This is a genomic window from Gemmatimonadales bacterium (assembly GCA_019637315.1).
Classification (GTDB): Bacteria; Gemmatimonadota; Gemmatimonadetes; order Gemmatimonadales; family GWC2-71-9; genus SHZU01.
In genome coordinates this window covers 1-49,609 of sequence record JAHBVU010000023.1, presented here as the reverse complement: position 1 = coordinate 49,609, position 49,609 = coordinate 1, and the positions used below count along the sequence as shown (strand labels likewise).

47 protein-coding genes are annotated in these 49,609 nt (G+C 65.7%); 18 read left to right on the top strand and 29 right to left on the bottom strand.

The window, feature by feature from the left end:
- The 4 genes from KF785_16010 to KF785_15995 all read left to right on the top strand — a co-directional run.
- A partial coding sequence (locus KF785_16010) for a TonB-dependent receptor (GenBank protein ID MBX3148269.1) occupies window positions 1-2,160 on the top strand: 2,160 nt, incomplete at its 5' end.
- A 44-nt stretch (window positions 2,161-2,204) separates the two neighbouring features.
- A complete protein-coding gene (locus KF785_16005) occupies window positions 2,205-3,494 on the top strand; it encodes a RagB/SusD family nutrient uptake outer membrane protein (GenBank protein ID MBX3148268.1) in 1,290 nt (429 codons plus the stop codon).
- Window positions 3,495-3,594: 100 nt separating this feature from the next.
- A complete protein-coding gene (locus KF785_16000) occupies window positions 3,595-4,086 on the top strand; it encodes a nuclear transport factor 2 family protein (protein MBX3148267.1) in 492 nt (163 codons plus the stop codon).
- A 35-nt stretch (window positions 4,087-4,121) separates the two neighbouring features.
- Entirely contained in the window at window positions 4,122-5,231 is a 1,110-nt protein-coding gene (locus tag KF785_15995) for a beta-lactamase family protein (protein ID MBX3148266.1), read from the top strand.
- Between the two features lie 112 nt (window positions 5,232-5,343).
- Here KF785_15995 and KF785_15990 read toward each other — a convergent pair whose 3' ends face one another.
- From KF785_15990 to KF785_15970, 5 genes are all read right to left on the bottom strand, one after another.
- A complete protein-coding gene (locus tag KF785_15990; protein ID MBX3148265.1) occupies window positions 5,344-5,721 on the bottom strand; it encodes a VOC family protein in 378 nt (125 codons plus the stop codon).
- Window positions 5,718-6,644 (bottom strand): tRNA epoxyqueuosine(34) reductase QueG, encoded by a 927-nt coding sequence (gene queG / locus KF785_15985; protein ID MBX3148264.1) that lies wholly within the window; start codon window positions 6,642-6,644, stop codon window positions 5,718-5,720. Before queG ends, KF785_15990 begins: the two co-directional genes overlap by 4 nt.
- On the bottom strand, window positions 6,641-7,924 hold the full coding sequence (locus KF785_15980; protein ID MBX3148263.1) for an NAD(P)/FAD-dependent oxidoreductase: 1,284 nt from the start codon (window positions 7,922-7,924) through the stop codon (window positions 6,641-6,643). Before KF785_15980 ends, queG begins: the two co-directional genes overlap by 4 nt.
- Complete coding sequence (locus KF785_15975; protein MBX3148262.1) at window positions 7,921-8,211, bottom strand: hypothetical protein; 291 nt, start codon at window positions 8,209-8,211, stop codon at window positions 7,921-7,923. Before KF785_15975 ends, KF785_15980 begins: the two co-directional genes overlap by 4 nt.
- A gap of 63 nt (window positions 8,212-8,274) precedes the next feature.
- The gene (locus tag KF785_15970) at window positions 8,275-9,111 is read right to left on the bottom strand and encodes an EamA family transporter (GenBank protein MBX3148261.1); all 837 of its coding nucleotides are present in this window, start codon (window positions 9,109-9,111) and stop codon (window positions 8,275-8,277) included.
- A 236-nt stretch (window positions 9,112-9,347) separates the two neighbouring features.
- Between KF785_15970 and KF785_15965 the strand changes: the two genes are divergently transcribed.
- From KF785_15965 to KF785_15945, 5 genes are read left to right on the top strand one after another with little or no spacing between them, the layout of a single operon-like run.
- Window positions 9,348-10,148, top strand: coding sequence for a hypothetical protein (locus KF785_15965; GenBank protein MBX3148260.1), 801 nt, complete (start codon window positions 9,348-9,350; stop codon window positions 10,146-10,148).
- Window positions 10,149-11,957, top strand: a complete 1,809-nt coding sequence (locus KF785_15960; GenBank protein MBX3148259.1) for a fumarate reductase/succinate dehydrogenase flavoprotein subunit — start codon at window positions 10,149-10,151, stop codon at window positions 11,955-11,957.
- Between the two features lie 41 nt (window positions 11,958-11,998).
- Window positions 11,999-12,754 carry a succinate dehydrogenase/fumarate reductase iron-sulfur subunit gene (locus tag KF785_15955; GenBank protein ID MBX3148258.1) on the top strand — a complete coding sequence of 252 codons (756 nt, stop codon included), beginning with the start codon at window positions 11,999-12,001 and terminating at the stop codon, window positions 12,752-12,754.
- Window positions 12,755-12,765: 11 nt separating this feature from the next.
- A complete protein-coding gene (locus KF785_15950; protein ID MBX3148257.1) occupies window positions 12,766-13,269 on the top strand; it encodes a hypothetical protein in 504 nt (167 codons plus the stop codon).
- Between the two features lie 15 nt (window positions 13,270-13,284).
- Complete coding sequence (locus KF785_15945) at window positions 13,285-13,707, top strand: DoxX family protein (protein ID MBX3148256.1); 423 nt, start codon at window positions 13,285-13,287, stop codon at window positions 13,705-13,707.
- 56 nt (window positions 13,708-13,763) lie between these two features.
- Here KF785_15945 and KF785_15940 read toward each other — a convergent pair whose 3' ends face one another.
- On the bottom strand, window positions 13,764-13,976 hold the full coding sequence (locus KF785_15940; protein ID MBX3148255.1) for a heavy-metal-associated domain-containing protein: 213 nt from the start codon (window positions 13,974-13,976) through the stop codon (window positions 13,764-13,766).
- A 158-nt stretch (window positions 13,977-14,134) separates the two neighbouring features.
- On the opposite strand from KF785_15940, the gene KF785_15935 reads away from it, so the two are divergent.
- Complete coding sequence (locus KF785_15935; GenBank protein ID MBX3148254.1) at window positions 14,135-15,622, top strand: GAF domain-containing protein; 1,488 nt, start codon at window positions 14,135-14,137, stop codon at window positions 15,620-15,622.
- Between the two features lie 9 nt (window positions 15,623-15,631).
- On the opposite strand, the gene KF785_15930 is transcribed toward KF785_15935, so the two are convergent.
- The 4 genes from KF785_15930 to KF785_15915 all read right to left on the bottom strand — a co-directional run bounded on the left by KF785_15930 (window position 15,632) and on the right by KF785_15915 (window position 19,689).
- Window positions 15,632-16,339: an SDR family oxidoreductase gene (locus KF785_15930; GenBank protein MBX3148253.1), complete on the bottom strand. Its 708-nt coding sequence runs from the start codon at window positions 16,337-16,339 to the stop codon at window positions 15,632-15,634.
- 72 nt (window positions 16,340-16,411) lie between these two features.
- Window positions 16,412-16,849: a hypothetical protein gene (locus tag KF785_15925; GenBank protein ID MBX3148252.1), complete on the bottom strand. Its 438-nt coding sequence runs from the start codon at window positions 16,847-16,849 to the stop codon at window positions 16,412-16,414.
- A gap of 64 nt (window positions 16,850-16,913) precedes the next feature.
- A complete protein-coding gene (locus KF785_15920; GenBank protein MBX3148251.1) occupies window positions 16,914-19,199 on the bottom strand; it encodes a TonB-dependent receptor in 2,286 nt (761 codons plus the stop codon).
- Between the two features lie 127 nt (window positions 19,200-19,326).
- On the bottom strand, window positions 19,327-19,689 hold the full coding sequence (locus KF785_15915) for a hypothetical protein (protein ID MBX3148250.1): 363 nt from the start codon (window positions 19,687-19,689) through the stop codon (window positions 19,327-19,329).
- Between the two features lie 61 nt (window positions 19,690-19,750).
- Between KF785_15915 and KF785_15910 the strand changes: the two genes are divergently transcribed.
- The 3 genes from KF785_15910 to KF785_15900 all read left to right on the top strand — a co-directional run bounded on the left by KF785_15910 (window position 19,751) and on the right by KF785_15900 (window position 23,564).
- Window positions 19,751-21,016, top strand: a complete 1,266-nt coding sequence (locus KF785_15910) for a threonine/serine exporter family protein (protein MBX3148249.1) — start codon at window positions 19,751-19,753, stop codon at window positions 21,014-21,016.
- Window positions 21,017-21,065: 49 nt separating this feature from the next.
- Window positions 21,066-22,694 (top strand): peptide ABC transporter substrate-binding protein, encoded by a 1,629-nt coding sequence (locus KF785_15905; GenBank protein ID MBX3148248.1) that lies wholly within the window; start codon window positions 21,066-21,068, stop codon window positions 22,692-22,694.
- 114 nt (window positions 22,695-22,808) lie between these two features.
- Window positions 22,809-23,564 carry a hypothetical protein gene (locus KF785_15900; protein ID MBX3148247.1) on the top strand — a complete coding sequence of 252 codons (756 nt, stop codon included), beginning with the start codon at window positions 22,809-22,811 and terminating at the stop codon, window positions 23,562-23,564.
- A 34-nt stretch (window positions 23,565-23,598) separates the two neighbouring features.
- Here KF785_15900 and KF785_15895 read toward each other — a convergent pair whose 3' ends face one another.
- Genes KF785_15895 through KF785_15885 form a run of 3 tightly spaced genes read right to left on the bottom strand, consistent with a single transcriptional unit; the run spans window position 23,599 to window position 25,568 of the window.
- Window positions 23,599-24,252 (bottom strand): hypothetical protein, encoded by a 654-nt coding sequence (locus KF785_15895; protein ID MBX3148246.1) that lies wholly within the window; start codon window positions 24,250-24,252, stop codon window positions 23,599-23,601.
- Window positions 24,242-25,156 (bottom strand): ABC transporter ATP-binding protein, encoded by a 915-nt coding sequence (locus KF785_15890; GenBank protein ID MBX3148245.1) that lies wholly within the window; start codon window positions 25,154-25,156, stop codon window positions 24,242-24,244. Before KF785_15890 ends, KF785_15895 begins: the two co-directional genes overlap by 11 nt.
- Window positions 25,149-25,568: a GntR family transcriptional regulator gene (locus tag KF785_15885; protein ID MBX3148244.1), complete on the bottom strand. Its 420-nt coding sequence runs from the start codon at window positions 25,566-25,568 to the stop codon at window positions 25,149-25,151. The genes KF785_15890 and KF785_15885 overlap by 8 nt, the downstream gene beginning before the upstream one ends.
- A gap of 166 nt (window positions 25,569-25,734) precedes the next feature.
- Between KF785_15885 and KF785_15880 the strand changes: the two genes are divergently transcribed.
- Entirely contained in the window at window positions 25,735-26,802 is a 1,068-nt protein-coding gene (locus KF785_15880) for a M23 family metallopeptidase (protein MBX3148243.1), read from the top strand.
- An 81-nt stretch (window positions 26,803-26,883) separates the two neighbouring features.
- On the opposite strand, the gene KF785_15875 is transcribed toward KF785_15880, so the two are convergent.
- The 8 genes from KF785_15875 to KF785_15840 form a co-directional block, all read right to left on the bottom strand.
- Window positions 26,884-27,867: an ornithine cyclodeaminase family protein gene (locus tag KF785_15875; protein ID MBX3148242.1), complete on the bottom strand. Its 984-nt coding sequence runs from the start codon at window positions 27,865-27,867 to the stop codon at window positions 26,884-26,886.
- Window positions 27,868-27,955: 88 nt separating this feature from the next.
- Window positions 27,956-29,119, bottom strand: a complete 1,164-nt coding sequence (locus tag KF785_15870; GenBank protein ID MBX3148241.1) for a KamA family radical SAM protein — start codon at window positions 29,117-29,119, stop codon at window positions 27,956-27,958.
- A gap of 11 nt (window positions 29,120-29,130) precedes the next feature.
- Window positions 29,131-29,637 (bottom strand): GNAT family N-acetyltransferase, encoded by a 507-nt coding sequence (locus KF785_15865; protein MBX3148240.1) that lies wholly within the window; start codon window positions 29,635-29,637, stop codon window positions 29,131-29,133.
- Window positions 29,634-30,641, bottom strand: coding sequence for an ATP-grasp domain-containing protein (locus tag KF785_15860; GenBank protein MBX3148239.1), 1,008 nt, complete (start codon window positions 30,639-30,641; stop codon window positions 29,634-29,636). Before KF785_15860 ends, KF785_15865 begins: the two co-directional genes overlap by 4 nt.
- Complete coding sequence (locus KF785_15855; protein MBX3148238.1) at window positions 30,638-31,765, bottom strand: hypothetical protein; 1,128 nt, start codon at window positions 31,763-31,765, stop codon at window positions 30,638-30,640. Before KF785_15855 ends, KF785_15860 begins: the two co-directional genes overlap by 4 nt.
- Before the next feature lie 246 nt (window positions 31,766-32,011).
- A complete protein-coding gene (locus KF785_15850) occupies window positions 32,012-33,871 on the bottom strand; it encodes a multicopper oxidase domain-containing protein (GenBank protein ID MBX3148237.1) in 1,860 nt (619 codons plus the stop codon).
- A gap of 26 nt (window positions 33,872-33,897) precedes the next feature.
- The gene (locus tag KF785_15845; GenBank protein MBX3148236.1) at window positions 33,898-34,392 is read right to left on the bottom strand and encodes a dihydrofolate reductase; all 495 of its coding nucleotides are present in this window, start codon (window positions 34,390-34,392) and stop codon (window positions 33,898-33,900) included.
- Between the two features lie 2 nt (window positions 34,393-34,394).
- Complete coding sequence (locus KF785_15840) at window positions 34,395-35,189, bottom strand: thymidylate synthase (GenBank protein ID MBX3148235.1); 795 nt, start codon at window positions 35,187-35,189, stop codon at window positions 34,395-34,397.
- 220 nt (window positions 35,190-35,409) lie between these two features.
- Between KF785_15840 and aqpZ the strand changes: the two genes are divergently transcribed.
- From aqpZ to KF785_15820, 4 genes are all read left to right on the top strand, one after another.
- Complete coding sequence (aqpZ, locus tag KF785_15835; protein MBX3148234.1) at window positions 35,410-36,096, top strand: aquaporin Z; 687 nt, start codon at window positions 35,410-35,412, stop codon at window positions 36,094-36,096.
- A gap of 161 nt (window positions 36,097-36,257) precedes the next feature.
- Window positions 36,258-37,541, top strand: coding sequence for a radical SAM protein (locus KF785_15830; protein MBX3148233.1), 1,284 nt, complete (start codon window positions 36,258-36,260; stop codon window positions 37,539-37,541).
- A 101-nt stretch (window positions 37,542-37,642) separates the two neighbouring features.
- On the top strand, window positions 37,643-37,933 hold the full coding sequence (locus KF785_15825; GenBank protein ID MBX3148232.1) for a type II toxin-antitoxin system prevent-host-death family antitoxin: 291 nt from the start codon (window positions 37,643-37,645) through the stop codon (window positions 37,931-37,933).
- On the top strand, window positions 37,930-38,355 hold the full coding sequence (locus KF785_15820) for a type II toxin-antitoxin system VapC family toxin (protein ID MBX3148231.1): 426 nt from the start codon (window positions 37,930-37,932) through the stop codon (window positions 38,353-38,355). The genes KF785_15825 and KF785_15820 overlap by 4 nt, the downstream gene beginning before the upstream one ends.
- Before the next feature lie 37 nt (window positions 38,356-38,392).
- Here KF785_15820 and KF785_15815 read toward each other — a convergent pair whose 3' ends face one another.
- From KF785_15815 to KF785_15780, 8 genes are all read right to left on the bottom strand, one after another.
- Window positions 38,393-41,683, bottom strand: coding sequence for a PD40 domain-containing protein (locus KF785_15815; GenBank protein MBX3148230.1), 3,291 nt, complete (start codon window positions 41,681-41,683; stop codon window positions 38,393-38,395).
- A 183-nt stretch (window positions 41,684-41,866) separates the two neighbouring features.
- Window positions 41,867-44,092, bottom strand: coding sequence for a TonB-dependent receptor (locus tag KF785_15810; protein MBX3148229.1), 2,226 nt, complete (start codon window positions 44,090-44,092; stop codon window positions 41,867-41,869).
- A gap of 194 nt (window positions 44,093-44,286) precedes the next feature.
- On the bottom strand, window positions 44,287-45,933 hold the full coding sequence (locus KF785_15805) for an FAD-binding oxidoreductase (GenBank protein MBX3148228.1): 1,647 nt from the start codon (window positions 45,931-45,933) through the stop codon (window positions 44,287-44,289).
- Between the two features lie 7 nt (window positions 45,934-45,940).
- Window positions 45,941-46,606, bottom strand: coding sequence for a hypothetical protein (locus tag KF785_15800; GenBank protein MBX3148227.1), 666 nt, complete (start codon window positions 46,604-46,606; stop codon window positions 45,941-45,943).
- Window positions 46,606-47,499 carry a 3-hydroxybutyryl-CoA dehydrogenase gene (locus KF785_15795; protein ID MBX3148226.1) on the bottom strand — a complete coding sequence of 298 codons (894 nt, stop codon included), beginning with the start codon at window positions 47,497-47,499 and terminating at the stop codon, window positions 46,606-46,608. Before KF785_15795 ends, KF785_15800 begins: the two co-directional genes overlap by 1 nt.
- Window positions 47,496-48,389, bottom strand: a complete 894-nt coding sequence (locus tag KF785_15790) for a hypothetical protein (protein MBX3148225.1) — start codon at window positions 48,387-48,389, stop codon at window positions 47,496-47,498. The genes KF785_15795 and KF785_15790 overlap by 4 nt, the downstream gene beginning before the upstream one ends.
- Complete coding sequence (locus KF785_15785; GenBank protein MBX3148224.1) at window positions 48,379-49,227, bottom strand: zinc ribbon domain-containing protein; 849 nt, start codon at window positions 49,225-49,227, stop codon at window positions 48,379-48,381. Before KF785_15785 ends, KF785_15790 begins: the two co-directional genes overlap by 11 nt.
- A partial coding sequence (locus KF785_15780) for a hypothetical protein (protein ID MBX3148223.1) occupies window positions 49,227-49,609 on the bottom strand: 383 nt, incomplete at its 5' end. The genes KF785_15785 and KF785_15780, both read right to left, overlap by 1 nt.

Below are 49,609 nucleotides of genomic sequence, written 5' to 3'. Positions count from 1 at the left end.
GCCTGGGACGTCATCACGACGCAAGGGGCCAGCTGGTTTGCCAACCCGGCGGAACGGATCGGCCCCAGCTGGGCAACCAATCCGGCCGGGCAGCCGTTCTCCCTCAACTTCGTCGAGCGGGAAGAGGCAGCCGGGCGGTCGCCGTTTCGGACCGGTCACAGTCAGACATACGGCCTCAATGTCAGCGGGGGTACCGATGCGCTCCAGTACTTCCTGAGCGGCAACTTCGAGCAACAGGAAGGCATCGACCCGACCAACGACATGCGGCGAACTGGCGGACGGCTCAACCTGACTACGGCACCAATGCCGTCTCTCCGCGTCACAGCCAATGTCGGCTACTTGACCGGGTTGACGAACTTCCCCGCCGACGGCGGGTTCGGAGGTCCGGTCTGGTCGCTGATTCATGGCCGGCCCCTTCTGGCCGACAGTCCGAGCGGCGGATGGACCTTCGGCGCCCCTCGCGACTGGCAGGAGGCGTTCTTCTTCTCGCAGGGGCTCGACCGCGTGACGGGTGGACTCCAGCTCGAGCATCGGCCGACGGGCTGGCTCAGCCAGCGCCTCAACCTGGGAATCGACCGGATCAGTGAGAACAACATCAACCTGATTCCCCGAATGAACGATCGGCTGCTGGCGGTCTTTGGCGGCGGGCTCGGCGCCGGCAGCAAGACCATCCAGGATCGCAGCGCGCGGACGGCAACGGTCGACTTCGCCAGCACCGCAACCGCTCAACTCGGGTCGATTGAGTCGCAAACCTCCGTCGGCCTGCAGCTGTACCGCCGGATCGAGAGCCGGAAGACCGCACGGGGCGATGCCTTCCCGACCGGCGGCCTCGAGGCCCTCTCGTCGACTGCCCGAACCTCCGTCAGCGAAGACGGGGTGATCAACAACACTACGGTGGGAACCTTCCTGCAGCAGCAGCTCAGCTGGCAGCGTCGCCTTTTCCTGACCGCCGGGATCCGTGCCGACGACAACAGCGCTTTCGGTTCGGACTTCAACGCCGCCGTATACCCCAAGATCGGCCTGGCATGGGTGGTGAGTGACGAGCCTTTCGGCCCATCCAACCTGTTCAACACGCTCCGCCTTCGCGCCAGCTACGGACAGTCCGGTCAGCAGCCGGCGGCCTTCGCCGCGCTCCGTCGCTACCTGCCCACCACCGGCGGCGACGGCAATCCGGCGGTAACACCGTCGGCGGTTGGCAATCCGGATCTCAAGCCCGAACGCGGCGTCGAGCTCGAAGCAGGTTTCGAGTTGGGGCTCCTCAATGAGCGCGTCGGGGTCGACTTCACCTGGTACCACAAGACAACCCGCGACGCGATCGTGGCCCAGGAGCTCGCACCATCCGCCGGCTTCCCGGGCACCCGATTGGCCAACCTTGGCAAGATTCGCAACCGCGGTTTCGAACTGCAGGTTAGTACCTTGCTGATCGAGTCCCGTCCCGCGGCGCTGGAGCTGCTTGCCAACATCGCCCACAACAACGATGAAGTCCTCGAAGTGGGTAATCCCAATGGGTTTATCTCGCTCGGCAACTTGCGGCACCAAGTCGGATATCCCATTGCGTCGTGGTTCGGCCCCAAGATCATCTCGGCTGACCTCAACGCTACCGGACAGGCCATCAACGTTCTTTGCGACAACGGAAGCGGCGGCGGGGTAGCCTGCGCCTCCGCACCTGCCGTGTTCCATCAGCGGAGTTTGCCAACCACGACCGGGTCACTGGCACCCACGTTGACGCTGTTCAACCGGCTTCGCTTGACGGCCATGGTGGAAGTCAGCCGCGGCCGGTGGATGATCGATGGCGACATGTCGGGACGGTGCGCCGAGAGCAGCACTTGTCGACAGCTGCATGAGGAGAGCGCCTTCACGACATCAGAGGTTGCCGGGGCGCAGACGCGGAGTTCCCTCAACTATGCCTTGTCCGACGCCAGTTATACCAAGCTGCGTGAAGTCTCGGCCAATTACACGTTGCCGGAGGGCTGGGTGCGTAGCCTGGGCGCTGCGCGCGGATCTGTTACGCTTTCCGCGTACAACGTGGCAACCTGGACGAATTTTACCGGTATCGATCCGGAGACCAGCATCTCAGTGGGGGATGTTTTCGGCGCCACCAGCTATGGCAACACGCCTCCGCTGACCAGAATCGTCGGCGCGGTCCGACTCTCCTTCTGATGACCACACGATACGACGCATACACGATGTCGCCCGGAGATCCCATGCCATCACGACGATTCCGCGCCGCGTCCCGTCGGGGAGCTGCGCTCTGTCTGCTGACCGCTACGTTGTCAGCCTGTTCCATTTTCGACGGCCTGCTCGAAGTCACCAGTGTGGATCAGGTCCTCGCGTCGGACCTCGAAACACCCGCCAATGCCGCGCTGCTGGTCCGCAGCGCCATCAACGACTTCGATTGTGCCTTTTCCAATTACACGCTGGCTGGCGGTCTGGTGGCCGACGAGGTCGCCTGGGGCGACAACAACAGCTTCGACTACGAGCGCCGGACTTTCACGGCGCTTGGCGGGACCTACGCCACCGCGCAGTGCTCTTCCGGTGCAGGGGGGCAGATCGGCGTCTATGCGTCCCTATCCACGGCCCGATTCGGTAACAAACGCGCCCATGAGCTATTGACAGGGTGGTCAGACGCCGAGGTACCGCAGCGTGCGGTTCTGCTAGCGCAGACCTCGGCCTACGAAGCTTACAGCATTCTCCTTCTCGGCGAAGGGATGTGCTCGCTCGCAATCGACGCCGGGCCTGAACTGTCTCGTGCAGCGGCCTGGGCAGTCGCCGAAGCCAGGTTCACCGCTGCGATTGCGGAAGCCACGGCGGCGAATGACCCGGCGCTCGCGAACTTCGCCCGCCTGGGGCGGGCCCGAACCCGTCTCAACCTGGGTCGACCGAATGACGCAGCGGCTGACGCCGCCACGATTCCCGCAGGGTTCGTCCGCAACGCCCGATTTGCCGGGGTCAACTGGCGATCGACCAACCAGCTGCATCAGTGGATTCGAATCGAGAGCCGCGCAGCGGTCGACTCCTTCTACTGGCACCTTTCGACCAACGGTACCCCTGATCCCCGGGTATCCCTCACCTACAGCGGCCTCACGACGCTGAACGGCAACCAGCTCGTCTACCCGAACAAGTACGCCACGCCCTCGAGCCCGATGCCGATCGCACGGTGGGCCGAGGCCCGCCTGATCGTCGGTGAGGCCCGACTGGCGGCAAACGACCCGATCGGGGCAATTGCCATCATCGACGAACTTCGCGGCGCGGCGAGCCTGCCAGCCTACTCCGGGAGTCAATCGCTCGAGGCGGTCCGATCGGCCCTGCTCGAAGAGCGGCGGCGCGAGCTCTTCCTCGAGTCGCACCGTCTGGGCGACCTGATCCGACTCAATCTGCCGTTCCTGCCGCCCGCCGGAACACCATTCAGGCAGGGAGGGAGCTACGGCACGATGACCTGTTTTCCCCTGCCTGACATCGAACGCCGCAACAACCCCAACCTCGCTCGCGGCTAGTCCTGCTGCACCGGGCGGAATCGGATCTGCGGTTCCGCCCGTCACCGGCTTCATCCGAAGGACCTTCCCCTCGTTCAGCGCGGACGATATCCTCGTCCGCATGAAACCTCTTCACTCCCTCAGCCTCGTCCTCGGCCTTGCTGGCTGCGGCGCCGGTTCATCATCCCCGCCCCCGCTCGACCCCGCCGCACGCGCGGCGATCGCGGATACGGTCCGCGCAGTTTCGGAGGCAATGATCGTTGCGATGCGGACTCGGGATGTCGATTCCGTGCTGGCGTACTACGGCCCCAACACGGCGTACGTCGGCAACGGCGAGATCGGCGACTGGCCTGCGATCCTGCACGGCGCGCCTCCTCGCTATGCCACATACACAAAGGTGGACTGCCGCTGGCCCGAACCGTTTCGAGTCGATGTCCTGAGCCGAAATGCTGCCGTCGTGACGGCGGTGCTCGATTGCGAGAAGGCGGATACTTCGGGGCAGGCCTGGCGCGAGGTGGTCGCGCGGACGGAAGTACTGGCGCACGAGGACGGGCGCTGGAAGATTGTAGCGGTACATGAGTCGATGAAACCGGGCAGCGGTGAACTCCGTTAGGCCGTCGCTGCCCCCTCGCTTGCGGAGAACCGTCGATGTTTCGCCTTACCCTCTGTCTGACCCTCGGCATTGCGGCCAGCGCCAGCGCGCAGACTCTGCCGGCACCGGCCACAGCTCAACGACTGGCTGATTCCCTGTCCCGGGCCTTCGTTGCCTCAGGGGGCGCCCCGAGCGTCGTGGTATCAGTGGTACGGGGCAAGGACACCCTGCTACTAGGCGGCTATGGAATGGCCGACCTGGAGAACCAGCTTCCCGCAACTGCCAAGTCTGTCTACCGGATCGGATCGGTAACCAAGCAGTTCACGGCGGCTGCCGTGATGCAGCTGGTGGAACAAGGCAAGGTCAAGCTGGACGATCCGATCGGGAAGCACCTCCCGACCCTGCCAGAGGCCTGGAAGCCGGCCACGGTACGGCAGCTCCTCAATCACACCTCCGGCATTCCGAGCTACACGGCCCTGGGTCAGGCCTGGCGGTCACGCTGGGGCGAGGACATGCCGACCGACACGATCGTGGCCCTGACCGCGGCGAAGCCGCTCGACTTTCCCATCGGCACGAAGTACGCATACAACAACAGCGGCTACGTGATCCTGGGCATGTTGATCGAGAAGGTCACGGGTCGCACCTGGGGCGAGGATCTCGAAGAGCGATTTTCGAAGCCGTTGGGATTGAGCGATACCCGAAACTGCCTGACGCAGGACATCATTCCGAACCGCGGCCAGGGCTACGAGCAGAAAAAGGAGGGCGGCTGGGTCAACTCACCATTCCTGTCGATGTCACAGCCCCACGCGGCCGGGGCGATGTGTTCGACGGCCAGCGACCTGATTCGCTGGAACCAGGCGCTGCACAACGGGAAAGTCGTGTCGGCCGAGTCGTATCGGCAGATGACGACGGCCGAGGGCGCCGCGAGTGAGGGCCGGCGGCAGTATGGGTTTGGCCTCGCAATCGACTCGATAGCCGGTCGAAAGGCCATATCCCACGGCGGTGGCATTCCGGGATTCATCACGGCCAACACCTGGATTCCGAGCGCCGAGCTTTCTGTGACGGTGATCTCCAACTCCGGCAGTGCCCGGAGCGGCGAACTGCTTCGCCAACTGGTTCATGCGGCGCTGGGCGTGCCGCTCGAGCAGCGCAATCTGACGCCCTGACGCAAGCGGTACAGCACGACGGGCCTCGGGCGCAGCTGCGTCCGAGGCCCGTCGTTGCATGATCACGTCGTGGCGTCGCGACCGACTCGATACCACGATGCGGATCTGTCCGTCAGCCGGGCTCCTGCTCCTCCGGCGACTTGTTCTCCCAGAGGGCAAAGACGTTGCCTTCCGGGTCGCTGACCATCGCCATGATGCCCCATGCCATCTGGGTCGGCTCCGTCAGGAACTTGACCCCCTTGGCGTGCAGGTCGCCGCAGAAATGCAGCAAACCTTCCACCTCCAGCGTAACGCCGGTGTGTCGCCCGACGAGCTTCTTGGCGTCCGGATGGTTGGCCGGATGGACGCTCAAGTGCGGCGGCACCTCGAGGAACTCCGCACCAAACGAGCCCGCCTTGTGCACCGGGAGCTTGAGCACATCGCGATAAAAGGTCAGGGCGGGTTCCAGATCGTTGACGAAGACCGCGATCGAGTGCATGCGCTGAATCATGAGGATATCGAACGAAAGGCGTTGGCGTAATTTCGGCGCATCCGGACAAGGCCGGGGCGCTCGAGCGGGGTGTCACCGAACCGTGCTGTGAACTCTGCTTCGTCCATCCGCTCGAAGAAGGCCGGATCATCGGTCGCTATTGCGCCTCGATCCTGATAGGCCGGATCATCGGTCGGGGTCGCGAACCGAACGTTCCAGGGGCAGACCTCGTTGCAGATGTCGCAACCGAAGGCCCATCCTGCGAGCTGGTCGACGAGGGGTTCCGGGATCTCAGCTTTGTACTCGATCGTCAGGTAGGCGATGCACTTGTTGGCGTCGAGCACGCCGGGCTCTGCGAATGCGTCGGTCGGACAGGCTTCGAGGCATCGGGTACAACTGCCGCAGTGATCGGTCGCGAACGGCGGGTCCGGCTCGAGCGGCAGGTCCGTCAGCAGCGAGCCAATGAAGAAGAAGGATCCGACGCCAGGCCGCAGCAGCATCGCGTTCTTGCCGATCCAGCCGAGCCCGGCCCGCACGGCAAGTTCGCGCTCGGGCACGGGCCCGCTGTCGGCATACGAATGGGCGATAGTGGCTCCGCGTGTCGTCAGCCAGGCACCGAGTTGATCGATCCGGGCCCGGAAGTGACGGTGATAGTCCCGTCCTCGAGCGTAGCGGGCAATCCGGACCTGCCTGCTGTGCGCCGGCGGATCCTCGAGGTAGTAGTTCTCGAGCACGACGACCGCCCGAACTGCCCCGGGCACGATCTCGGCCGGTCGCTTGCGTTTCTTGGCCTGGCGGTTGAGGTATCGCATGGTGCCGCCGTAGCCCTTTGCCAGCCACGCATCGAACAGCTGACCGTGCGTATTGGGATCGAGCGTGGCAACGCCACACGCCACGAAACCGAGTCGCTCGGCTTCCTGGGCAAGGTCGCTGCGCAGACTCACGAGCCGTCCCGCTTCGGGCGTTCCAGGAGGGCCCCCGGTTGCCAGACACCGGTGATCAGGCGGGCGCCGCGCTGGAAGGTGATGAACGACCAGGCCCACTCGAAGAGGACCAGGACCCGATTCCGGAAGCCGATCAGGAAGAAGATGTGGACGAAGATCCAGAGCAGCCACGCGACGAACCCGTCGGTTTTGAATCGCCCGATGTCCGCCACGGCCCTGCCCCGCCCGATCACGGCGAGTTGCCCCTTGTCCCAGTACCGAAACGGGGCCCTCGGCTTGTTGGCCAGGTCCGCAAGAATGGTGCGCCCGGCGTACTGGCCCATCTGGATCGCCGCCGGACACACGGCGGGCACCGGAGCCCTGCCGTGCAGGTGCGCAGCGGCATCACCGAGAACGAAGACGTTCGCATCGCCGGGGATGCTGCAATCCGCTTCGACGACCACCCGCCCCTGCCGATCGAGCGGCACATCCAGATCCTGGAGGATGGGGCTGGCTTGATTGCCGGCGGCCCAGAGCACTGTCTCGGCCGGGATCCGCCAGTCAGCGGCGGTCACGAAACCGGGCTCGATGGCGGTGACGAACGTCTCGGTGCGCACATCGACCCCCATCTCGCGGAGGGTTTCCTTGGCCTTCTGGCTCAAGGCCTCCGGGTACGAGGGCAGCAGGCGAGGCCCGCCTTCAAGCAGCATCACGGTGGCGTCGCGAGGATCGATTCGCCGGAAATCGCGGCGCAAGGCGAAGCGACGGATTTCCGCCAGTGTACCGGCCAGTTCCACACCGGTCGGTCCGCCGCCGACCACCACGAAGGTGAGCTGCTTCTGCCGAGCAACTGGATCGGCTTCACGTTCGGCCCGCTCGAAGGCCAGGAGGATCCGGCGACGCACTTCGAGGGCGTCGTCCAGGTCCTTGATGCCCGGAGCAAGCGCTTCCCATTCCGGGCGCCCGAAGTACGAGTGGCGAGCGCCGGTTGCGATGGCCAGGTAGTCGAACGGGATGATGCTGCCGTCGGCGAGGGTGACCGCTCGTGCCGCCCGATCGATGGCAGAAGCCTCACCGAGCAGGACCTCGATGTTTCCGGCGCGGCGGAGAATCGACCGGATCGGCGAGGCAATGTCGCCGGGGGAGAGTGCCGCCGTCGCGATCTGGTACAGCATCGGCTGGAACAGGTGGTGATTGGTGCGATCGATCAGCGTCACGTCGACCGGCCGCCCCGCCAGTTCCTTGGCAAGGTAGAGGCCAGCGAACCCGCCACCGAGCACCACGACACGCGGCCGACTCACAGCCGCATGGTCTCCCGGCGCCAGCGCGCAAAGCGGATGATATCATCGATCGGGGGGACGGCGTCCTCGCTGCCGTAGGCGGTATACATCCGCCACCGGAGGTAGGCCGGATCAGGCACCGGCAGGAATGGTGCGACGCGCCACCAGGAGCGGCGGCGAAAGGCCCAACCCATCCGAATCAAGTCGAACGCGAGCCGTGGATTGATCAGGGCTCGGCCGACCAGACCGAGGGTCAACCCGGCCCAGGTACGGGGCGTTGCCCCTTCGCCAGCGTGAGAATCTGCCATGCTGCCCCAAATATACGTCTGCCAGCGCTGGACCCTCCCGGCGGTCGCGGGCAGGAGACACACCTACCCGAATCGGAGCGCCATCGACCCAATGGCGATGAGGCACGCCGCTGCGATACGGGCCGACCCGACAGGTTCCTTGAGCACCCACACAGAGATCATCATTGCGAACAGGATCGAGCTCTCGCGCAGGGCGGCGACGACGGGAACGGAAGCGCGTGTCATTGCCCAGAGAGCAAGCCCATACGAGGCAAGCGTTCCGACTCCACCGATCACGCCGAGCTGCCAGTGGCGGGCGGCGTACGCGGCGAACACCGCACGACGAGTGAGCAGCGCCCAGGCCGCGAACGGAACTCCCGTCAACAGACAGAGCCACAGCGTATACGCAGCAGGAGTCTCGGACCGCCTCACCCCGGCTCCGTCGATCAGGGTGTAACCGGCGATCACGACGGCGTTGAACAGGGCGAGCCAGACGCCTCGTGCGTCGCCCCCGCGCCGCACCCCGCCCGTCATGCCGAGGACGCCGGCACAGATCAGGGCGATGCCGAGCCCGGCAGCGATCGAGAGCGACTCCCCCAGTCCGATAACCGTCACACACGTGACCACGAGAGGTGCCAGACCCCGCATCAGCGGGTAGGCCAGGCTCATGTCCGCAATCTGATAGGTGCGCGCAACCAGCACGAAGAAAGCAACCTGGAAGAATACGGACGCGCCCAGGAACGGCCAGCTCGCTCGGGCCGGAATCGGCAGAAATGGCAGGACAACCACCGCGATGAGCGCAGCCGCGACGGTCACGAGTGCCGTGGTCAGCTGTTTATCGGGGGCGCCTTTGACGACGGCATTCCAGGTCGCGTTCAGGGCGGCGGCGGCGAGGACGACGGCAAACACCGAGATCGACATGGCGGCCCACAACCCCGCTGAAATGGTGAGCCGACGCCTGGAATCGGCTTGACGCGAGGCAATCGTAACCCATCTGCCGGCTCCACGGCCAGCCCTTCCTGGGCTGATGCGGACCACCCCCACAACAGCCTGCCCGCTCCTCTAGCCTCACGCGCCGGTTGGAGGTATCCTCAGTGAACACACCGACGTGCCCCAGTCTGTCCAGTTTGCACCATCTGTCCGGGAACTGAATCGCAATGGGATTGGCCACCATTCCCCTGCCGAGACGCCGGTTCGGGGAGACCTTGCGACGCGACCGCTGGTGGGTCGAGCCGCTCATCGTTCTTGTGGTTCTGACGGCCTTCGTCATCTACGCGACGTGGGCCGCTTTCCAGAACGCGCACTACACTCACGGTCCGTATCTCTCGCCCTTCTACGCACCGGAGGTATTCGGCGACTCGCCGCATTCATGGTTCGGGCCCAAGCCGGGGTGGTGGCCAGCATGGCTGCCGTTTTCGCCCGCGCTGATCATCCTTCCGTTTCCCGGCCTGTTTCGCCTCACCTGCTACTACTACCGCGGTTCCTACTACAAGGCCTTCTGGGCCGATCCGCCGGCGTGCACGGTCGGTGAGCCGCGAAAAACCTATTGGGGTGAGCGCAGCTTTCCGCTGATTCTCCAGAACATCCACCGCTACTTCATGATCATTGCCCTGATCTTTCTCGGCCTCTTGAGCTACGATGCCGTGAAAGGCTTCTGGTTCGCCGACGGATCAGGCGGCAACAGCTTCGGCATCGGGATCGGCAGCCTGATCCTGGTTGTCAACGTGATCGCCCTCGGTGGGTATACCCTCGGATGCCACTCGCTCCGTCACGTCGTGGGTGGCTTCCAGCGCCAGTTTTCCAGGCGACCCCTCTTCAAGACCCCGTATGCCTGTGTCTCCTGCTTCAACCGGGCCCATCACCGCTGGGCCTGGGTCAGCCTGATCACCGTGGCGTTTTCGGACCTCTACATCCGGCTCTGCTCGATGGGCATCTGGACCGACTACCGGATTCTCTGAATGTCCTATCAGACTTTCGATCATGACGTGCTGGTCATCGGGGCCGGGGGCGCGGGACTCCGCGCCGCGATCGAGGCCGCCGGCGCCGGGGTTTCGGTTGGCCTGATCTGCAAGTCGCTGCTCGGCAAGGCACACACGGTCATGGCCGAAGGCGGCATGGCCGCGGCAATGGGCAACGTGGACGACCGCGACAACTGGCAGGTCCACTTTACCGACACCCTGCGCGGCGGCCAGTACGTCAACAACTGGCGGATGGCCGAACTGCATGCCAAGGAAGCACCGGCCCGGGTCCGCGAGTTGGAGGCATGGGGGGCGCTCTTCGATCGCACCAAGGACGGGCGTATCCTGCAGCGTAATTTCGGAGGCCACCGGTATCCGCGTCTGGCCCACGTGGGCGACCGAACCGGTCTCGAGATGATCCGCACCTTGCAGGACCACGGCATCCATCAGGGTATCGACGTGCAGATGGAAGTCACCATCGTGAGCCTGTTCCGCCAGCAGGGGCGAATTGCGGGTGCGTTAGGCTACGACCGCCAGCAGGGCGAGTTCCGTCTCTATCGGGCGCCCGCCGTCGTCCTCGCGACGGGGGGTGTCGGGCGGGCCTACCAGATCACGAGCAACAGCTGGGAGTACAGCGGTGATGGTCAGGCCCTTGCCTACCAGGCCGGCGCGGCCTTGCTCGACATGGAGTTCGTGCAGTTCCATCCGACCGGGATGATCTGGCCGCCCTCGGTCAAGGGCATTCTCGTGACCGAAGGCGTGCGCGGCGAAGGCGGGGTGCTGCTCAACAACCAGGGCAAGCGGTTCATGTTCGACGACATCCCGGAGAACTACCACGCCCAGACGGCCGACACGCCCGAGGAGGGGTGGCGCTATACCCAGGGCGACAAGAACGCTCGCCGCCCGCCCGAACTCCTGACCCGCGACCATGTGGCGCGCTGCATCGTCCGGGAGGTGCGGGAAGGTCGCGGCAGCCCGCACGGCGGCGTCTTCCTCGACATCCAGTGGATCAAGGAGCGCCTGCCTAACGCGGCCGAGCATATTCGGAAGAAGCTGCCCAGCATGTACCACCAGTTCAAGCAGCTGGCCGGCATCGACATTACCAGGGAGCCGATGGAAATCGGCCCGACGACCCACTACGTCATGGGCGGCGTGCTGGTCGACGGCGACAGCCAGATGACCACGGTGCCCGGCCTTTTTGCCGCCGGAGAAGCAGCCGCCGGTCTCCACGGCGCCAACCGGCTCGGCGGTAACTCGCTCTCCGACCTGCTGGTCTTCGGCAAGCGGGCGGGCGAGTACGCGGCGCGCTATGCCCGGGAACAGGCTTCGGTTGCTCCGGATGCCGGCGAGGTCGAGGAGCGGATCCGCGAGGCCCTGGCGCCGTTCGACCGCAGCACGGGCGAGAGTCCGTACAAAGTACAGCAGGACCTTCAGGTCATGATGCAGTCCCTCGTGGGAATCGTTCGGCGCGAGGAGGAAATGCTCCGCGCCGTGGACGAGCTGGCGCGGCTCAAGGATCGGGCGGCCGCGGTCGGCGTGCCGGGCGGGCGGGCCTACAACCCTGGGTGGCATACCGCGATCGACCTCAAGAATCTGCTGACCGTGTCGGAAGCGATCGTCCTGTCCGCGCTGGCCCGGAAAGAAAGCCGAGGCGGCCATTTCCGGGACGACTTCCCCGAGAAGCAGGCCGAGTTCGGCAAGCTCAACCATGTCATCACGCAGGCCGCGGACGGGGGCATGAGCCTGGAGCGGCGACCGGTCGCCCCGATGCCTGCTGAGCTGGCAGAGCTGGTCGAGACCTACAAGTAGCCCCGAGCTCCGCCCGAACGGCGAGAGAGGAAGCCACAGGTATGGCAACGGCAACGTTTTCGATCTGGCGAGGAGAATCCGGCACCGGCGAATTGGTGGACTATACCACCGAGGTGTCCGGCGGGATGGTGGTGCTCGACGCGGTCCACCAGATCCAGGCCGATCAGGCAACCGACCTGGCCTGCCGCTGGAACTGCAAGGCGGGCAAGTGCGGCTCCTGTTCCGCTGAAATCAACGGCCAGCCCAAGCTGATGTGTATGACACGCCTGGATCAGCTCGACTTGAGCGAACCGGTGACCGTCGAGCCGATCCGCGCCTTTCCGCACTTGCGGGATCTCGTGACGGATGTAAGCTGGAACTTCGAGGTCAAGAAGAAAATCCCCAGGTTGGCGCCGCGCGCACCGGATGCGCCCGACGGCACCTGGCGGATGTGGCAGGAGGATGTCGACCGGCCGCAGGAGTTCCGGAAATGCATCGAGTGCTTCCTGTGCCAGGATGTCTGCCACGTGCTCCGAGATCACCAGCTGCACGACGAGTTCATCGGGCCGCGTTTCCTGCTATACACGGCCGGCCTCGAAATGAACCCGATCGACACCGGAGACCGTCTCGAGGCCCTGCGCACCCTGCATGGGATCGGGTACTGCAACATCACCAAGTGCTGTACCAAGGTCTGTCCAGAGGAAATCAAGATCACCGATAACGCGATCATTCCGCTCAAAGAGCGGGTCATCGACGAGGCGTTCGACCCGATCGCCAAACTGATCGGGCTGTTCCGGGGGAAGGACGCGTCCAGCTGAAGGAGGCTCTGATGATCGAACTCAAACCGATGACGCCGGGCGGGGTCGGCGCCGCGTTGGCAAAAGCGGAGCGATATCGTCTGCTGAGCGAGCCCGATGCCGCGGAAAGCATCTGTCTCGACGTCCTTGCCATCGAGCCGAGCAATCAGAAAGCCCTGGTGATGCTGCTGCTGGCTCGGACCGACCTGATTGCGCAGGGCATTGCCGGCGGTCTGGGGCGTGCCCGCGAGGTCCTGCCCCAACTGACGAGCGAGTACGAGCGCGCCTACTACGCCGGCATCATCTGCGAACGCCGAGGCCATGCCCAACGGATGAGTCCGAGTCTCACTGCGGCGAGCCTGGCTGCCGACTGGTACCGCGAGGCCATGGACTGGTACGAGAAGGCCGAGCGGCTCCGGCCGGCCGGAAACGACGACGCCGTGATCCGCTGGAACAGCTGCGCCCGGATTCTGAATGCCCACCCCGAGCTCGCCTCCCGGTCCGACGAACCGGCTGAAGTCATGCTCGACGATTGATGGGAGATCATGCCAATGACCGCCTCACCTCCTGCCTTCACAGCCGCCAGCCTCACTGCCCTTCGGGTTGTGGCAGGGCTGGCTTTCGCTTCGCATGGTGCGCAGAAATTGCTGGGCTGGTTCGGCGGCGTCGGGCCCGACGGCGGCACTGCGGAGCTGATGAGTCGCTATGGCATTGCCGGGGTTATCGAACTGGCGGGAGGCCTGCTGATCGCGGCGGGGTTGTTCACCCGTCCGACGGCCTTCATCGCCTCAGGACAGATGGCGGTGGCCTATTTCTGGATCCACTGGGGCTTTGGCAGCAACAGTATTTGGTGGTGGGCCAACCGCGGCGAGCTGGCCATGTTGTTTTGCTTTATCTGGCTCTTCTTCGCGGCGCGAGGCGCCGGCCCGCACAGCCTGGATGCCAGGATGTCGCGAGGACAGGCGACGTCGTGACAATCCTGTAATCGAAGCGGCGCTCGAGCAACCCGAGCGCCGCTTCGAAGGCACCTTCAGGCCGGCACCGGCGTGGCCGGATAACCGGCTTCCTTCACCGCGGCCACGATGGCCGCCTCGCTGGTTACCGCCGGGTCGAACTCGACCTCGGCACGGCCAATTCCCACCGACTTGGTGACGACCCCAGCCTGATCTGCCAGACTGCGATTGACCGCGTTGAGGCAGTGACCGCAGGACATGCCTTCGATATGCAGCGTCAGTAGCGTCATCCAGCAAAGAAAATCACGGATACCTGTCCCGGGCAAGCCACGGCAGGATGCTGCAGACGCCCCCGAGTCCACCGTGTACCACTACCCTAAACTATTTTGCAGCAACATGTTACAATCCGGGCCATGAGGCATGGGTCCTGCAGCACCCGCAAACGGCCATGAGCAACGATCCGACCCCCTCCGCGGGAACTCTCCTGGTTCCCGTCCTCGACCTGACTGCCGGCACCCCGGACCCGGTGGCGGTCGCGTCGTGGCACATGGCGCTGTCCAATCTCGTGGCCGCCGAGATCCCGCATCAGCTCTTTGGACTCTGGGTCTTTCCCGAGCGCGGTGGAGCCATTCTGCTCGGACCTGACGCGCTGGCGCAGGACCGACTGGCCGTACCGTTGCCCGACCCGCATTTGACCCAGGATCAGCTGTTTGAACTCGAGAGCACGCTCAGGCGGGCCAAGTACGCCAGTGCGGCGGCGGTGCCGGTCCGCTCCGGCGGGCGCGATGTCGGGCTGATCCTGGTGGGCACCTTCGACGCCGGCAGCTACGGGGCGCCCGCAGCCCGCCTGCTCCGCCAGCTGGCCGATCGACTGGCATCGTCGCTTGCTGCGCTTGGCGCGACCATGGTCGCGCCTGTGGAGCCGGTCGCGCCGGTCGAGGACGACCTCGTCTCCGCGCTGCTCGGCCTCGCCGGCGATGCCCCGACCGGACCGGAACTGGTCCGCCGACTGTCCGGTCTGCTGCACCCCCACCTGCCCCACGATCGACTCGAGATCCTGGCCTTTGCCAACGGCGCCAAGACGGCGGTGCCCCTGTCCGGGACGGGCGGACGCCGCCGCTGGGGTTCTCCCACGAACACCTGGCAGGACGTGGTCGCCTTGCTCAGCGAGTGCATGGGGTCGGCTCCGGCCGGCTCGATTGCGAACCTGGCGGCCGAAGCGCCGGGGCTCTCGCTGCCGGGCGGCAGCGGCGGCCCCAGTCGGATCGGCTCGGTGCTGGGCGCGCGGCTATCGCTCGGCGGTGAGGTCATCGGCATGATCGTGCTGGGGCATGCCGCTCAGTCGCTCTACCGCGATCGGGACGAAGCCCTGGCCCTCCAGGCCGCTCGCATCGTGGCGCCGCGAGTCGCAGCCTTCCGGCTCGAGTCCGAAGCCCAGGGCCTCCGCGGTCAGCTCGAGGTCCTTCAGGCCCCGTCACTGCCAGTGCTGCGCGCGGCGGAGGCGCTGGCGGCCACGGCACACCTTGGCGAGGCCCTGCACAAGTTCGCGGTCGAGGTGGCGGAGTTGATCCCCCACGAGGGTCTGCGGTTCGAGCTCCGGATCGCGGAGACCGAGTACGTCGAACTCAGCCCGGACGTGATCCGCCCGCTGCCCGACCTGCCGGTTCGTCAGATTGCGGAATCGGGAGCACGCAGCGTGCTCGAAGACGAGCGTCCGTGGACCCTGATACAGGGAACCGATCGTGAAGGACTCGCCGTTGCGCTGCGCGTGGCCGGGCGGGTCATTGGCGCACTGGTACTCGAAGCTGACCGCTTTACCGGAGCGCGCAATGCCGCCGCCGTGGCACAGCAGTTCGCGGCGGTGGCCGCTCCACACCTCGAACTGATCCGACGCGGCACGACCACCCGCTATTCGACCCTGACCCGGCGGAGCTGAGCGGTACGGTCAGGGATTGGCGGGGCGGATCTCGATTTCGTTGATCAGGGCGCGGCGCGGCAACTGCAACGCATCGACCACCGCCGCCGCCACATCCGCAGGGCGCAGGATCCGATCGAAGTTGGGCTTGAGGGTGTTCTGATCCCGGAGCAGCGCGGTATCGACACTGCCAGGGCAGACCGTCACCACCCTGATCCCATCCTTCCGCACTTCAGCCATCAGCGACCGACTGAAGCCGACCACGGCGTGCTTGGACGCGCTGTACGCCGCGCCATTGGAGAGGCCGTTCTTTCCGGCAAGGCTCGCCACGTTGACGATATCGCCCTGCTGCTTGGCGCGCATGCCGGGCAACACCGCTTTACACAGCAGAAACAGACTCCGCACGTTGACGGCAAAGGTCCGATCCCACTCCTCCAGCGAGAAGTCGTCGATGGGACCCAGGATGCCGATCCCGGCATTGTTGACGAGCACGTCGACCGGGCCGAGTTCACGCTCGGTGTGTTCGACCAGACGGGCAACGGCGGCAGGGTCGGAAACATCGGCCGCAAACCCCGTCGCCCGGTGACCATCGGCCGTCAGCTCGGCCAGGACCTCCCGGAGCCGGGATTCGGTTCGAGCCGTAATGGCCACGGAGTAGCCGCCCTGGCAGAGGGCTTCGGCGATGGCGCGTCCAATGCCTTCTGTGGCACCGGTGACGAGAGCGACGGGAGAGGTCATCCTCGAAATGTGAAACCGGCGGGGGCTCGAGAGAAGCCCCCGCCGGTTCCGAACTGCCGTCTGGGCTCCTGACTACTGAACCACGACGGAAACGGAGCAGGGCCCGAAATCCGTGTGCTGCTCCTCGATGTGGAACAGGGCAAAGCTGATGCTGGCCGTGCCCGGGGTTCCGCCACTCAGCGTCCCGCCAAAGGCGCCAGACCTGGTGAAGCGGCCTGCCGGCTCGACATTGAGGCGGAACTCGTTGGCATCCAAGGTGAGCAGGTCACCATCGTGGTCCAGGAAGGTCGCGGTGACCGTCGCGCCGGTGGTCGGGATGGTGACGGAGTTGACGGATGGTGTACAAGTCGCCCCGGTGAAGTTGACCGTGGTGCCGCCGATGACGACCCGCATGGTTTCCACTTCGGGTTCGTGATCATGATCGTCGTCATTTCCGCAGCCGGCGACAAACGCCAACCCGACCAACGCACTCGCGGCAAGGCCGCGACGAACCAACAACCCTATTCCCATGATACGCCTCCTTCAGGATCGAATGATCCGCCCCGTTCGGAACAGATCCGTGAGTACTCAGGTTTCAAAACGTGAAGCGATACAACAGACTGACGTTGCGCCCCGGTTGGGGCTCGATCTCTTTGATGCGCGACAGGTGGTCGTAGTACTCCGCATTGGTCAGGTTGTCGACCCGCAGCGTCAGGGTGTGAAACTGACCGCCGATCAGCAGGCGCACGCCCGCATGAAGCTCGCCGACCACGGCGCCGGCCGTTTCGCTTTCGAAGTCACCCAGGCGCGACTGGCGCGCCGTCCACCGTGCGCCAACGCCCGCGAAATACTGCGGCCGCTCATAGCGCAGTTCCGCATTCCCGAAGAACGGGGGGATCAGCGGCGGATATCCTGACGCTGCCACGAACGACGTGTCGGGCGGATCGAGGCTGATGATCGGAATCGGAGCGCGATCGGAGGTGAACCTGGCCGCGACATACGACATCGTCGTTTCGAAGACCAGCCGACGGGACAATCCGAGGCTGAAGGACCCTTCGAAGCCCTGAAAGACCGCAGCCTCGTTGGTGAACTGAAAGAGCGGGCGACCGCCTTGTCGCCCGATGACCGCACGACCTCGGCTCGACGGGAAGATGTAGTTGTCGAGCTGGTTGCGAAACGCGGCGACTTCGACCCGAACCGAGGCCCGGTCGAGTCGCACGAAGCCGTCGAGTCCGAGCCCGGTTTCCTCGACCAGGCGCGGATCACCGACGTCGTAGGAGTTGGCCGCCAGGTGCGGACCGTTGGAGTAGAGCTCGTTGAAATCCGGCGTCCGATACGCGCGGGCCACGCTCCCGCCGATGGCCAGTCCGCCGCCCAGGTCGTAGATGGCGCCAACCGACCCCGAGAAGGCGCCAAAGGACCGCGACACCGCCTCGACCTGCTCCCCTTCGATCTGAAAGACGGAGCGCTGGCGCGGATCGTAATGCGCAAAGTCGAATCGGAGCCCGCCCTGCAGCCGTAGCGGTCCGTCGCCGTACTCCTGCACGGCAAACGCCGACAGCGAATAGTCTGCCGTGGCCGGTGTGCGCAGTGTGCCGCCAGTTCGAATGAACCGATAGTGTCCGCCGATTCCGACCGCACCGCTGGTTGCCCCCAGCACCCCGCGGTGGCGCGCGGTCAGCGTGCCGTTCAGGAATGACTGGCGGAAGCGGGTCCCGACAGAGCCGTTCGACTCGTACTCGGTGTGGCGATAGAAGGTGCCGCCGATGTTGGCACGGATACTTTCCAGGCGGCCGTCGGTCGGATGCAGATCGATCGTCGAGCGGATGGTGTGGCGCTGCATCGCGACGTTGACGCCTTCCGGGTGTCCGCCAACGAAGCCACCTGGAATACCATAGTCGTTGTCGAAGTAGCGGTACGACACACCGGCATACCCGGTCGGCGCCACGTAGGATGCACCGCCGGAAAGATCAACGGTGGTGACACCAGTGTTGATGAGGCGACCCTTGGGCGTCCGGGTATCTCCGGCGCCGCGCACGGTTCCCTCGCCTCGGACCACCAGCGGGCCCAGGCTGGACACCGCGTAGCCGCCCAGCGTGGCGCCCCGATTGACCGAGCTGGCCTGCGCCGAAATGGCACCGTGAATCGCATCGGGGCGCGAAGCGGGCACATCTTCTCGAATCACGTTGACGACGCCGCCAAGCGCGCTCGAGCCGTAGAGCAGCGACATCGGCCCTCGAACGACTTCGATCCGCTGAGCAGTCAGCGGGTCGACCGTCACCGCATGATCGGCTGAGGTCGAGGCAAGGTCGCCGGGTCGGATCCCGTCCTGCAGCATGACGACACGATCACCACTCAAGCCGCGAATCACCGGCTGCGAAGTGGCCGGACCGAGGCCGGTCGCGGCCACCCCCGGTTCATGCCGGAGCGACCCGGCCACCGTGGCATCGAGCTGGCGATCGAGCGCTGCACCCGCCACCACGGACGTCGGGCTGACCACTTCACTGCGGGCTCGGGGGGCGATGGTACCCGTGGTGACGATCTCTTCAAGCCGCAGGACCGCCGGCGACAGCGTGACATCGAGCCGGACCGTATCACCGGGCGTGATGGTGACGGTGGTGAAGAACGCCTGATAGCCGATCGCCGTGATCGCCACCCTTTGCGTACCAACCGGCACCGCCGGCAGGATGAACGACCCGTCCGCATGGGTCGTTTCGCTCAGGTGCCGATCGAGCAGTCGGACCAACGCCGCCTGCAGGCCCCCACCACCAGCCGCGACAACCGTGCCCCTCAAGGCCCCGGTATTCGGGGTCTGAGAGACTAAGTCACCGCTGCCAACGAGCAGCAGGCTGCCGACGATCAACCACCGAGTTACAACCATTCCCAGCTTCCTCTGGACACCAGCAGCTGCAGCAACCGCGGCTACAGCATCTCAACGCAAAACGACGTGTCCAACGTCGAGACGTCAGGGCTCCGACCGTAGCGGCCGAAGCTATCTCATTCTGGAATCAGGAAACGGCTGGTGGTGCGCGGGGCCCGCTGGCGCCGAGCAAAATCGGCGAGGTAGGCAGATGGGTCTCTTCGAGTGGAACAACGCGGCTGGACGCAGCTTCGTGAGCCAGGGGCAGCAGAACGACCGCAAAGGTCGGCTGCACCGGAGTCGAACAGAGGGCACACCCGTCGTCGAGGTGGCCCCCGACCGGTGCCGTCGGCAGATCCGCCGCTGCCACGGACATACGTTCCTGATCCACGCCCCGGGCGAGATGCCACGCCGAAACCGCCAGCCCCGTTCCGAAGAACAGGAGCAGGGCAGCCGCCACCGGACTGGTGAACTGGCGAAGCCGCGCGACGGGGTTGAGGCAGAACCGCATGAAAATGACGATACCCCACTGATACAGGAAAATCAACGAGGGGCGTGATTAGTTTCCGCCCATGGCCACCGGCGAATTTCGCGTCAGAACAGGCGAGCACCGTCTCAGCACCGGCGAGTACCGAATCAATGCCGATGCCCGGATTCCGTTCATCATGGACCTGGCCCTGGCGCTGCAGGACGCCGGATATTCGACACACCGGCTGGAAGAAGCCCTGACTGCGATGAGCGATCGGCTGGGGCTCACCGGTCAGTACTTCGTGACGCCGACCTCGATCTTTGCCTCGTTCGGTTCGGGCATCACCCAGTCGACCTATATGATGCGCACAGCACCCCGGCCACAAAACCTGGGGCAGCTGGCCCGAGTCACGGCCGTCGCGCGGGGTGTGCTGTCAGGTGAGGTCGCGGTAGCCGAAGGCATGAAGCAGCTGATGGCCGTCTCGGTCGTGCCCGACCCAAAGCCCTTGACCATGATCATCGGCCACGGACTCGCCTCCGCGGCGGCCGCCCGATTCCTGGGCGGCGCTTGGCCGGAGATGGGGATGGCGGCGCTGGGCGGCCTCGGAATCGGGGCCCTGGCAACCACGGCGGCCCGCCTGCCGAATGTCGCACGGGTTTACGAGTTCCTGGCCGCCTTCCTCTGCTCGGCGGCCATGACGCTGCTTGGTGCGCTGATTGGCGGCTACTCGGTCTGGCTCGCCACGCTGGCCGGGTTGATCGTACTGATTCCCGGCCTGACCCTGACCACGGCCATTACCGAGCTGGCCACCTCGCATCTCACCGCCGGGACGACCCGGATGGCGGGCGCGTTCATGACGTTCATCGGCATCGGGTTCGGGGTTGCGCTCGGCCACAAGGTGGCGGTGCTGGCGGTCGGTCCGGTTGCGGCCGTGGTGCCTGGTGCGATGCCGGTCCTGGTCAACTGGCTGGCCCTGGGCGTCATCGCGATTGCATTCTCCCTGCTGCTGCGCGCCGACCGGGGCGACATCGGCTGGATCCTGTTGTCGGCGGTGCTCGCCTTCGTTTCGACGAGGCTGGGCGGGTCGATCCTCGGACCGGAAATGGGTGTCTTCCTGGGCGCCCTGGCTGTGGGACTGGGGAGCAACCTGTTCTATCGGATCACCCGGCGGCCCGCAGCGATTACGATGGTACCCGGACTCCTGACGCTGGTACCCGGAAGCATCGGATTCCGCAGCATCTCTGCGCTGCTCGACAGTCAGATCGTGGCGGGCATCGACACAGCGTTCAGCATGGTGCTGACCGCCGTGTCGCTGGTGGCCGGTCTGCTGACCTCGGCGGCGATCTATCCTGAAGAACGATTTGCGTAACGGGCCGGCATTCCTCATGGTACGGTCGGGCAATCCGATACTCGGGGGTATGAACCACACCGCTGCACGACTCGAGACCATCGAGCGCCGCCCCGCCCCGGGTCCTGCCCGATACCGCGTCATGCTGTCGCTCGCCGTCGTTGTCGCACTGACGGCCTGCCGCGCGCGCGGCGACGATCAGGACCTCGTGATTGCCGCGACCGGCGAACCGACGACCCTGCTGCCGCCGCTGGTCGCGGATGCCGCCGGCCGGGATGTCTCCGATCTCATCTACGAACCGCTCGCCTCGCTCAGCGTCGGTGGATCTCCCTACGACTCGACCGCCCTCGAGCCCGGCCTGGCTGCCAGCTGGAGCCGAGTCGACTCGGTAACCTGGCGGTTCTCACTGCGCCCGAACGCCAAATGGCATGACGGCACACCAGTCACCGCCGAGGACGTGGTCTTCTCGTTTGCCGCGTATACGGACACGAGCCTGGGCGCACCGGGAATCGCGCTCATGGATGCGCAGGTATCGTCAGACGGCCCGCGCGGTGTCCTGGTCCGGTTTCCCCGCCCGTCACCGGACCAGCTCTACGACGCTGCCACTACCATCCGCGTGCTACCCCGACACCTGTGGGGTTCGCTGCCGACAGGCAGCTGGGCAGGCGACTCCAGCCTGAGTCGACTGATCGGATCCGGCGCCTATCGGCTGGCTGAGTGGCGACGGGGCCAGTCCCTGATTCTCGAGCGGGTCCGCGGTACCAGCTTTCGGAGAATTGCCTGGCGCTATGCGGCCGATCAGGAGGCCGCCCTCAACCTGACCTTGTCGGGTGAAGCCGATCTGCTCGAGACCGTGACCAGTCCCTCCGCACGGCAGCGCGCCCGAGCCGCCACGAGCCTGCAACTGGTGGCATATCCTTCGGCGGTGTACGGCTTCCTGGGCTTTCGACTGGCTGACCCCGCGGGACGGGCTCACCCGGTGCTCACGGATCGAGGCGTTCGCCAGGCTCTGACACACGCGATCGACCGCCGAGCCCTGGTTGCAGCGGTCATCGGCGACGATGCCGTGGTCCCTCCCGGGCCACTCTCGCGCGCGGCCTGGATCTGGAACGACAGCATTCGCACCCTGGGCTACGACCTCGAACGAGCCGGCGCGCTCTTGGATGGGGCCGGCTGGACGCGTGGGGCGGACGGAATGCGGCGGCGGAGCCGTCAGCCTCTCACGATCGACATCCTGGTTCCCTCCACCAGTTCGGCCCGACGCCAGCTTGCCGAAGGCATCCAGCAGATGTGGCGACAGGCGGGGGTCAGGGCAACCATCACGGCCGTCGACTTTCCCATCTTCCAGGAACGGCTCGCCACCGGGCGATTCGAAGCGATGATCGGCGCCTGGCTCGACGAGCCCAAACCGACCGGGCTGGTCGACCAGTGGACCGCCGCCGGCATCGGTCGCCTCAACCACGGGCGCTACCAGAACCCGGCGTTCGATGGGCTCGTCGCGCGGGCGCTCGCCGCGGCAACGCCAGGCGCGAGTCGCGCACTCTGGCGGGAGGCGATGGACACGCTCAACCTCGACGCCCCCGCAGTCTTCCTCTACACCCCGACCAATGTGATGATCGCATCCGGTCGACTCCGCGACATCACGATCGATCCGTACTCCTGGCTGCATCGCGTTGCCAGCTGGACCAAAGGCCCCTGAAAACGATCGATCGACATCACTAAAATCGACCGGCATGATCCCGTAGGGCCATTCGGCCCTCTTGCCGAATCCGCGCCGCTGAATACTCTCCTCTCGTGCTTGCTTGGGGGAGCCATGTTTACGCACGAACTGACGTATCTCGAGCCGCCGTACGCCGACGATGTTCCCTTGCTGGGCAAGCCGGCCGCACCGGGATCGATTGCCGTGGTCAGGATCGCGACGGGCCACGCCGGCAGCCGGGGCCCTTCACTGGTCGACGTCCTCGAACGGACGCCGTGGGCGGTACCCTGCCTCGTCCTGGCGCCGGCTTCCATCTCGGCTGGCCTGCTCCAGCACCTGTTCGCCTTACCGGGACAGCCCGCCTTCCTGACCGTGACCGAACCGATGGCGCCGATCCCGCCCGCGGTGCTGCTCGCGGCGGCACGCGGTCGGCCGGCTCCGACACCCTCGTTTCTGGCGAGCTATGCCGTCCGACGCACCGGTTCCGTCCGGCTCGGCCAGACCTTGAGCCAGATCTGGGGCCCGGCCCATGGCATCCCGTCGTCGACACCCGACCGGACTCTGCGCTACCAGCTGCACCAGCTCGGCGACCTGGGGCGATACGACTGGACCTGCATCGAGCGCCTGGTGCGCATAAAGGGACAGCCTCACAACTGGTCGGTCGAGCGGCAGGCGCAGTTTGCCGGCACCGAGGCGCGGACGATGCGCAGCTGGGTATCCCGCTATCTCGGGGTTTCGCTCAAGACCTACCGGAGTCTGGTTGGGTGGGAGTGGATCATGGAGCTGACGCTCAGGCGGGGCGGGTTCCAGCTGGTCACACCCCAGCCTGGCCTGGCGCCACTCCACCGCGCCATGGCGATGAGCGCCTGAGGAGATCGACGGACGGACCTCCGCGGCTCCGCCGTCAGAGATCTCGCCGCTGGACGGACCGCACCGCGCCTTCGATCAGCAGGCCCGCCAGCACCAGCGCGATCACGGCACCAAGGGCCGTTGGTCCGCCCGCCTTGCCGTTCAGCACCGGCTGCCAGATCTGGACGGCCGGCCAGCCAAACAGCGCCGCGAACATCACCCCCATGGTAGCGTAGACCTGCCAGAGCTGGTCCAGCCAGGCCGAGCACAGGGTGGACAGTCCAAACCCGACAGCCGCAACCGACCAGACCGCCATACCATAGCCCAGGTACGCACCAGCAGGCACCGTTGCGCCAACACCAGGGGCAAAGAGCCGATAGGCCAGCAAGGTCAAACCGACCAGCGCCGTCATGCCAAGCAATCCGACCGCCACCCTGGTCAGTACCAGGCGACGGCGGGTAATCGGCAAGGAGAGCGTGAACAGCATGGACGGGTCGATCGCCACCAGCGGTCGGTAGGAGGTTCGAGTCCCGAGGCCGGTGCCCGCTACGATGATCGCGTTGACGACCGCTCCGAGTGGAACCGCGCCACCGAGCAGCCCGTGCCAGGCCTCCGCCGGGCTGTCCAGTAGAAGCGACGCGATCCCGATGTCGAGCACGAGCATCAGGACGATCCACCAGCGCGTCTCGACCCAGGCTTTACGCCACATCGGCCCTCCGGGTCAGGCCGAGAAACAGGTCGCGGAGGGTCACCGGGAGGGTTTCGATCGAGGCCGCCCCGGCGTAGCGGCGGGCCCGATCGATCACCAGCTCCGCGCTGCCATCGACGAGCAGCGTTACCACCCGCCCCGACTGATCGACCGCGAGCACCCCGGGTTCCGAGCGGAGCCCGGCAACGGCCGAGCTCTCGCCGTCGAGCACGATGCGCACTCGGCGGACCCGCATTCGCAGGTCATCGAGCCCCGCTTCGAGGCGCGCCTGGCCGCGATCGACGATGACGACCCGGTCGGCCACCCGCTCGACCTCCGCCAACTGATGCGACGATACCAGTACGGTCAGACCGTCCTGCGCCACCAGACCGATCAGTGTCTCGAGCACCAGTTCCGCAGCCACCGGGTCGAGGCCGTCAGTCGGCTCATCCAGCACCAGCAGGTCGGCGCCTCGACAGCAGGCAAGCAGCAGCGACAGCTTGGTGCGCATACCCTTGGAGAGGGTGGACACCTTGGCGTCGGGACGCAGGGCAAAACTGCCCCGCAGCTGCCGTTCGAGATCAGGCCGCCACGAGGGATACAGTCCCCGGGTCAGGCGGATCATCTGATCGACCGAAAAGTGCGGGTAGAGATCCTTGGTTTCACTGACGTACCCGGTCCGCTGCCGAATCCGGACGCTCTCAGCCTCGACGTCGATCCGATGCCCGAAGACATGACCCGTGCCCCCGTCCGGTCGGGCCATCCCGAGCAACAGTTTGAGTGCCGTGGTTTTGCCCGCACCGTTGGGACCGAGCAAGCCGGTCACGCTGCCGCGAGGCACCGTCAGGGACAATCCGTCGAGAGCCTGGATCGGGCCGTGACGCTTGGTGAGATCGCGCAGCACCACCGTGTCGGCGTCACTCACGATGGTCGCCCGATGGATGGACCGCCGGATGATGGGGACTCTGGCGATTGAGCTCACTCTCGAGGATCCGCCGCAACTCGGCGTCCGTCACGCCGGAGCTGCGCAGCTGGTCGACCAGGGCTCGGACCTGTTCGCTGGCCTCCGAGAGCAGGACAACCCGATCACGCTGAACCGGGGTCTGTGCTACGAAGGCACCCGCACCATGCCGCAGCTCGATCCAGCCGGCGTGTTCGAGCTCGCGGTAGGCCTTGGCCACCGTATTCGGATTGATCACCAGGTCCTCAGCCACTCGGCGCATGCCGGGGAGTTGATCGCCGGGAGCGAGGAGGCCGGTGGCAACAGCGTGCTTGACCTGCTCGATCAGCTGCAGGTACACCGGCACACCGGATGAAGGATTCGGTGGAGTGAACACTTGACTAGTGTACTAGTACTGTAGTACTCTTGTCAAGACTTCTGACGCGAGCTTCTCCGAGCATATGGGCGCATTCCCTGGTCGTTCCGGGATCCTGACCGGCCTGATAATCGTTCCGCAAATAATTGTAGCACAACAAGTTACAAGGACGCCAGTCGACGCCGTCGTGCCCCTCCTTCCCGCCGCGGTTACCGCACTCGGCCGGACCCATTGGGTCTACGAACTGCACCTGACCAATCAGGGCGCCACCCCCCTCGTTCTCAATGAGGTCGGAATCGAGAACAGCTCTGGTGCGGTACTCGATCGCTGGGCCGATGCCGCCCTGTCAGCCCGGTTTCTCGTCACCGGCCCGCCCGGACCTCGCGCAGCAAGCGCGACGATTCCCGCCGGACGGCGGGGCGTCGTCTTCGTCTGGCTCTCGCCGAAAGAGGCCGCCTCCACCGGCACCACCCTGGTACATCGGCTGGTGTTCTCCTCCGAAGCTGGCACGGCTCGCGATACGCTGGTGCTGCCGGGCGTGCCGCTGCCCGACGAAAAGGCCGAGCGGATTGCCTCACCGGTGCGCGGCGGGCCGTGGGTTACGTTGCGCGGCCCGTCCAACACGTCCGGACATCGGACCGGCCTGGTCACGGTTGGCGGGGCCACCCGCGTACCGCAACGGTTCGCGATCGACTATGCCAAGCTCGGGCCCGATGGCCGCATGTTCGGCGCCGACTCGACCCGCAACGAATCGTGGTACGGCTATGCCGACTCGATATTATCCGCGACCGATGGTGAGGTCGTGCTGGTTCGGGACGGCATCGGCGACAATGTGCCCCTGTCCGGACGGATGGCGACCGCCATCGACGCAATCACGGCTCCGGGCAACCTGGTCTCGATTCGAACCGGCAACGGCCACTACGCCAGCTACAGTCACATCAAGGCCGGCTCGATCCAGGTCAAACCCGGCGACCGAGTTACCCGCGGTCAGTTCCTCGGCCTGATCGGCAATTCGGGTAACAGTGGCGGCCCGCACCTGCATTTCCAGATCTCGGCTGCTGCGGAGGTGCTCTTCGGAGAAGGATTGCCCTTCGTGTTCGAGGAGTTCCGCCTGCTGGGTCGGATCCCATCCATGGGGAGCGCGGTGGCCGGGCAGCCTTGGACGCCGAACGCCGCGCAGCCGGCCCGCGATGTCCGGGGGGAAATACCGCTCGAGAACATGGTGATCTCTATTCCTGCAGCTCCGCGACGGTAGTCAACGCAAGGGCGCCCGGACTGACTCAGCCCGGGCGCCGCACCTCGATTTGCTTACGGATCCGTCGCAGCAGACCTCGAGCTACCAGTCGACCACCTGCCCCACACCACGCCGCTCAGCCTCGTGCAGGATGTGATCGGCCGAGACGAGATCCTCAGCCACCATGCCGAGTGACTTGAAGAGGGTGATCTCCTCGTCGCTGGAACGCCCGGCCACCTTACCCGTCAGCACGTCGCCGATGGTGCCACGAATGTGGTCGTCGGTAATGGCGCCAGCTGCCTTGGCGCGCCGGATATCGCCGCCGAGCGCCAGGGCGCTGTCCTTGAAGTCGACGTACAGATGGGTCCGCGCCACGGTCTCGACGTCGATTTCCGCGGTCGTCGGCACACTCGAGCCCACCACGTTGAGGTGCTGGCCCGGTCGGAGCCAAGCCGCTTCGTAGTAGGGCTCTTTGGCCGCGGTCGTGGTGCACAGCACGTCCGCACCTACCGCTGCTTCCTCCGCCGTCTTGACCGGCACGATTTCCAGGCTGTGGTGCTTCGCCTGCTCGGCGCAGAAGGCTCGGGTCCGCTCGAAGTCACGACCCCAGACCAGGGCCCGCTCGAACCTGCGGACCTGGGTCACCGCCTCGAGGTGGGTATGCGCCTGCTCGCCGTAGCCGAAGATGGCCAGCGTCTTGACGTCCTTCCGGGCCAGCGCATCGGTGGCCACGGCCGTCGCGGCGGCGGTACGGATCGCGGTAATCTCGCGGCCATCGAGAATCGCCTTGGGAGCGCCGTGCTCGGTCTCGAACAGCATCACGAAACCCTGATGCGACCCGAAGTTGGTGCCGAAGTTCCCCGGAAAGACCGACATCACCTTGATGCCGAGCCATTCTGGTTTGGCGGTGTAGCCGGGCATCATGCTCAGGAGCCCCTTCTGGCTCGGAATGAACATGGCCTGACGAATCGGCTGAATCGTGTCGCCGGTGGCAACGAGACTCATGGCCTGGCGCATCGCATCGATGCACGCGCCCATCGGCAGCAGCTCGCGGACGGCGCCCGCGTTGAGAAGTCTGATCTGCATTATCTATCCTGTGGAATTGACGTCAGGGCAAAAAAATATGCGGCGGCCCCCGGCACCAGGCCGAGGACCGCCGCGGGTCACGGCAGGCTCAGGCCGACTTGCGCTTCCGGGTCGTTTTGGCCTTGATCGGTCGCGGCAGATCGAAGTCCGGGTTGAAGAGGTACTCGGGATCGATCTTCCGAACCGGGACAGCCGCATGTTCCGGCTGCTTGTAGACGAAGCGATCGCCGCGGAAGTTGCGGAGCACGATTTCGTCCTGGGCAAAATCCTCGACATAGTTGGGGAGCAGCGGAATCTTGCCGCCGCCGCCCGGGGCATCGATCACGAAGTGCGGGCTGGCAAGACCACTGGTCCAGCCGCGAAGTGCCTTCATGATCCGGAGCCCGGTTTCCACCGAGGTCCGGAAGTGCTCGCCCCCGGCCACCTGGTCGGCCATGTAGATGTAGTAGGGCCGAACCCGCGCAGCCAGCAGCTTCTGCATCAGGCGCACCATCACCTCGGGCGTGTCATTGACCCCCTTGAGCAGCACGGTCTGGCAGCCGAGCGGAATGCCGGCGTCGGCGAGCATGCCGAGCCCGCGGATCGCGGCTGGAGTCAGCTCGTCGGGATGGTTGAAGTGCGTATTGATGAAGAGGGGGTGGAACTTGTGCAGCGTGCTGCAGAGTTCCGGGGTAATCCGCTCCGGCATGTGGCAGGGAATCCGGCTCCCGATCCGAATGATTTCGAGATGCGGAATGGCCCGGAGCCGAGTCAGGATTGCCTCGAGCCGCCGCTCCGAGAGCATCAGCGGATCGCCGCCGGACATAATGACATCGCGGATCTCGGTGTGCTGCTCGAGATACTGGAAGGCGCTCTCGAACTGCGTCAGTGGAATCTTCTCGGGGTCGCCCACCTTCCGGCGCCGAGTGCAGAAGCGGCAATAGCTGGCGCAGACCGGCGAAACCAGGAACAGCGCGCGATCCGGGTAGCGGTGCGTGATGTTCGGAACCGGGCTGTCGGCGTCCTCATTGAGCGAGTCGACGATGCCGTCCTGCACATCGAGCTCGGCCATCGTCGGCACGTACTGACGCCAGATCGGATCGCCGGGTTCCTGGATCAGGTCGACCATGGCCGGAGAAATCCGGAACTCGAAGTTGTCGACCGCCTGCTTGAGCCGTTCGATCTGCTCGACGTGCTCTGACCCGAACCGCTCGGCCAGCTTGTCGAGGCTTGCGATCGACCGCGTTTTGAGATTCTCCTGCCACGTTGCCATTCAGTGTCTCCTCACCTGCGGACGTCCCGGGCATACTGCACGAGGTCATCTCCGGGTGCAAAGTGATCCGGGACCCGCGCGACCTGCCGATACCCATGTCGTTCATAAAAGGCCCGCGTCCGCGCATAGTCGGGCCGCCCGCTCGTTTCGACCAGCACCTGCATTGCCCGCCCCGCGATGCGGCGGTCCATCTCCTGCAACAGCGCCGTGCCGCAGCCGATACCCTGCGCCATCGGGTCGACCACGATCCAGTAGAGGTCGAACGTCTCGGGCGACTCAGGCACCGGGCCCCAGCATGCCCAGGCGGCGAGCGACCCATCAGACTCGACACCGGCGGTCTCGTAGTCCGAATCGACGGCCCCATCAGGCCCCGCACCCGTCGCGGCGTCGAACACCTCGAGGGCGATCTCGATCTCATGATCGAAGAAGAAGCCCGTTGCCCGGGTCATTGCTTCGACCCGCTCACGGTCACCGGGCTCGAGGAGGCGAATCCGCGAGAGCCGGTCCGTCACCATCATGCGATGGCTTTGACGTAGATCGACTCCGCCTGCCGGCGGCGCGCCGACCGTTCGAGCGCCTCGTCAACCACCTTCTGAATCAGGGTTTCGTAGTCCCAACCCCGGGCCCGCGCCATCCGCGCGAGACCCGCATTGGTCGAGATGTCCGGATTCGGGTTGACCTCGAGCACATAGGGCTGCCCGTCCGGTGCAATCCGAATGTCGACGCGTCCGTAACCTGACTCCTGCCCGATCACCTGCCAGGCAAGCCGGGCAACGGCCTCGACCCGCTTGGCCAACTCTGGAGACAACGGGGCCGGACAGATCGGCACGGTCCCGATGTCTTCCGGGCTGCCCTCGTCCCACTTGGCAGCATAGGTCACGATCGGCCAGCTGCCGCGCGGCATCTTGGCGAAATCGATCTCGGACAGCGGCAGCATTTCGGAGCCGACGAAGCCGACGTTGACCTCGCGACCCGGCACATACTCCTGGACCAGCGTGTCGTCCCAGAGTCCTTTGACCTTGGCCAGACGTTCCTTCAGCGCCTTGCGCGTGGTGCAGACGGAGCCGGAATCGATCCCGACGCTCGCATCCTCACCCGATGGTTTGACGATGACCGGGAACTTGAGGCCGGTCGGCACGGTATCGCGCTTGGCGTGAACGAAGGGAGGCACCGGCACGCCGTGGGCTGCAAAGAGCGTGTTGGCGATGTGTTTCCGGTGGGCAATCGTGACGGTCCACGAGGTGCAGCCCGTATACGGAATCCGGGCGAGATCGAGCGCCGCAACGGCGTAGTCCTCATACCGGGCAATCCCGTTGACACCTTCGATCAGATTGAAAATGGCATCACATCGCTGGGCCCGCTGCAGCCAGCGCACGTCGCCGAGCTTGACCGGAATGACCGTCGTTTCATGCCCGCCGGCCCGGAGCGCCCGCCGCACTGCGCGAACGTTCTCGAGGACCGAGGCCACGTCCTTCGGATCCCAGTCGCCGCCGCCGGCATCGTGCGTGATGCCAATCCTCATGCTGCAGCCTTGACGAGAAGTGACTTGCCGCTGATTCGGCGCCACGCGATATCGGCTACCGTCTGGATCAGCGTGTCGTACGACATGCCGGCCGCGCGCGCCGCTTTCGGAAAGCAGGAGTTGTCCTGCGGATTCGGGAGAATCCCAGGCAGCGGATTGACTTCGACCACATTCGGGCGACCCGATGCATCGCAGCGCACATCGACCCGGGCCCAGTCGCGGCACCCCATGACGCGATAAGCGGCAAGTGCAGCACTGCGGACTTCTCGCGCGAGGTCCTTGTCGATCCGGGCCGGGCAGTCGAACATCGCCAAGGGACGGTCCGGCGTATCCCAAAGCCACTTTGCTTCGTAACCGTAGATCGGCGGCGCGCCGAGCGGCAGCTCGTCGAAGCGCATCCCGACGAGGGGGAGGCAACGTGCCTCGCGGCCATTGCCAACAATGGCCACCGTAAACTCCTGCCCAGGCAGATACGCCTCGATCAGGACCGGCTGCTGGTAGACCTCGAGCAGTTCACCGACGACCGAGACCAGCTTTGCCCGGTTGGTGCAGAGACTCCGCGCCGTGATCCCCTTGCTCGACCCCTCGAGGGCCGGCTTGGCAAAGAGCGGAAACGGCAGCGTCACGTTGCGCGCATCCGCCCGCGAGTTGGCAACGATGAACGGTGCTGTCGGCACGCCGTGGTAGGCAAAGACTTCCTTCGCCCGCCCTTTGTGGAGCGACAAACTCAGGGTGAGTGGATCCGATGCGTGATACGGAACGCCCAGAAACTCGCAAATCGCCGGGACGTGCGCCTCGCGATTCACGCCGTAGAGCCCTTCCGCGATGTTGAACACGAAATCCGGCCGAGCATCGAGCAGGCGGCGGGGAAAATCCGCGTCCGCCTCGAGCCGAATCACCTTGCCGATGCCCGACAGCGCCCGCTCGACCGCATCGATTGTCTCAGCCTCATCCCACTCGGCATAGAGATCCGGTTGGGGAAGGTCAGAGCGAAGCGAGCGATTGAGGGCGGGAGCGGCGGGGGATGGAGCGGAGACGACAGAGTCTGGTGCGTTGTCCGCACCCGATGGCGACGTGGGGAGATTCGGCTTGAGATTGTATGCGAACCCTATTCGGACCGCCAAATGATCTCCTTGAAAAGGTGCGCTCAGCATGCAATGGAATCCGCATCGAGCGTCGGTATCGGCAACTACTCCTAACTAAGCTAAGAAATCACGTCAAAACGCACAATACATTTTTTGCCAAAAAGTCGAGATTGATCGACCTGAATGACACATTCGCGCGCTTTTTCCGGATTTTGGATGCGATGGGCGTCGCGTCGACCGCAGCAAACGGGGGCGATCGACGTGTCTGGCGGCAGAAATCTCAGGTCAATCGCGCGAGCGAACCTGCAGCGGCAGATCGATCGTCCAGAGGTCCGGCAAGCCGGAGGTTACCAGACGGTAGCGGTTCGCTCGATCGAGCCGAACTTCCACGTCGACGGTTTCGCCGGGGCCCATCACGAGGTCGGCGGCCGTCGGGACACGAAGGGATGCGTCGATCTCTGCGCCGTCCTTGGCGAGGATCCGCCAGGTGGCGACGCTGTCAGCTTGGCGCAGAGAGACCCGGATGCTGACTTCCGGATGGATGCTGATGATTCGGAAACGGTACGGCGTTCCCGGCGTGATCCGCATTGGTGCGGGGGCGCGGGCCCCGTTGACCCGCCCGTCGGTGAACGAGCCGGGCTCGCCGCCGACCACGACGAGCCGTTCTACCGCAGGATCGTACCCGCCGGGCGGGGCAACGATCAGCGGACCATACAGGCCGGAACCGATCTGGTGAGCTTCGTTCGAATGGGCGTGATAGATGAAGGTTCCCGCTCGCGGCGGAACGAAGGTCGCCACGAATGAATCTCCCGGGGCGATCGCTCCGGCAACAACGCCCTCCTTGCCGCTCCAGCCGGGGGCGCCATCGACGTAACTCTCGAGCTCGATGCCGTGCCAGTGCACTGCCGTCGGCGCGCGGAGCCGGTTGACGATCATGACGCGTACCGGCTGGTCCTGTTCGAGCACGACCAGTGGACTCGGCAACGAATCACCGGGCGCCGGGGGCCGGACGCCGTCTCCCGACCAGCGGTACTGGTACTGGATCGGCTGCTGAGCTGCCGACTGCTGCCGGTGAACTTCCAGACGCAGTCGTCGAGGCGGCGCTGCCGACCTCGGCAAGTCCGAGCTGTCACCAGTCACCACGATGCCGAGCACGAGTCCTCGCATCCCGTGGATGGAGTGATCGTGGCCATCCATCGTCTCGGCATCGGTCAGGTCGGGCACCTTGTCGAAGGACAGGTAGTGAGAGACGTGAAAGGCAAAGTGGCAATGAAAGAGCCAGTTGCCGGGCGTCGTCGGGGTCCAGCGCATTGCCATCGTCTCGCCGGGCTGCAGCGTTTCGGTGACGACGGTGGTTGGCCCTTGCCCTCGCGCTGCCGATGCGCCCGACCAGCTGCCTCGACTGGTAACATCGAAGTAGTGACCATGCAGGTGCATCGGGTGGGACTGGGCGCTCGAATTGAGCCAGATCCAGCGCGCCTCTTCGCCGCGCGCCATGGTCAGGCGCTCAGTGTGGGGCCATGAGCGACCGTTGATCACCATTACGTCGATGGGAACCCAGGGCTCGGGACCGCTCGAGTCGACCGGAACTGCCCAGATGCCAAGCACGAAGACCCGCTCATCCTCGCCGCGAACTCGGCCCAGCGAATCGACGATCAGCGCACCATAGAGCTGACTTTCCTCCGCAGTTCGCTTCTCCAGCGAGCTGCCGGTCGTGGTGCCCCAATAGAAAAAGTTGCCTGGCACGTTCGCGGTGAACTCGACGGTGCGCCCCTCGCCGGGACCGAGCGCGACCTGATCGATCTGCCCACCGGAAGGGGCGCTCAGGCCGAGCACGGTGACGGAATCGATCGCTCGATTGCGAAGCGCGAGGCGAATCCGGGTGCCCGCCACGACGCGAATCATCGGGCCCGGGATCGACGGCGCCGAACCGGTTTCCCCAAATGCCAGTACCTGGGCGCCGCCTCCGGTGCTGTCACCCGCATTCCACCAGCCGCGGGCCACGTCGAGACGGAGAGAAAGGAGGCCACCACTCAGCTTGCCGGCGGCTCGAAGGTTGTCATTGAATTCGATCGGGACGTCGGTCACGCGACCGGTGGAGCACCCCAGTACCGCAAGGAGCAACAGGCCCACGGGACGGATCATGCTACCTCCAGGTCAAATGCCTTACCTCAAGGACTGGTAAGCCTGCGGTACGTCCGGAAGGTAAAGCTGTACTGGTGTCGATCGTCGGAGGGATGGAAGGACTCGTCTTCGATGGCCCAGGCGGCCTCGTCGAAGTCGGGGAACAGGGTGTCACCCTCGACGTTGGCGTGCACGATGGTGAGGTAGAGTCTGTCGGCCCGCGGCAACGCGAGCTGGTAGATCGCACCGCCGCCAATCACGAACACCTCGGATTCGGTAGCGCCGAGTGCCAGTGCCTCGTCGAGGCTGGGCACCACCGTCACACCGGCGGGACGAAAGGTGGGGTCGCGTGAGATCACCACGTTCCGTCGGTTGGCCAGCGGTCGACGCACCTCATCGAACGTCTTCCGACCCATGATGATGGTGTGATCGACGGTGAGCCGTTTGAAGTGCTTGAGATCGTCGGGCAGGTGCCAGGGCAGGCCGCCATCGCGACCGATGACGCGGTTCTGGGCCATCGCGGCGACCAGGGACACCACCATGCTCAGACCGCCACCGGCGCCGGGATATGCGGATCGGGCTGGTAGCCGATCAGCTCGAAGTCCTCGAACTGGAAGTCGAAGATCGACGCCACGTCGGGCCGAAGCCGCATCGTGGGCAGCGGCTTGGGCTCACGGGTGAGCTGCAGCTTGGCCTGCTCGATGTGATTCGAGTAGAGGTGGAGGTCGCCGAAGGTATGAATGAACTCGCCCGCCTCGAGCCCGGTGACCTGAGCGACCATCATGGTCAGCAGTGCGTAGGAAGCGATGTTGAACGGAACGCCCAGAAAAATGTCGGCGCTGCGCTGGTAGAGCTGGCAGGACAGGCGACCGTCGACGACGTAGAACTGGAAGAGCGTGTGACACGGCGCCAGGGCCATCCGCGGCAGGTCGGCAACGTTCCAGGCGCTGACGATGAGGCGCCGGGAGTCGGGATTCGACTTGAGCCCCTCGATCACCCCGGCGATCTGATCGACCGTGCCGCCATCGCGGGTCGGCCAGGATCGCCATTGATATCCATATATAGGACCGAGTTCTCCCTCTGAGTCGGCCCATTCGTTCCAGATCGAAACGCCGTTCTCCTTCAGGTACGCGACATTGGTTTCGCCGCGCAGAAACCAGAGCAACTCATAAATGATCGACCTGGTGTGGACCTTCTTGGTCGTCAGGAGCGGAAATCCCTGCGCCAGGTCGTAGCGCACCTGTTCCCCGAAGACGCTCAGGGTGCCGGTGCCGGTGCGGTCGCTCTTGGAACGACCATGTTCGAGGACGTGGCGGAGCAGATCCAGATACTGGCGCATGCAGTAACCTAACCGATCCGAATCGACGTGGCGGTCGTTACGACAGCGGGGTTGCGGTGTCTTCGGCCGACGGTATCTTAGCGATTCCTTCCGACCTTTGCATGCCGACAAGACGTGTTCCGGAACGCCGCCCTTTGTGACGGCGACGGGATCTATTCGGCCGAGCCGGTGGGAGCGCATCTATCGCGCGGGCATCCATCGCGACTTCGAGGAGTCATCTATGAACAAGTATGGCGCGGAGTTCCTGGGCACCTTCTGGCTCGTCTTCGGTGGTTGCGGCAGCGCGGTACTCGCGGCGGCGTATCCGGGACTCGGAATCGGCTTTGCCGGCGTGTCGCTTGCCTTCGGACTCACGGTTCTCACCGGCGCCTACGCACTCGGCCATATCTCGGGCGGCCACTTCAATCCGGCGGTGTCGGTCGGGCTCTGGGCCGGGGGGCGCTTCCCTGCCAACCAGCTGCTGCCGTATATCGTGGCGCAGGTGGTCGGCGCGGTGGTTGCCGGCGGAGTGCTCTACCTGATCGCGAGCGGCAAGGCCGGCTTCGAAGTCGGTGGCTTCGCATCGAACGGCTACGGTGAGCACTCGCCCGGGGGGTATTCGATGCAGGCGGCGCTTATCATCGAAGTCGTGCTGACGGCGCTCTTCCTGGTCATCATTCTGGGCGCCACGGATTCGCGGGCGCCGAGCGGCTTCGCACCTATCGCGATCGGCCTCGGCCTGACCCTGATTCACCTGATCAGCATTCCGGTCACCAACACCTCGGTCAACCCGGCCCGCAGCACTGGTGTTGCCCTCTTTGCCGGCGGCTGGGCAATCCAGCAGCTCTGGCTCTTCTGGTTGGCCCCGATCGTCGGCGGCATCCTGGGCGCCACCATCTACAAGTTCATCGGCACCACCAAAGACTGACGCAGCGCAGGCTCTCCCCGAGACGGCGACGGGCGGATACCCCCCGTCGCCGGCATCGCTCGAAGGCCGGGAACAGGGCTGAGGCGTACGCGGCAGACCGCTCGACCTTGAGCTTCGGTTTTTGTTCGGGTAACTTCAGGAGCACCCCAGCCGGAGTCCGAATGAAGCAGCCCACGGATCTCGAAGCCAAGCTCGCGCTACTCATGTCACTGGCAGCCGACGACCGCGCCGGCCCCGGCGAAGGCGGCGTTCGTCCCCTGCCGCCGCGGCTCCGCAACGCGGGGCAGTCCGGGGCCCTGCGACCGCTCAACATTCGCTCGGTACGCATGGGCACCGGTGACACCACGTCGCTGCTCCGCATCCTGATGACGAACGCCTGCAGCTTCAACTGCCACTACTGCCCGATGCGACGAGACCGCAATCTGCCGCGCACCCTGCTCAAGGCGGAGGAGCTGGTGCGGATCTTTCTGGGCGCGGTTCGGCGCGGCTGGTGCAGCGGGCTGTTCATTACGACGGGCATTCCGGGACGGCCAGTGGCCGTGATGGACGAGCTGATCAAGGTGCTCGAGCTGCTGAGAGAGCGACACCGTTTCACGGGGTACGTCCACACCAAGATCGTCCCCGGCGGCGAGCCGGCGCAGGTCGCGCGCCTGGCCCAGCTCGCGAACCGGGTTTCCGTCAACCTCGAAGCACCTTGCGGAGAACATCTGACCCGGATCGCGCCGGAAAAACGGCTCACGACTGCCCTGACATCCCTCGAGCTGGCGCGAGGCGTTGTGACCCGCAGCAAAGATGCTGAGCGAGCGGGGCGGCCGCGCGATCCGCTGCACCCTGGGGCCACCGCCGGGATGACGGTGCAGTTCGTGGTCGGCGCCACGCCCGACAGCGATCGGACCCTGATCAGTACGGTCACGGATCTGTACGCGAAGGGCGGAATGCACCACAGTCATTTCAGTGCGTTTCGGCCGATTCGGGAAACGCCGATGGAAGAAACCAGGGCAACCCCCGCCCTGCGAGAGCAGCGCCTCTACCAGGCCGACCACCTGATTCGCGACTACGGCTTTGCGCCGGACGAGATCGTCTATGACGAGCGCGGCAACCTGCCGCTCGCCCGGGACCCGAAGGTGAGCTGGGCCCTCGCCTCGCCCGACTTGTTTCCGCTGGATGTGGACCGAGCCTCGTACCAGGAGCTGATCCGGGTACCTGGCATCGGTCGGGTCGCTGCGGAGCGGATCGTGGCCGGCCGGCGCTCAACCCTGATCCGCGGCGTGACCGACCTCCGCAGACTGGGGGTCATCACGGACCGGGCGGCCGGCTTCCTGACGATCCGAGGTCGCAAGTTGCGCAGCGACCGATGGGCCGAACAGTTGGGGTTCTGGACGCCCGAAGAGGACGTCGGGGCTCCCCAGCTTCTCTACGAGTTCAGCCCAGGCACCTTCCGCTAAAGTGCCCGGGTGTCGTGACCGGCCCAACGGCAAGAGGCACCCAAGACACGGCGCGCGATCGAGGTATAGCCGATGTGGCGTCATGTAGCTACATTGATGGCATGAAAGCCGTCGGCGTTCGAGAACTGAAGAACCGGCTCAGCGAGTACCTGCGCGCAGTCAAACGGGGGGAACGGGTCCTGATCACCGATCGCGGGCAGGTCATTGCCGAGTTGCGGCAACCCGTCGCCGACGGTCTGGACGGCGCCTTGCCCGTTGCCCTGACGATGCTGATTCGCGAGCATGTGTCGGTCGGACTTCCGAACACGCCTGAAGCGTATCCGATTCAGCCCCTGCGGGCGCCGGAAGGCACGGCACGCCAGCTCATCGACGAGCTGCGCGGCGAGCGATGATCCTGTACGCCGAGTCGAGCGCGGTCCTCGCTTGGCTCCTCGGCGAGGCAGATGGTAGCGCCGTACGAGCTTTACTGTCCCAGGCGCGCGTCATCTTTGCCTCGCGGCTCACCCTGGTTGAATGCGAGCGGGCCTTGGCCCGTCTCCAGGCTGGCGGCGTGCTCTCGGGCTCCGATACGGCGACCCTTCGGGAAACCCTGAACCATGCGGCGTCACATTGGTTACGGTACGAGATCAGCCCATCGGTGCTGGCACGCTCTGGTCAGCCATTCCCGGTGGAACCGATTCGGACGCTCGATGCGATTCACCTGGCCACCGCAATGGAGCTTCGCAGCGCGGAGTCTCGACTCGAACTCGTGACGCTGGACTCACGAATCCGCTCGAATGCGGCCCGACTGGGGCTGCGGGTCTGGCCGTCCTGACGCCAGCCCCGCTGGGCCGCTAGACTGGGCATTCGTCTCAGCGACTGCGGCGATATCCCGGCTCCGACCCCGGCTCGTACTCCCGCCACCATTGCGCCGGCAGCGGCCGCGCCGTTGGGGTGATTTGATCGAGGGTGTTACCGTCGTAGAGTTTGCCGCCGCGCATCACCTGGTACACTGCCTTCGAGTGTCGGATGTCGTCGAGCGGGTTGGCATCGAGCACCACCAGGTCGGCCAGCTTGCCGGGCTCCAGCGAGCCGAGATCCGTCTCGAGCCCGATGGCTTGCGCACCAAGTATCGTGGCCGTTCGCAAGGCGTCGTGCCGTGACATCCCGCCCGCCTGGATCGACCAGAGCTCCCAGTGATAGGCCAGGCCCTGCAGCTGGCCATGCCCGCCAACTCCGATCTTTCCCCCCGCCTCCACCAGCGCCTTGGCAAACTCGGCGTGCTTGGCGAAGATGTGCTCATCGGGGTGCACCCAGCCTGCCGTACCGGGGTTGCCGCCACGGCGCCGCGCCCGGGCATCGAGTTCGGCCGCGGGGAGGAATCGCATCAGCTTGGGATCATCGGCCACTCGCTCCGTAGCGTAGTAGTAGTTCTCCGCCCAGGGACCGCCGTAGGCCACCACGAGTGTCGGCACGTTCACGGTGCCGCTGTGTTTGAACAGCTCGACCACGTCTTCGAAGATCGGGTACACCGGCAGCGAATGCTCGATGCCGGAGTAACCATCGAGCGCGTGGGTGATCTCGAGGGCGTAGTCGATGCCGCCTTCGGTGGTCGGCATCAGCTCGAGCTCCCGCGCCGCCATGATAATCCACTGCCGCTGCTGCCGGTTGCCGCTCATGTACATCTTGAGCGTCTTGGTATCGTAGTACTGGCTGTAGCGGCGCATCACGTCGCGGGCATGATCGAGGCTGCGAATTCCCTCACCGAGAAATACGCCGGGTCCGGTCGAGTAGATCCGCGGCCCGATCATCGCACCCGTTTCCACGAGGTCGCTGTAGGTGAGCACGTCCGTCGTGGCGGTCTGGGGGTCACGCGCCGTGGTCACTCCGTACGCCAGGTTGGCGAGATAGGCCCACATCTGACCGAAGTGAACGCCGGGGGAGTGACGAAAGTGCGCGTGCGCATCGATGAACCCCGGGACGATCGTCTTGCCGCTGAGCTCGATGACGCGAGCCCCGGCCGGCACGCTTCCCCGAGGGCCGACCGACACGATCCGGTCGTTCCGAATCACGATGTCGGCGTTCTCGACGACTTCGTTGCCGCGCATGGTCACCACCCGGGCACCCCGCAGCACGAGATGCTGCTGCGGCACGTCGCGCGGTGCGGTGATTCTGACCCGGGTTTCGTCCGGACGGTAGCGCGGGCGCTCACGTCGGGTCGTGTCAGCCGGAATGTTCCGGGCCGTCCGCAGGCTGTCATCCAGTGCTTGCGCCCGGGTCAGATCGAAGCGGAGGTGGGCATTGCCCACCGACCAGCGGACTGCGTTGCCGTTGGCCTCCCAGACCGGGAACTCGCCGCCGATATCGGTCAGCTTGCGGACCGGAAACGCCGCGTTGGCCGGGTCGGCAACCGACACGGTCGGCACCTGACCGCCAACCATCGGCACGGTCACCACGTAGAGGTCGCTGCCGACCTGGGCCAGGGCGCGGTCGCCCGAGGGCGACATCAGGATCAGACCGGCCGGGGGCGGCGTCGTCCCTCCCGGAGGGGTCGATCCGGTGACCTTGAGATGCGCCTTGAGATCGGTGCCGTCCCAACGCATCGATACCAGGCCGTCAGCCGCGCTGTATGAGTAGATCCGCTCGGGCGCACTGCTGAAATGGGGAGCCTGCTTTCCACCGGTCGGCGCGATAACCGACACCTCGCCACCGGTCGCGGGAATCCAGACAAACTCCGCACCCAGACCCGCCACGAAGCGCTCGAGCGTTTCCTGCATGTCGCGGGCAGCCGCCCGCACGGCTACGATCCGTTGCCCATCAGGCGACCATGCCAGCTGCGCATAGCGAGCCGGTACCCGGGTCAGCCGCTGAGCCGAGCCGGCGCCCCGCACCGGCACCCGGTAGACGTGGCCGCCATCGCGATCGTTCCAGGTCACAAACGCGAGCGACGCGCCGTCAGGCGACCAGACCGGGTAGTGCTCTCCTTCCGCCAGGTTCGACACACGTCTCGGCGTGCCGTTCGGATAGTCCATCACATAGACCCGGCCGAGCGCCGAGAAGGCGAGGCGAGTCCCGTCCGGTGAGGGCACGGCGTCGCGAATCTGCCGGACCTGAACGGCGCCACTGTCGACCCGATAGGCAAACTTGACCTCGGGGCCAATCGTGATGTTCTCGTCGACCTGGAACGGAATCTTCGACGCGGCGCCGCCGGCCACCGGTATCCGCCAGATCTCGCCGCCGTAGGAAGCGATGACATCGCGTGAGTCGGGCGTGAAGGTGAAGCCTGGCAAGACATCGAGCGACGACGACCCTTCCTGGTCGTCGCGCTGAACCGGATAGGCCAGCCAGCGTTCGTTGCCGGTGGCCAGCTCCCGCAGTCGCAGGCCCGTCTCTGCCTTGTAGCGGGTGCCGTAGGCCAGCCACTTGCCGTCAGGAGACAGGGTGGGTCGAAACGCCGATCCCTGGCGGTTGGTCATCACGGTCTGCGTACCTGCTTCACGATCGTAGACCGCGATCTGATAGATCGGGAAGCGGGCGTCGTAGCTGAAGCCGCCGTTGCGGAAGGTGTGCCAGACGTAGCGCGAGTCCGGCCCGAATGCCGCGCCGAGCGTGAATAGCTGCGCAGGCTCGCGAATCAGCTGCACCCCGCTGCCACCGGAGACGTGGTGGAGCCAGAGCTTGGCCTGACCGGGGCCGCCGCCGGACCTCGTCACCACGATGGCCGAGCCATCGGGGGTCCACTCGGGAGAGGCAACGCCCTGAAGATTGCCCCGGGTTAGCTGGACAGTATCGCGACCGTCGAGCGACATGATCCAGACATGATCCGACCCGCTGCGATCAGAGACAAAGGCAACGCGCTTGCCGTCGGGACTGATTCTTGGCTGCGCATCGAAGGCCAGGTCGCTGGTCAGCCTGGTGGCGCGACCGCCGGCAATCGGCAGGGTGTAGAGATCACCCAGGAGATCGAAAACCAGGGTGCGCCCGTCGGGTGTGATGTCGAGGGAGATCCAGGTGCCCCGCGCGGTGTTGAGTCGGAACGTCCTGGTTCCAGCCTGGAGCGGGAGACCGGCCGTGGGGCGGCGGGCCGTGTCCTGCACCGCAGCCTGCGCCACGATGACGGAAGGAGTCGCAACGAGCACGTGGGCGACGAACAAAGCGAGCATCGGCTCAAGCTCCGCATGGGACAGCAGGGCGGGTGACAAACGGCACGGGACGCAATCTCCCCGGGCCCGGGGCAAGGCAAATCTACAGCCGGTATGAGCCCTGCGGAGGGGCGATGACTTCCCGAGCCTCGAGGGGGGCGGCACCCTCACGCCCAACCGGGGCGCGAGAGTGCTGTGCTGCGCTTAGAAGTGCACCCGCAATCCGGTGCCGAAGTAGCGGCCCGGATTTCCCCGAGCGCCATCGGACCCCCGATGCGAGATACGCCGCTCATCGAGCAGATTTTCCCCGCGGGCGTAGAGATCGATCGACGACGTCAACGCATACGAGGCCGACAGATCGAGCGTGACCAGTGACTCGGTCACCAGGAACCGACTGTCCACTCCCGGCCGCTCGCAGGTCGTCGTGGTGCAGGTGCTGCCCGCGTAGTTGAGGCCCAGGTTCAGGGCGAGGCCGGCGCTATGTTCGACACCGGCAACCAGTCTGCCGATGTGCTTCGGGGTATAGTCGAGCACGTCGCCCTGCTGCACCCCGTTGGCCACATCGGCACCGCGGGTGTACTTGCCCTCGGTGTAGGTATATGCCAAGCGGACCGGGAGCCGCCATTCGTTCCGGTCGACCAAGTTACCCGAGAAACCCAGCTCGACGCCATACACCTGCTTGGCACCGTCCTGCTGCACGCCCAGGATCGCGCCATCTGCGCAGGGGTTTGCGACGAGGCAGTTGCGCAGCGCGTTGTCGTAATCGCTGTAGAAGCCGATCAGGTCGAGACCGTACGCCGCCCGTCGAAAGCGGAAGCCGCCTTCGAAGTTGGTGCTTTCCTCGCCGCGACTGCCTTCGATGGCTCCCGATCCGGGAGGCGCAAAGCCCTGATGCACACCGGCCAGGACCGTCCATTGCGGGCCGATTTCGTAGTTGACGCCGAGCCCGAGCGTCGTCTTCTCGAGTCGATTCCTGGCGCTGGTCGGAACCGCAACATCGGCGCGGCTGCTGATTCGCTCGTGGCGCAGCAGCGGCAGCAGGGCGAGGTCGCCAATCCGAATCCGATCCGCCAACCAGAAGGCGGTTGCCTTGGCATACCCCTCGTTAGGCGTGGCAGTCGCCGCCCCGCGGAACACGAGGCTGCCGTTGACCTGGTCGTAGATCAGATTGGTTTCGGTTGCCGTGTTGCGACTTTCGTCCTCGTGCCGCCGGATGCCGCCGACCAGCTCGTGGGCAACCGTGCCCGTGGTAAAGGCGGTTCGGGCCTCGAGCTGAACTCCTTTGGCAATGAAGTTCTGGTAGTTGTTGCCGTAACGCACGCCGTTGGCGTGGGTGGTGTTCGCGGTACCGTCGAGGATGCCTTGCAGCAGCGCGGCGTTGGCGCCGCCGTTGTTGATCTGCGAGGTCACCCCGGACCCGCCGATACCGACGCCGTTGATCTGATTGAGCCGAGTATAGTCGCGGTGGGTATCGGTGTAGTAACCAGTCGTGACCAGCGTAATCCCGGGTGCAAAGCCGATCCGATACTGGAGACTCGCCGACTTCCTGCCGCGGTTCATCCGCTCGAGCTCGCTCAAGCCATAGCGGCGATCCGGATTCCGACGGAAGTCGGCGTCGGTCAGGCCAAGATAGGAGACGTCGGCGTACTCCGTGCCGTGCAGGAGCTTGAGATCGAGCTGCTGCTGAACCGACGCGGCGGCGTCACTCTTCCATCGCAGTTTGAGCAGATAGTCCGCGATGTCGTTGCCGGCCGTTCGGGTCGATCGATCGATCCGCTGGAATCCGTCGGTGCGGTGCGGATAGGCTTCGACGAGGAAACCGAACTGGCCCAAGGTTCCGCCGGCCCAGGTGTGGACCTTGCGGGTGTCCCAGGCGCCGAGTTCGACGTTGACGAACCCGGTTGGGCTCTCGGGAATCGGGGTCGACAGCAGATTGATCGCGCCGGAGGTCGTCTGCGGCCCGTACCGCAGAATCTCAGGCCCCTTCAGCACTTCGACACTGCTCATGCGACCGACGGCCGGGAAATAGTAGGCCGAGGTGTTGGCGTAGGGTGCCATGGCGGCGGGAATGCCGTCTTCCAGAATCGAGATCCGATCGCTTCGCCCCGAGGACGAGGCCCGAATGCCGATCCGAGGAAAGGTGCCCAGGCCGTCTTCTTCGCGGAGGTAGACGCCAGGTACGCTGCGCAGAATGCTGTGCACGTTGGTGAACTCGAACTGCCGCAGCTCTTCGGACCGGATGACATAGGCTGAGCCGGTCGCGAGGCGCGCCTGCTCCCGGGTTCCGATGACGACGACGTCCTGCAGGTCTGTGGTTCTGGTCGTATCCCTGCTCTTGGCCGGCTCGCTCTGCGCGAGTACCTGTGAGGCGAGGGTCAGACTGAATGCAAAGGCGACGGCGCCCGCGCGGATCCTGCCAGGGTTGATCATTGCGTTGCTGCTCCTGCGGAATCGATGGCGCGTCTGCCGACATGCCACTCGAATAGGGTTTTGTAGATGAAAACGGATTTCATTCTCTTGCGAGAATCTATATACGATAAAGTCGGTCATGATTTGACGCAATCCCTGCCAAGCCCGAGGTTCGCCCCTCGGTATTGTGACGAAAGCTCTTACGGGATCGGGATTCAGCTCAACGGTACGCCCAACGGGTCGTCGGCCAGCGCCAGGCGGGAGCAGGAGTACCCCGCCTGCCGTTCGAGGCGACGCAAACCCGCCTCGACATCGCTGGGAATCGGAGCTGCGGAGCTGCCGACTTTGAGCGATTGCAGCGGGTCGATGCCGTCGCCAAGCTTGATGCCCGGGTTGAGGATACCCACCGGATCGAAGGCCCGCTTGATCTGCCGGAAGATCTGGCTGACCTCGAAGCCATAGACGCGCTCGGTCAGACCGGCGCGGAGGCGGCCGTCGCCGTGCTCGCCGCTCGGGCTCCCGCCCAGCGCCACCACGAGCTGCATCACGTCGTCGTAGACGGCGCGGACCCGCTGCTCCCAGCCGTCCTTGGTCACATCGGGCAGCAGGTTGGCGTGCACGTTGCCGTCACCGGCATGACCAAAAAGCACCACCGGTACTTCGCGCCGGATCGCAATGGCCGCGACCGCCTCGAGGTACTCGCCCAGGCGAGCTACCGGAACGCAGCCGTCCTCGATGACTTGCATGGTCCGGAATTGCTCACCGAGCGAGGCCAGCTTGGGACTGGCCGCATGCCGAATCGACCAGAGCGACTCGACCTCCGCGTCATCTTCGCCCACCGCGACCTCGAGGCTCTCGGGCCGCAGGATGCCGACCGCCCGCTCGAGATCGCCGGCGAGCGTCGCGGCATCGCTGCCCTCGAACTCGACCATGAAGATCGCGGCGGCGCCGGCCAGCCGGTCACCGCGGGGCACCGCACGAATCGCATCGTCGACAAAGCGAATGAAGGTGCCGTCGAGAAACTCGAGTCGGCTCGGCGCCAGCTCCAGCAGCGCCGGAATGGTGTGGGAAATCCGCCGAGGATCGCGCAACGCCGCCCGGAGCCCGACTCGATGCGGAGGAATCGGCTCGAGGCGCCAGACGACTTCGGTGACGATACCCAGGGTGCCTTCGGCGCCGATGATCAGGTCGAGCAGGTCGCCGGACTCGAGAAACGAGTCGAGGCCATACCCGGCGGTGTTCTTGCGCACCTTGGGAAAGCTCGAGGCAACCCGCCAGCGGGCCAGGCGGAGCGTATCGGCCAGCATCCCATCGATCCGCTCGACCAGCGCGCACCGGGGGGCCGGGTTGCCACGCTCCAGCTCGAGAGTATCACCGTCGGCCGTGACCAGCGTGAGGCCCTGAACCCAGCGGCGGACCGGGCCGTACTTGACCGTCCGGCTACCGGCGGCGTTGGTGCCGATCGCACCGCCGGCGGTGACCCAGCGCTCGCTGGAAGGATCGACCGGCATGCGCAGCCCATGCCGGGCCGCCGCTTCGCGCAGGTCGCCGAGCCGCACCGCCGCTCCGGTGGTCGCGAGGCAGCGGACCGGATCGACGCTGATCGGCGCGCCATCGAGCGCGGTCAGGTCGAGCGCAACACCGGAGCCAACGTTTCCGCCGGACATTCCGCTCCCGGCGCCGCGCGGCACCAGCGGCACGCCGTGCTCGCTGGCCCAGCGGACCAGGTCGATCAGCGCTGCCGTCGTCGAAGGCACGGCAACGGCGTGGGGAATGACGCGATAGATCCCGGCGCCCTCGGAGTAGGCAGCCCGGGCGCGGTCGTCGGTGCGCCAGATGCCAGTAAAGGTCGGAGTATCCACGCTGAGGTCAGACGTGGGGATGCAACGTCAGCGGAGCGAGGCGACGGGTCGCCTCCGATCCTGCCGAGTCCGGCGCCGGTGCGGGCCGAGCGGTGGTATCGCGCGCAGCGGTGTCGGGCCGCGCGGGCGGCTGCGCGCCTGGAGACGGCGTGCCGGGTGGCGGCGTGGCGACCGAGTCGGTCGGCGCGCCGTACCGCGCGCTGAGCCGCTTGAGCACTTCGCCAACCCGGCGGTTGACCGGATGAATCAGGTCGACCGGCGCTTCGAGCTCGCGGGACGGGCGCGACGGATCGGCCATGGTGTTGTAGCTCGTCTCGGCCTCGACCTGGGCGTAGCCCGGCATGGTTGGGTTGATCCAGACCCGGACCCGGACCGTGTTGCTGCCCAGCGGGCGGCGACCGACCGGACGCAGCGTTTCTGCATCGAGCCAGGCCGATTCGAGATAGCCGTCGAACCGGCGCACCTTGGCAAAGGGAATGCTGTCCGCCTCCAGGTAGGCGAGCACCGTGTCGGTAATCTGCATCACGGTCGCGGTGCGGTCGATCAACCCGAACCCGATCTCGACATGCTCGGCCTCGGGAAACGGATCGAAGTAGGGTCGCCCCGTCGTTGCGCGGCAACCGACTGCCACCCCGGCCGCCACCAGCAGCGCCACCGCCAGCCTCGGCCGCATCAGATACCGAGGTTCGCCGGCGCCGGCGGGTTGACGGAGTAATCGTAGAAGCCGCGCCCCGTCTTACGACCGAGGTGACCGAGCAGCACCAGGCGCTTGAGGAGCGGCGGCGGAGCATAGCGGGTTTCGCGGAACTCCTTGAAGAGAATCTCTGCCGCGTTGTAGCAGACGTCGAGCCCGGTAAAGTCGGCCAGGGTCAGCGGACCCATCGGGTGGTTGCAGCCGAGCTTCATGGCCTTGTCGAGATCCTCGACCGACGCCACGCCGTGCTCCAGGGCCCGCACCGCATCGAGCATGTAGGGAATCAGCAGCAGATTGACGACGAAGCCGGCGCTGTCTTTCGCAGCAATCGGCTCTTTCCCGATCCGGCGGGCCCAGGCAAACGCCGCATCGAAAACAGCCGGCGAGGTCGTGACCGTCCGAACGACTTCGACCAGCGCCATCAGCGGCACCGGGCTGAAGAAGTGAAGGCCGACGAACTGGGTCGGACGCTTGGTAACGGCCGCCATGGCCGCAACCGTGAGACTCGAGGTGTTGGTCGCGAAGATCGACGTGGCCGGCGCCCGTCCGTCGAGATCACGCCAGAGCGCGTTCTTGACCTCGAGATCCTCGAAGATCGCCTCGATCACGAGGTCGTTGCCGGCAACGGCATCGAGATCGGTGGTGAAGCGAAGGCGGCCCAGAGCGCCGTCGCGCTGCTCGGCCGAGACTTTGCCTTTCTCGACCAGCTTGGCAAGCGACCCTTCGATGGCCGCGCGCGACTTCGCGAGCTGCGCCTCGCCCACATCCCGGATCACGGTCGGAAGGCCCGCAACAGCCGAGACCTGGGCAATCCCGCTGCCCATCAAGCCGCCGCCGACCACCCCGACCGATTCGATCTTCACACCGCTCATGACCGTTTGTCCTTGTGTTGCTCACCTGACGTCAATGCCCGCCTGACCTCGTTGGCCAGCAGGTCCATGATTCCCGGGGCGCGCTTCGGCAGCTCGTGCGCCGGTTTGACTCCGCCCCGCTCCAGGAAATCGAGGGCCCGCTCGAGGCCGAGCTGGACCCGCTCCACGATGGGCGGATAGCTGCGTACAACGACGCTGCTGATCAGGAGTCCAAGCCCGACCGGCAGGGCCGCGACCAGGCTCATCGCGCCCAGCGCCGCAAGGATCGCGGTGCCGCCGATGCCCAACCCGGTCGCCACCGACGCACCGATGACGTGATCCCGCCGCACCGACCGCAGCCGGGCACTCAGGGTCACATGGGTGTAGCCGCGTTCCAGCCCGGTCACCGTGGCCACCACGACCTCGGCGCGCGAGAGCATGAACTTGGGCTTGCTGGTGTCGAGCGACGCCGCACCCCGCCGAATCGCGGCTTGCATACCGCGCAGCGGCTCCCAGCTGATCCAACCCGCCTGCTGCCGCTGCACCACCATCAGCTCGTTCTTTTCCATCCAGCGGAGCAAGGCCTCGAGCACATCGGCGGAGTCGCCTTGGACCACGCGCTGGGCCTGCAGGTCGGCCGGACCGACCAGCCGACCGGTGAACGACTGATCGGGCGCCACGGTTGCTGCCGCCTGATGCTCCAGCATGGCCTGCTGGAGATACTTGGTCGGGATGCCGACGTCCTTGCCGAGTGCCAGCACTTCGTCGGGCGTGAGGTGGTCGCCCACCTCTCGCTCGCCGGTCTGCAACTCGGCAGCCCGCTGAATGATCTTGTCCAGCGTGGCACGATCGATGGTTGCCGGAACCCGGTTGCCCGGGGCGCGCGGATCCGGGGTCAGGTTACCGGACATGGGCCTCTCCACATGCCCCGCAATATCGCCATTCCGGCTCCATCTCGCTGCCGCAGCGGCGGCAACGGCGGACCCCGACGCGCTCACCGCAGAACGGACAGAACGCGAGCGGTCGATCGGTCGGGAGGGCCGTCTCACAGGAGGTGCAGACCTGTTCGCCGGAGGAGGTGGCCGTCACGCCGTCGACTGAGACGCTGTCGGCCAGCGGCTCGAACGGCTCGGGTGGCGGCCTGACGCCGGCAACCGGCGCAGCAGCCGTGGCCTCGGGCGCGACGGGACCTTCGAGAGACAGCTCGAGAGTGTCGCTCTCGGCGTCCTCCTCGTCGCCGGCGGGGTCCGACGAGTCAGCACTGGCGGGCTCAGCTCGCTCCGCATCGGCGGCAGGTTCGACCGGGACTTCATCCTCGGCGGCCGAGCGGACGAAGTCCACCGGAGCCACGAGCCCAGTAACCGGCGCCTCCCGAGCAGCCGTCTGGGCTTGCTCCGCAGACTCGGCGGCCGCGAGTCGATCGGTCAGGCCCGGGGCCAGCTGGAGTGTGGTGTCTCCCAGCAGGTCGAGCAGATCGAGGTCCGGCACCGGCGACGCGACCTCCTCACGGGCCCGCTCTGCCGCATCCGGCGGCGTGGTCCGCGCGTAGCCGCCCTCCTCGGCGGTCAGGCGGAGAACCAGCAGCTCGTAGTCCTCGTTGCTCGACAGCTTGAGCGCCGAGCGATGCATCCGATACGGCAGGATGGCGTCGCGCAGCTCGGCAACGGTGAAGGGTCGCTGGGCGCCGGCGGGGTGACGGGCCCGGAGGGTCTCCAGCAATCGCTTCACGAAGCGTTCCAGGTCGGGCATCACCGATCTCCTGCGGCCGCGCTCACGGCGCGCTCGTCCAACGACATGGCAAACCGTTCTCCCGCGGCCACCCGCTGCTCCAGCACCGCGTACGAGGCGTCCGGATCGGACTCCAGGTAGCGGCCTTTCTCGCGTTGCGCAGCAAGCCACTCGGGCAGGGTCGACTCGACGGCGCCCTTGGTGGCGATTTGCTCTCGGGCCGCCCGGATGGCCAGGTCATTGACGAATTCGTTCTTGAGATGCCCCGCATGCCCCCGCACCCAGACCAGCTGCGTGTCGTGCAGCGTCAGGGCCGAATGGAGCGAGCGCCAAAGCTCGAGATTCTCGATCGGACCGGCTTTGCGCTTCCAGCCGCGCGCCACCCAGCCGGGCAGCCATTCAC

Excerpts from the sequence above, each read along its gene's own strand:
- KF785_16005 (MBX3148268.1), top strand. The coding sequence starts at position 2,205 with ATGCCATCACGACGATTCCGCGCCGCGTCCCGTCGGGGAGCTGCGCTC.
- KF785_16000 (MBX3148267.1), top strand. The coding sequence starts at position 3,595 with ATGAAACCTCTTCACTCCCTCAGCCTCGTCCTCGGCCTTGCTGGCTGC.
- KF785_15995 (MBX3148266.1), top strand. The coding sequence starts at position 4,122 with ATGTTTCGCCTTACCCTCTGTCTGACCCTCGGCATTGCGGCCAGCGCC.
- KF785_15990 (MBX3148265.1), bottom strand. The coding sequence starts at position 5,721 with ATGATTCAGCGCATGCACTCGATCGCGGTCTTCGTCAACGATCTGGAA.
- KF785_15975 (MBX3148262.1), bottom strand. The coding sequence starts at position 8,211 with ATGGCAGATTCTCACGCTGGCGAAGGGGCAACGCCCCGTACCTGGGCC.
- KF785_15970 (MBX3148261.1), bottom strand. The coding sequence starts at position 9,111 with ATGTCGATCTCGGTGTTTGCCGTCGTCCTCGCCGCCGCCGCCCTGAAC.
- KF785_15965 (MBX3148260.1), top strand. The coding sequence starts at position 9,348 with ATGGGATTGGCCACCATTCCCCTGCCGAGACGCCGGTTCGGGGAGACC.
- KF785_15960 (MBX3148259.1), top strand. The coding sequence starts at position 10,149 with ATGTCCTATCAGACTTTCGATCATGACGTGCTGGTCATCGGGGCCGGG.
- KF785_15955 (MBX3148258.1), top strand. The coding sequence starts at position 11,999 with ATGGCAACGGCAACGTTTTCGATCTGGCGAGGAGAATCCGGCACCGGC.
- KF785_15950 (MBX3148257.1), top strand. The coding sequence starts at position 12,766 with ATGATCGAACTCAAACCGATGACGCCGGGCGGGGTCGGCGCCGCGTTG.
- KF785_15945 (MBX3148256.1), top strand. The coding sequence starts at position 13,285 with ATGACCGCCTCACCTCCTGCCTTCACAGCCGCCAGCCTCACTGCCCTT.
- KF785_15940 (MBX3148255.1), bottom strand. The coding sequence starts at position 13,976 with ATGACGCTACTGACGCTGCATATCGAAGGCATGTCCTGCGGTCACTGC.
- KF785_15935 (MBX3148254.1), top strand. The coding sequence starts at position 14,135 with ATGAGCAACGATCCGACCCCCTCCGCGGGAACTCTCCTGGTTCCCGTC.
- KF785_15930 (MBX3148253.1), bottom strand. The coding sequence starts at position 16,339 with ATGACCTCTCCCGTCGCTCTCGTCACCGGTGCCACAGAAGGCATTGGA.
- KF785_15925 (MBX3148252.1), bottom strand. The coding sequence starts at position 16,849 with ATGGGAATAGGGTTGTTGGTTCGTCGCGGCCTTGCCGCGAGTGCGTTG.
- KF785_15920 (MBX3148251.1), bottom strand. The coding sequence starts at position 19,199 with ATGGTTGTAACTCGGTGGTTGATCGTCGGCAGCCTGCTGCTCGTTGGC.
- KF785_15915 (MBX3148250.1), bottom strand. The coding sequence starts at position 19,689 with ATGCGGTTCTGCCTCAACCCCGTCGCGCGGCTTCGCCAGTTCACCAGT.
- KF785_15910 (MBX3148249.1), top strand. The coding sequence starts at position 19,751 with ATGGCCACCGGCGAATTTCGCGTCAGAACAGGCGAGCACCGTCTCAGC.
- KF785_15905 (MBX3148248.1), top strand. The coding sequence starts at position 21,066 with ATGAACCACACCGCTGCACGACTCGAGACCATCGAGCGCCGCCCCGCC.
- KF785_15900 (MBX3148247.1), top strand. The coding sequence starts at position 22,809 with ATGTTTACGCACGAACTGACGTATCTCGAGCCGCCGTACGCCGACGAT.
- KF785_15895 (MBX3148246.1), bottom strand. The coding sequence starts at position 24,252 with ATGTGGCGTAAAGCCTGGGTCGAGACGCGCTGGTGGATCGTCCTGATG.
- KF785_15875 (MBX3148242.1), bottom strand. The coding sequence starts at position 27,867 with ATGCAGATCAGACTTCTCAACGCGGGCGCCGTCCGCGAGCTGCTGCCG.
- KF785_15870 (MBX3148241.1), bottom strand. The coding sequence starts at position 29,119 with ATGGCAACGTGGCAGGAGAATCTCAAAACGCGGTCGATCGCAAGCCTC.
- KF785_15865 (MBX3148240.1), bottom strand. The coding sequence starts at position 29,637 with ATGATGGTGACGGACCGGCTCTCGCGGATTCGCCTCCTCGAGCCCGGT.
- KF785_15860 (MBX3148239.1), bottom strand. The coding sequence starts at position 30,641 with ATGAGGATTGGCATCACGCACGATGCCGGCGGCGGCGACTGGGATCCG.
- KF785_15850 (MBX3148237.1), bottom strand. The coding sequence starts at position 33,871 with ATGATCCGTCCCGTGGGCCTGTTGCTCCTTGCGGTACTGGGGTGCTCC.
- KF785_15845 (MBX3148236.1), bottom strand. The coding sequence starts at position 34,392 with ATGGTGGTGTCCCTGGTCGCCGCGATGGCCCAGAACCGCGTCATCGGT.
- KF785_15840 (MBX3148235.1), bottom strand. The coding sequence starts at position 35,189 with ATGCGCCAGTATCTGGATCTGCTCCGCCACGTCCTCGAACATGGTCGT.
- aqpZ (MBX3148234.1), top strand. The coding sequence starts at position 35,410 with ATGAACAAGTATGGCGCGGAGTTCCTGGGCACCTTCTGGCTCGTCTTC.
- KF785_15830 (MBX3148233.1), top strand. The coding sequence starts at position 36,258 with ATGAAGCAGCCCACGGATCTCGAAGCCAAGCTCGCGCTACTCATGTCA.
- KF785_15825 (MBX3148232.1), top strand. The coding sequence starts at position 37,643 with ATGAAAGCCGTCGGCGTTCGAGAACTGAAGAACCGGCTCAGCGAGTAC.
- KF785_15820 (MBX3148231.1), top strand. The coding sequence starts at position 37,930 with ATGATCCTGTACGCCGAGTCGAGCGCGGTCCTCGCTTGGCTCCTCGGC.
- KF785_15815 (MBX3148230.1), bottom strand. The coding sequence starts at position 41,683 with ATGCTCGCTTTGTTCGTCGCCCACGTGCTCGTTGCGACTCCTTCCGTC.
- KF785_15810 (MBX3148229.1), bottom strand. The coding sequence starts at position 44,092 with ATGATCAACCCTGGCAGGATCCGCGCGGGCGCCGTCGCCTTTGCATTC.
- KF785_15800 (MBX3148227.1), bottom strand. The coding sequence starts at position 46,606 with ATGCGGCCGAGGCTGGCGGTGGCGCTGCTGGTGGCGGCCGGGGTGGCA.
- KF785_15795 (MBX3148226.1), bottom strand. The coding sequence starts at position 47,499 with ATGAGCGGTGTGAAGATCGAATCGGTCGGGGTGGTCGGCGGCGGCTTG.
- KF785_15790 (MBX3148225.1), bottom strand. The coding sequence starts at position 48,389 with ATGTCCGGTAACCTGACCCCGGATCCGCGCGCCCCGGGCAACCGGGTT.
- KF785_15785 (MBX3148224.1), bottom strand. The coding sequence starts at position 49,227 with ATGCCCGACCTGGAACGCTTCGTGAAGCGATTGCTGGAGACCCTCCGG.